Annotated in this window: 52 protein-coding genes (2 of these 52 only partly in view); 20 read left to right on the forward strand and 32 right to left on the reverse strand. The window is 65.4% G+C overall.

The window, feature by feature from the left end; translation table 11 throughout:
• The 6 genes from QM672_RS17805 to fae all read left to right on the forward strand — a co-directional run.
• Nucleotides 1-881, forward strand: partial view of an NAD(P)-dependent methylenetetrahydromethanopterin dehydrogenase gene (locus QM672_RS17805; protein ID WP_311940526.1) — the 3' portion only. The gene continues 13 nt to the left of window position 1, outside the view; 881 of the gene's 894 nt are visible here — the last part of the coding sequence; its start codon lies off the left edge, out of view; its stop codon occupies nucleotides 879-881.
• Nucleotides 847-2001 (forward strand): ATP-grasp domain-containing protein, encoded by a 1155-nt coding sequence (locus tag QM672_RS17810; protein WP_311940528.1) that lies wholly within the window; start codon nucleotides 847-849, stop codon nucleotides 1999-2001. The genes QM672_RS17805 and QM672_RS17810 overlap by 35 nt, the downstream gene beginning before the upstream one ends.
• On the forward strand, nucleotides 1998-2972 hold the full coding sequence (mch, locus tag QM672_RS17815) for a methenyltetrahydromethanopterin cyclohydrolase (protein ID WP_311940530.1): 975 nt from the start codon (nucleotides 1998-2000) through the stop codon (nucleotides 2970-2972). The genes QM672_RS17810 and mch overlap by 4 nt, the downstream gene beginning before the upstream one ends.
• Nucleotides 2973-3066: 94 nt before the next feature.
• Nucleotides 3067-3978 carry an ATP-grasp domain-containing protein gene (locus tag QM672_RS17820; RefSeq protein WP_367625119.1) on the forward strand — a complete coding sequence of 304 codons (912 nt, stop codon included), beginning with the start codon at nucleotides 3067-3069 and terminating at the stop codon, nucleotides 3976-3978.
• Entirely contained in the window at nucleotides 3975-4823 is an 849-nt protein-coding gene (locus tag QM672_RS17825) for a triphosphoribosyl-dephospho-CoA synthase (protein ID WP_415084152.1), read from the forward strand. The genes QM672_RS17820 and QM672_RS17825 overlap by 4 nt, the downstream gene beginning before the upstream one ends.
• A 156-nt stretch (nucleotides 4824-4979) precedes the next feature.
• On the forward strand, nucleotides 4980-5486 hold the full coding sequence (gene fae, locus QM672_RS17830; protein WP_311940534.1) for a formaldehyde-activating enzyme: 507 nt from the start codon (nucleotides 4980-4982) through the stop codon (nucleotides 5484-5486).
• A gap of 424 nt (nucleotides 5487-5910) precedes the next feature.
• On the opposite strand, the gene QM672_RS17835 is transcribed toward fae, so the two are convergent.
• A complete protein-coding gene (locus QM672_RS17835) occupies nucleotides 5911-6633 on the reverse strand; it encodes a HisA/HisF-related TIM barrel protein (protein ID WP_311940536.1) in 723 nt (240 codons plus the stop codon).
• Nucleotides 6634-6715: 82 nt separating this feature from the next.
• Between QM672_RS17835 and QM672_RS17840 the strand changes: the two genes are divergently transcribed.
• Nucleotides 6716-7804 (forward strand): hydantoinase/oxoprolinase family protein, encoded by a 1089-nt coding sequence (locus QM672_RS17840; RefSeq protein WP_415084155.1) that lies wholly within the window; start codon nucleotides 6716-6718, stop codon nucleotides 7802-7804.
• Nucleotides 7805-7951: 147 nt separating this feature from the next.
• Here QM672_RS17840 and QM672_RS17845 read toward each other — a convergent pair whose 3' ends face one another.
• The 6 genes from QM672_RS17845 to QM672_RS17870 form a co-directional block, all read right to left on the reverse strand.
• Nucleotides 7952-8527, reverse strand: a complete 576-nt coding sequence (locus tag QM672_RS17845) for a DUF447 domain-containing protein (RefSeq protein WP_415084229.1) — start codon at nucleotides 8525-8527, stop codon at nucleotides 7952-7954.
• A gap of 88 nt (nucleotides 8528-8615) precedes the next feature.
• The gene (locus QM672_RS17850; RefSeq protein ID WP_415084157.1) at nucleotides 8616-10016 is read right to left on the reverse strand and encodes a DUF6513 domain-containing protein; all 1401 of its coding nucleotides are present in this window, start codon (nucleotides 10014-10016) and stop codon (nucleotides 8616-8618) included.
• A complete protein-coding gene (locus QM672_RS17855) occupies nucleotides 9995-10552 on the reverse strand; it encodes a flavoprotein (protein ID WP_367624930.1) in 558 nt (185 codons plus the stop codon). The genes QM672_RS17850 and QM672_RS17855 overlap by 22 nt, the downstream gene beginning before the upstream one ends.
• Entirely contained in the window at nucleotides 10549-11148 is a 600-nt protein-coding gene (locus QM672_RS17860; protein ID WP_415084159.1) for a uridylate kinase, read from the reverse strand. The genes QM672_RS17855 and QM672_RS17860 overlap by 4 nt, the downstream gene beginning before the upstream one ends.
• Complete coding sequence (locus QM672_RS17865) at nucleotides 11145-11843, reverse strand: (5-formylfuran-3-yl)methyl phosphate synthase (RefSeq protein ID WP_415084161.1); 699 nt, start codon at nucleotides 11841-11843, stop codon at nucleotides 11145-11147. Before QM672_RS17865 ends, QM672_RS17860 begins: the two co-directional genes overlap by 4 nt.
• Before the next feature lie 66 nt (nucleotides 11844-11909).
• Nucleotides 11910-12392, reverse strand: coding sequence for a DUF2380 domain-containing protein (locus tag QM672_RS17870; protein ID WP_367625118.1), 483 nt, complete (start codon nucleotides 12390-12392; stop codon nucleotides 11910-11912).
• Between the two features lie 301 nt (nucleotides 12393-12693).
• Here QM672_RS17870 and QM672_RS17875 point away from each other — a divergent pair, with 301 nt between their 5' ends.
• The 10 genes from QM672_RS17875 to QM672_RS17920 all read left to right on the forward strand — a co-directional run bounded on the left by QM672_RS17875 (nucleotide 12694) and on the right by QM672_RS17920 (nucleotide 20446).
• Nucleotides 12694-13905 carry an ABC transporter substrate-binding protein gene (locus QM672_RS17875; RefSeq protein ID WP_311940549.1) on the forward strand — a complete coding sequence of 404 codons (1212 nt, stop codon included), beginning with the start codon at nucleotides 12694-12696 and terminating at the stop codon, nucleotides 13903-13905.
• Between the two features lie 39 nt (nucleotides 13906-13944).
• The gene (locus QM672_RS17880) at nucleotides 13945-14919 is read left to right on the forward strand and encodes a YVTN family beta-propeller repeat protein (protein ID WP_311940551.1); all 975 of its coding nucleotides are present in this window, start codon (nucleotides 13945-13947) and stop codon (nucleotides 14917-14919) included.
• A gap of 43 nt (nucleotides 14920-14962) precedes the next feature.
• The gene (locus QM672_RS17885; RefSeq protein ID WP_311940553.1) at nucleotides 14963-15451 is read left to right on the forward strand and encodes an SRPBCC family protein; all 489 of its coding nucleotides are present in this window, start codon (nucleotides 14963-14965) and stop codon (nucleotides 15449-15451) included.
• 308 nt (nucleotides 15452-15759) lie between these two features.
• Nucleotides 15760-16506, forward strand: coding sequence for an ABC transporter ATP-binding protein (locus QM672_RS17890; RefSeq protein ID WP_311940555.1), 747 nt, complete (start codon nucleotides 15760-15762; stop codon nucleotides 16504-16506).
• A complete protein-coding gene (locus QM672_RS17895; protein ID WP_149250623.1) occupies nucleotides 16506-17351 on the forward strand; it encodes an ABC transporter permease in 846 nt (281 codons plus the stop codon). Before QM672_RS17890 ends, QM672_RS17895 begins: the two co-directional genes overlap by 1 nt.
• A complete protein-coding gene (locus tag QM672_RS17900; protein ID WP_376717730.1) occupies nucleotides 17348-18010 on the forward strand; it encodes a hypothetical protein in 663 nt (220 codons plus the stop codon). The genes QM672_RS17895 and QM672_RS17900 overlap by 4 nt, the downstream gene beginning before the upstream one ends.
• A 164-nt stretch (nucleotides 18011-18174) precedes the next feature.
• Nucleotides 18175-18420, forward strand: a complete 246-nt coding sequence (locus QM672_RS17905; protein ID WP_415084165.1) for a BrnT family toxin — start codon at nucleotides 18175-18177, stop codon at nucleotides 18418-18420.
• Nucleotides 18410-18724: a BrnA antitoxin family protein gene (locus QM672_RS17910; RefSeq protein ID WP_415084167.1), complete on the forward strand. Its 315-nt coding sequence runs from the start codon at nucleotides 18410-18412 to the stop codon at nucleotides 18722-18724. The genes QM672_RS17905 and QM672_RS17910 overlap by 11 nt, the downstream gene beginning before the upstream one ends.
• Nucleotides 18725-18920: 196 nt before the next feature.
• A complete protein-coding gene (yghX, locus tag QM672_RS17915) occupies nucleotides 18921-19808 on the forward strand; it encodes a YghX family hydrolase (protein ID WP_394313207.1) in 888 nt (295 codons plus the stop codon).
• A gap of 332 nt (nucleotides 19809-20140) precedes the next feature.
• A complete protein-coding gene (locus QM672_RS17920; protein ID WP_311940558.1) occupies nucleotides 20141-20446 on the forward strand; it encodes a hypothetical protein in 306 nt (101 codons plus the stop codon).
• A 64-nt stretch (nucleotides 20447-20510) separates the two neighbouring features.
• Here QM672_RS17920 and QM672_RS17925 read toward each other — a convergent pair whose 3' ends face one another.
• The 12 genes from QM672_RS17925 to QM672_RS17980 form a co-directional block, all read right to left on the reverse strand.
• The gene (locus QM672_RS17925) at nucleotides 20511-23486 is read right to left on the reverse strand and encodes a type III effector HrpK domain-containing protein (RefSeq protein WP_415084170.1); all 2976 of its coding nucleotides are present in this window, start codon (nucleotides 23484-23486) and stop codon (nucleotides 20511-20513) included.
• Between the two features lie 300 nt (nucleotides 23487-23786).
• Nucleotides 23787-24602: an IclR family transcriptional regulator gene (locus tag QM672_RS17930; RefSeq protein ID WP_149250627.1), complete on the reverse strand. Its 816-nt coding sequence runs from the start codon at nucleotides 24600-24602 to the stop codon at nucleotides 23787-23789.
• Between the two features lie 64 nt (nucleotides 24603-24666).
• A complete protein-coding gene (locus QM672_RS17935) occupies nucleotides 24667-25866 on the reverse strand; it encodes an aminotransferase class V-fold PLP-dependent enzyme (protein ID WP_415084172.1) in 1200 nt (399 codons plus the stop codon).
• Nucleotides 25867-26028: 162 nt separating this feature from the next.
• Nucleotides 26029-26520: a RidA family protein gene (locus QM672_RS17940; RefSeq protein ID WP_367624923.1), complete on the reverse strand. Its 492-nt coding sequence runs from the start codon at nucleotides 26518-26520 to the stop codon at nucleotides 26029-26031.
• Nucleotides 26521-26555: 35 nt separating this feature from the next.
• Nucleotides 26556-27548 (reverse strand): ABC transporter ATP-binding protein, encoded by a 993-nt coding sequence (locus tag QM672_RS17945; protein WP_415084175.1) that lies wholly within the window; start codon nucleotides 27546-27548, stop codon nucleotides 26556-26558.
• A complete protein-coding gene (locus QM672_RS17950) occupies nucleotides 27545-28552 on the reverse strand; it encodes an ABC transporter ATP-binding protein (RefSeq protein WP_415084231.1) in 1008 nt (335 codons plus the stop codon). The genes QM672_RS17945 and QM672_RS17950 overlap by 4 nt, the downstream gene beginning before the upstream one ends.
• 8 nt (nucleotides 28553-28560) lie before the next feature.
• The gene (locus QM672_RS17955; RefSeq protein ID WP_415084177.1) at nucleotides 28561-29787 is read right to left on the reverse strand and encodes an amidohydrolase/deacetylase family metallohydrolase; all 1227 of its coding nucleotides are present in this window, start codon (nucleotides 29785-29787) and stop codon (nucleotides 28561-28563) included.
• A 3-nt stretch (nucleotides 29788-29790) separates the two neighbouring features.
• Nucleotides 29791-30654: an ABC transporter permease gene (locus QM672_RS17960; protein WP_394313199.1), complete on the reverse strand. Its 864-nt coding sequence runs from the start codon at nucleotides 30652-30654 to the stop codon at nucleotides 29791-29793.
• The gene (locus QM672_RS17965; RefSeq protein WP_149250634.1) at nucleotides 30654-31595 is read right to left on the reverse strand and encodes an ABC transporter permease; all 942 of its coding nucleotides are present in this window, start codon (nucleotides 31593-31595) and stop codon (nucleotides 30654-30656) included. The genes QM672_RS17960 and QM672_RS17965 overlap by 1 nt, the downstream gene beginning before the upstream one ends.
• Before the next feature lie 166 nt (nucleotides 31596-31761).
• Entirely contained in the window at nucleotides 31762-33294 is a 1533-nt protein-coding gene (locus QM672_RS17970) for an ABC transporter substrate-binding protein (protein WP_415084233.1), read from the reverse strand.
• A gap of 124 nt (nucleotides 33295-33418) precedes the next feature.
• The gene (locus QM672_RS17975; RefSeq protein WP_415084180.1) at nucleotides 33419-35041 is read right to left on the reverse strand and encodes a serine hydrolase domain-containing protein; all 1623 of its coding nucleotides are present in this window, start codon (nucleotides 35039-35041) and stop codon (nucleotides 33419-33421) included.
• 314 nt (nucleotides 35042-35355) lie between these two features.
• Nucleotides 35356-36891, reverse strand: a complete 1536-nt coding sequence (locus tag QM672_RS17980; RefSeq protein WP_415084181.1) for an ABC transporter substrate-binding protein — start codon at nucleotides 36889-36891, stop codon at nucleotides 35356-35358.
• A gap of 331 nt (nucleotides 36892-37222) precedes the next feature.
• Between QM672_RS17980 and QM672_RS17985 the strand changes: the two genes are divergently transcribed.
• Nucleotides 37223-37984, forward strand: a complete 762-nt coding sequence (locus tag QM672_RS17985) for a potassium channel family protein (RefSeq protein ID WP_246683519.1) — start codon at nucleotides 37223-37225, stop codon at nucleotides 37982-37984.
• Nucleotides 37985-37990: 6 nt separating this feature from the next.
• On the opposite strand, the gene QM672_RS17990 is transcribed toward QM672_RS17985, so the two are convergent.
• From QM672_RS17990 to QM672_RS18010, 5 genes are read right to left on the reverse strand one after another with little or no spacing between them, the layout of a single operon-like run.
• Nucleotides 37991-38983: a carbohydrate kinase family protein gene (locus tag QM672_RS17990; protein ID WP_415084184.1), complete on the reverse strand. Its 993-nt coding sequence runs from the start codon at nucleotides 38981-38983 to the stop codon at nucleotides 37991-37993.
• A 40-nt stretch (nucleotides 38984-39023) separates the two neighbouring features.
• Entirely contained in the window at nucleotides 39024-40226 is a 1203-nt protein-coding gene (locus QM672_RS17995) for a trans-sulfuration enzyme family protein (RefSeq protein WP_415084186.1), read from the reverse strand.
• A gap of 19 nt (nucleotides 40227-40245) precedes the next feature.
• Nucleotides 40246-41082 carry a carbohydrate ABC transporter permease gene (locus QM672_RS18000; protein ID WP_415084188.1) on the reverse strand — a complete coding sequence of 279 codons (837 nt, stop codon included), beginning with the start codon at nucleotides 41080-41082 and terminating at the stop codon, nucleotides 40246-40248.
• Between the two features lie 2 nt (nucleotides 41083-41084).
• A complete protein-coding gene (locus QM672_RS18005) occupies nucleotides 41085-41999 on the reverse strand; it encodes a carbohydrate ABC transporter permease (RefSeq protein ID WP_415084190.1) in 915 nt (304 codons plus the stop codon).
• Between the two features lie 29 nt (nucleotides 42000-42028).
• Nucleotides 42029-43291: an ABC transporter substrate-binding protein gene (locus QM672_RS18010; RefSeq protein ID WP_415084192.1), complete on the reverse strand. Its 1263-nt coding sequence runs from the start codon at nucleotides 43289-43291 to the stop codon at nucleotides 42029-42031.
• A gap of 142 nt (nucleotides 43292-43433) precedes the next feature.
• Here QM672_RS18010 and QM672_RS18015 point away from each other — a divergent pair, with 142 nt between their 5' ends.
• Both QM672_RS18015 and QM672_RS18020 read left to right on the forward strand, forming a co-directional pair.
• Nucleotides 43434-44300 (forward strand): MurR/RpiR family transcriptional regulator, encoded by an 867-nt coding sequence (locus QM672_RS18015; RefSeq protein ID WP_415084194.1) that lies wholly within the window; start codon nucleotides 43434-43436, stop codon nucleotides 44298-44300.
• 13 nt (nucleotides 44301-44313) lie between these two features.
• Nucleotides 44314-44994, forward strand: a complete 681-nt coding sequence (locus QM672_RS18020) for a phosphoribosylanthranilate isomerase (protein ID WP_415084196.1) — start codon at nucleotides 44314-44316, stop codon at nucleotides 44992-44994.
• An 18-nt stretch (nucleotides 44995-45012) separates the two neighbouring features.
• On the opposite strand, the gene fhuF is transcribed toward QM672_RS18020, so the two are convergent.
• From fhuF to fhuB (QM672_RS18060), 8 genes are all read right to left on the reverse strand, one after another.
• Nucleotides 45013-45702, reverse strand: coding sequence for a siderophore-iron reductase FhuF (fhuF, locus tag QM672_RS18025; RefSeq protein WP_415084198.1), 690 nt, complete (start codon nucleotides 45700-45702; stop codon nucleotides 45013-45015).
• An 8-nt stretch (nucleotides 45703-45710) separates the two neighbouring features.
• Entirely contained in the window at nucleotides 45711-47696 is a 1986-nt protein-coding gene (gene fhuB / locus QM672_RS18030; protein ID WP_415084200.1) for a Fe(3+)-hydroxamate ABC transporter permease FhuB, read from the reverse strand.
• A complete protein-coding gene (locus QM672_RS18035; protein ID WP_415084202.1) occupies nucleotides 47689-48525 on the reverse strand; it encodes an ABC transporter substrate-binding protein in 837 nt (278 codons plus the stop codon). Before QM672_RS18035 ends, fhuB (QM672_RS18030) begins: the two co-directional genes overlap by 8 nt.
• A gap of 65 nt (nucleotides 48526-48590) precedes the next feature.
• Nucleotides 48591-51023 carry a TonB-dependent siderophore receptor gene (locus tag QM672_RS18040; protein WP_415084204.1) on the reverse strand — a complete coding sequence of 811 codons (2433 nt, stop codon included), beginning with the start codon at nucleotides 51021-51023 and terminating at the stop codon, nucleotides 48591-48593.
• Between the two features lie 148 nt (nucleotides 51024-51171).
• Nucleotides 51172-52155 (reverse strand): FecR family protein, encoded by a 984-nt coding sequence (locus QM672_RS18045; RefSeq protein ID WP_415084206.1) that lies wholly within the window; start codon nucleotides 52153-52155, stop codon nucleotides 51172-51174.
• Nucleotides 52156-52311: 156 nt separating this feature from the next.
• A complete protein-coding gene (locus QM672_RS18050; protein ID WP_311940597.1) occupies nucleotides 52312-52824 on the reverse strand; it encodes an RNA polymerase sigma factor in 513 nt (170 codons plus the stop codon).
• A gap of 239 nt (nucleotides 52825-53063) precedes the next feature.
• Nucleotides 53064-54782, reverse strand: a complete 1719-nt coding sequence (locus QM672_RS18055; RefSeq protein WP_415084209.1) for an ABC transporter ATP-binding protein — start codon at nucleotides 54780-54782, stop codon at nucleotides 53064-53066.
• Nucleotides 54783-54923: 141 nt separating this feature from the next.
• On the reverse strand, nucleotides 54924-56554 hold the 3' portion of the coding sequence (gene fhuB / locus QM672_RS18060; RefSeq protein ID WP_415084211.1) for a Fe(3+)-hydroxamate ABC transporter permease FhuB. Its footprint extends 352 nt past the window's final position; the window shows 1631 of its 1983 coding nt (coding positions 353-1983); its start codon lies beyond the right edge, outside the window; the stop codon is at nucleotides 54924-54926.

The raw sequence follows: 56554 nt of genomic DNA on the forward strand, positions 1-56554 counted from the left end.
TCCTGCATATGCTCTCGCCGCTCAAGCATATGAGTCCCTTCGACGTCAACATGGCGGTCGATGCCGGTTTCGATGTCGTCATTCCTTATACGGGTGTGACGTTGGAGGAAATCCGGCCGCTGGTGCAGGACGCCATCTTCTCGCGGGCGCCGGGCGATGGCAGCCGCACCTCGATCTTCATCGGAGGCAAGAACGGCGGCCTTGCGCTCGACATGCTCGATGCCGCACAGAAGGCCTTCGTGCCGCCTTTCGCCCTCAATCTGTTCACCGATCCGGCCGGCTCCTTCACCACGGGCGCGGCCATGGTCGCCAAGGTCAGGGCCGTGCTGAGGGACAAGCATGGCGGCGAACTGGCCGGCCGCAAGGTCGTGATCTTCGGCGGCACCGGTGTCGTCGCCTATTGCGCCGGCGTACTGGTTGCGCTCGAGGGCAGCCACGCCGTGCTGGCGGGCCATGACGGCACCAAGCGAGTGAGCGACATTGCCGCCGGCATCAAGCAGCGCTTCGGCGTCGATATCGGGTATGCCGATGGCAGCACGCCCGAGGCACGCCGGGCGGCAGTCGCCGGTGCCGATATCGTCCTGTCCAGCGGGCCCGCCGGTGTGAACATCCTTTCCGCGGCCGATCTCGAGTCCGTGCCGGGCCTGCTGGTCGCCGCCGATGTCAACGCCGTCCCGCCGGCAGGGGTGGAGGGCGTCGGCGTGATGGCCAATGGCGAGCCTTTTGGACATGGCAAGGCGCTGGCGGTCGGTGCGCTTGCGATCGGAAACGTCAAATACAAGACCGAACTCGGCCTGTTCCGTCGCCTTCTGGCAACCGAGAAGCCGATCAGCCTGGATTTTCGCGATGCGTACAAGCTTGCCCTCGAGATCGCAGGGTGAGGGCGCCAGCGTCCTGATCGCCGCCCAGTCGGGCCGCGGCCTTGCCGCTGCAGCCAGGCGCGCGGGGTACAGGCCGCTGGTCGTCGACCTCTTCGGTGACAGCGATACCAGAGCCCTGGCCGCGGGCTATCGCCAGGTCAAGGGTCGGTTCGGCGTGGGTGTCGCCGGCCTTGCCGTCCTCGACGCGTTGGACCAATTGGCGCTTGCCAGTGCCGGGCCGCCTCTCGGCGTCGTTCTCGGCAGCGGCTTTGAAGCCAGCCCCGCCTTGATCCAGGCCATCGATGAGCGCTTCGGCCTGATCGGTGCCAGTGCCGACACGGTGGCCAGCCTGAAGAATCCGATAGGCTTTGCGCGCCTGCTGGCGGAACTCGGCATCGGCCACCCACAGGTCCGGCTGGAGCCGGTCGCCTCGTCCTCGGGCTGGCTGTCCAAGCGTCGCGGCGGTTCGGGCGGAAGTCATATCCGCAAGGCCCGCCCCAACAGGGTGGTGCGCGGGAGCTATCTGCAGCGGGCGGTCGAGGGGGAGCCGGTTTCCGTCGCCTTCCTCGCCGATGGCCACCGGGCTCAGATGATCGCCCGCACGCGTCAATGGGTTTCGCCCGGCCGGGGGGCGGCATGGCGCTATGGCGGCGCCATCGAGCCGGGCGGGCCGCTTGCGATCGATCCTGAGATTGAGATGGCGATCGGCCGGATCGTGGCGGCCACCCGGTTGCGAGGCCTCGCCAGCGCCGACCTGATGGTGACGCCGGATCGCTGGTGGCTGCTGGAGATCAATCCGCGGCCGGGCGCTACGCTCGATTGCCTCGACCGGCGGAAGACGCCGCTGTTCGAGCGCCATTGCCGTGCAAGCCGAGGCGAATTGGGCGCGTTCGAGGCCCCCCCGAAGGCGGCCGCCGGCACGATGATCGTCTATGCCGACAGGCCTGTCGCCAGGGTGCCCGACATCGCATGGCCGGCTTTCGTGGCGGACCGGCCGGAGCGCGCCAGCGCGATCAAGGCCGGGGCGCCGATCTGCACCGTCGCCGCCACAGGCGGGGAAGCTGTTGAGGTTCGACGTCTGCTCGACCAGCGTGGTGCGGACATCATCCGTCTCGTTCAAGAGGAGAGAATTCCCGCGTGACGATTTTTCTGCAGCCCCCAAGCGTCAATGCCCTGGCCAGACCGTTGGTCGACAGCCTCGTCGCCGATGCGGCGGGCCTGCGGCTGACCGTCAGCGCGGGCCCGGGCGGATGTCGCTTCATCGATGCCGGTGCCGGCGTTCCCGGCTCCATCGAAGCGGGCCGCCGGGTTGCTGAGATCTGCCTGGCGGGGCTCGGCCGTGTATCGATCGCGCCCACGGGGCCGGTGGAGCGCTGGCCCTTCTCCGTCAATGTGCAGACGACCAATCCCGTCCTGGCGTGTCTCGGCTGCCAATATGCCGGCTGGAGCCTGCGCGCCGGAAGCGGCAAGGAGGCCTATTTCGCGCTTGGCTCGGGGCCGGGACGCGCTGCCGCGCGGGTGGAGCCTCTCTTCGTGGAACTGGGCTACAGCGACGAGGCCGACAGTGCCGTCCTGATCCTGGAAACCGCCTCGCCGCCACCGGAGACCGTGGTGCGCAACGTTGCGGAAGCGACGCGGCTGGCGCCCGAAGCCCTCACCTTCATCTATGCGCCGACCCAGAGCCTGGCCGGGGCGACCCAGGTCGTCAGCCGCGTGCTCGAGGTCGCGCTGCACAAGGCGCACAGCCTCGGTTTTCCGCTTGCCGATATCGTCGATGGCTTGGGCACGGCGCCCTTGGCGCCGCCGACGCCGGATTTCGTACGCGCCATGGGCCGCACCAACGATGCGATCATCTATGGCGGGCGTGTCCACCTGTTCGTGGCCGGCACCGCCCAGGCCGCCAAATCGCTGGCTGAAGCCCTGCCGAGTCCCACCTCCCGCGACCACGGCAAGCCCTTCGCCGAGATTTTCAGCCGTTTCAAGGGAGACTTCTATGCCATCGATCCGCATCTGTTCAGCCCGGCGGAGGTCATCGTCACCGCACTCGAGAACGGCGAGACCTTCCGCGGCGGCCATCTGATGCCGGACCTGGTGGATGCCTCCTTCTCGTAGCATCGAACGCCGAGCTCACAGGACCCCAACCTCGCAGGAACCCTTGGTAGGACATCTCGAATTGAACCCGGTCGAACACCCTGTGGGACGCGGATTGCGCATCGGTCTCGCAGCCGACAATGGCGAATGGCATCGCGGGCGCCTGCTTGGCGCCCTGCGCGCCTGCGGCATCGAGCCGGTGCTGTTTTCCCTGGCTGATGTGGCCATGGTCACCGGCGGGGGCGAGCCGTTGCGCATTCCCGGCTTCGAGGGAGAATTGCCGGATGGGGTGCTGCTGCGCACCATATCGGGCGGCACCTTCGAGGCGACCACCCTGCGGCTCGGCGTGCTGCATGCCCTGGTCGCCGCGGGCGTGGTGGTGTGGAACGACCCCCGCGCCATCGAGCGCTGCGTCGACAAATCGATGACCAGCCTGCTGATCGCCAGGGCCGGCCTGCCGACGCCGGATACCTTCGTGGTGTCGAGCCGGGAGGCGGCGATGGACATCGTGCGGCGCGAGGCCAAGCCGGGCGTGCCGTTGGTTCTCAAGCCCCTGTTCGGCTCCCAGGGCGAGGGCCTGCGCCTGATCGGCATACCGGACGATCTTCCCCAACTCGAGGAGGTGGCGCGGGTTTATTATCTGCAGCGTTTCGTGCGCCGGAACGTCGAGGGCTGGCGGGACTATCGCGTCTTCGTCTGCGACGGTCGCGTGGTGGCAGCCATGGCGCGCGAGGGCGATGGCTGGATCACCAATGTCCACCAGGGAGGGCGCCCATCGCCCTGGCGGATGCCGGAGGAGGCTGCGGACCTTGCCCTGAGGGCGGCGCAGGCAGTCGATGTATCCTATTGCGGGGTCGACCTCATCGAGGATGATCGCGGCCGCTTCCTGCTCCTCGAGGTCAACAGCATGCCGTCCTGGTCCGGCCTGCAGAGCATCGTCGACGTCGATATCAGCGAGGCCGTCGTCCGTGCCTTCCTGAAGGCCGTCTACGCCGCCCACCGTCCGGCAATGGTGGCCGTGTCATGAACTATCACCGCCCCAGCCTCGATCTTGCCGGTGCCTACCGGGACGCCTGCCTCGCCGAACTCCGGGCCCTGAAGCCCGGCAATGTGCATGTCTTCGCCGATATCGGCGAGACCAAGGTCGCCGATTTCGAGGCGAGCGCGGTGGCCTCCGCACCCTGGATCGGCCAACCGGGCGCCAGCGTCGGGGCTCGTATCCTCGCTGCCATCCGGGCGACGCGCGAGACCATAGGCTGGAACACCAATCTGGGTATCGTGCTGCTTTGTGCGCCGCTTGCTGCGGCCGCCGAGGCGGGGGGAGACTTGCGTGCGGCGCTTGCCTCGATCTTGTCGGGACTCGACAGGATCGATGCGCGCGATGCTTTCGAGGCGATCCGCCTGGCTTCGCCCGGCGGGCTGGGAAGCGCCGATCGCCACGATGTCCACGAAGCGCCGACCGTGACCTTGCGCGAAGCGATGGCTGAGGCGGCGGCGCGCGACCGCATTGCCCGGGCCTATCTCACCGATTTCGAGGATGTCTTCGAGACGGGCCTGCCGGCGCTCCGGCAGGCACAAGCGGCGGGCCTCGATGAGCCTTGGTGTACCACGTCGGTGCACATGGCGTTCCTGTCGCGTTTTGCCGATACGCATATCGAGCGCCGCCGCGGCCGCGAGCAGGCCGAAGCCGTGCGGGCGCGCGCCGCCGAAATCATCGAGGCGGGTCCACCAGGCCCGGCCTCGCTCGCAACCTTGCTGGCATTCGATGCCGAACTGAAGAAAGGAGATCTCAACCCCGGAACTTCCGCCGACTTCACCGTGGCGACATTGTTTGCCGCCGCGATCATGCGCCTTCCGGCCGCGGGCACCTGAACGGATGCTTGCTGGTGACGGAATGCGCGATTACGCTCATAAAGCTATCTGGCCAACCGGTTCGGCGCCGTGTCGAACGCTGCAAACAAGGATAGATGGCTCGGCCGCCGCTCCAAGGGATCGGGGCCTTTGTTCTCGCAGGGAGGACTATCGAATATGGCAAAGATCAACAAGGTTCTGATCGGCGAATCCCTTGTCGGCGACGGCAATGAAGTCGCTCATATCGACCTGATCATGGGTCCTCGCGGCTCGGCCGCGGAGACGGCGTTCTGCAACGCCCTCACCAACAACAAGGACGGCTTCACCTCGCTTCTGGCGGTGATCGCCCCAAACCTGCAATGCAAGCCCAACACCTTGCTGTTCAACAAGGTGACGATCAAGGGCGCCAAGCAGGCGGTGCAGATGTTCGGTCCGGCCCAGCACGCCGTGGCGCGTGCGGTGCAGGACAGCGTCGCCGACGGTACCATTCCCGCCGACGAGGCCGACGACATCTTCATCAGCGTGGGCGTCTTCATCCACTGGCTGGCGGACGACGACGCCAAGATCCAGAAATACAACTACGAAGCGACCAAGCAGGCGATCGAACGCGCCGTCAATGGCTGGCCGAGCGCGGCCGAAGCCACCAGCAAGCGCGAGCAGGTCAAGCACCCCTTCGCCGCATAGATCGGGGACAGCCCTGGGCAGGAGCCGCCTGCTGCGCCCATGCCTGCAGGCCTGCTTCAGCGGCTGGCTGCCATCTTTCTCGGACGCTGAAACTTCGCCGGAGGAACCCAGTTTCTCCGGCGAAACCTAGATCGTCGTTGTTTCGCTGCGCGTAACCGCTCACCTCTGGCGGCAAGGTCGAGCCGCCCCTCACCGTACCTCTCCCCGTAAGAACGGGGCGAGGGGGCACAAGTGTTGCGATTTGTCCCAAAACCTCTCATCTCGCCCAACGGGTTGCGCGAGATGAGGCGCTTTCAGTCAAAAGTGCTCGGTCGAAGTCTCCTCGCCCCGTTCTTACGGGGAGAGGTACGGTGAGGGGCCGCACCACGGTGAGCGATATCGCTGTGCTCGCAATGACGGGTCACCTATGATGCCGGTTGGTTTTTTACAGGCGCCCGTCATGCAGGGCAGAAGCGACGAGAATGCCGGACACGCCGATTTCGGCGAGGGCGGCAAGATCGCCCTTGTCCCGCAGGCCACCGGCGGCATACAGCCTGCAACGGGCAGGAGCCTGCCGACGAAGCGTGGACAGCCTTTCGAGATCAGGGCCGCTGCCCATGCCCACGCGCCCCAGCGTCATGACGATCACCCGTTCCGGCCAGATCGAGGGCGTGGCGAGGATCGCGTCCGGGCCGACATAGTCGTCGCCGCGAAAATCCAGCGACAGTACGGCTTGACCGGCCAGGTCCCGCACGAGCCTGTCGTCGCTCTGGCTCTCCGAGCCTAGCACCGGAAGGCCGAGCCCTTCCTCCAGGAAGGCTTCCGCTTGCGAGCGGGTGGCAATGCCGGCATCGACCCACAGGCGTACCGCCGGAAAGGCGGCGGCGAGACGCCGGAGACTTGTGGTATCGCGCCCGCGTCCCTCGATACCATCGAGATCGGCGACGTAGAGTTGGGGGGACGGGGCGACCTTGAGCAGGCCGGTGGCGACGTCGACCGGATCAGCCGTGGGGCTGAGCGGCGTGACGATCGGCTGGTAATGAGCCCGGTCTCCGGCCTTGGCCCGCACCACCGATCCGTGGCGGAGATCGATGACCGGCACGATCTCGACGCCGCGGCTTGCGCCCGGAGCGGCATGGGCTTTGTCCTGTCGATCCGGTGCGGGCATGATGACGACTCGAAAGCGGCGTTGCCCCTTTGTGGCACGGCGCCTTGAATGGTGGAAGCAACAGGCCGTGAAAGTGATCGGTATGGATTCGACTGCGTATGATGATCCGGGGCTCGCCACGAACGACCTGGTGCTGGGCTGGGATCTCGGGGGCGTGCATGTCAAGGTTGCCGCCGTGGCACAGGGCCGGCTCAAGGCGGTGAGGCAGGAGCCCTACCAGATCAGGCAGGGGCTTGCAGTGCTCGACGGAGCCTTCGCCGCCCTGCCGGCCTGGGCGCGCGAGGCGCGCCACCATGCGGTGACCATGACCGGTGAGCTCAGCGCTCTGTTCGACGATCGCGCCGCCGGCGTCGCGGCGCTGACCGACTGGGCCACCCGGCATTGCCAGGGCGAGATCGCCATCTATGGCGGACGGGCGGGTTTCCTGCCTCCCCATCGCGCGGCTGCCCATGCAGTGGATGTCGCCTCGGCCAACTGGCATGCGACCGCGGCCTTCGTTGCTTCCCGCCTGCCGAATGCCCTGCTGGTCGACATCGGCTCAACCACCTCCGATCTCATCCCGATCGAGGAAGGCAGGATCACGGGCGTCGGCTACACGGATGCTGAAAGACTGGCATCGGGCGAACTCGTCTATGCCGGCGTCGTGCGCACGCCTTTGATGTCGCTCGCCGAAAGACTGCCCTTCCAGGGGCAGGACGTCACGCTGGTCGCCGAGCATTTCGCCACCATTGCCGATGTCCATCGCCTGCTCGGCACCTTGCCCGAGGAGGCCGACCAGCACGACACGGCCGATGGCCGCGACAAGAGCCTCGCCTCCACGCGGACAAGGCTCGCACGCGTCGTCGGCCAGGACGCGGGCGACGCGCCCGATCATGTCTGGAACGAGCTGGCGGCTCATTTCGCCGAACTGCAACTGCGCCGCCTGCACGATGCCGCCGCACGCATCCTGTCGCGCCGCAAAGGCACGGCGCGCCCGCCGGTGGTGGGCTGCGGCGTCGGCCGCTTCGTGGTGCAGGCGTTGGCGGCCCGCATAGGCCTCACCTATCACGATCTTGCCGATCTGGTGCCGAGCGCCGAGGGGGCGGAGAGCTACTGGGCCTCCTCCTGCGCGCCGGCAGTGTCGCTCGCACTGCTCGCGGCCGATCGGGTTTCGGATGCAGCTCGGGGCTGAAGCACGTTGTCATCCCCGGCGAGCCACATCGTGGCGAGGGAAGGGGATCCCGGGGCCATAATTGGAGTTTTTCAGCCCCTGGATTCTCTTCCCCTCGCTATGCTCGGCCGGGAATGACAGAACTGTTTTGGGTCCGGAGGACGCGTCTCAGCCGGATGAGCCAGCCGGTGTCGGCCCGGCCAGGATCTTTTCCTCGATCCACTGCCAGGCTTCCAGCTCCGCCTCGCCGGCCGTCTTGCCGATGGCGATGCGAAGGTAGTCCATCTCGGTGCGGATCTTGTCGGAGCTGAGCATGTGCAACCTCGTCGACAGGATGGCCGCTTCCAGCACGGCCGCCTGGGCGCGATTATAGCCGAGGAAGGGCTGATGCAGACCCCGATGTACGACGCGGCAGCGAAAACGGGGCCTGACCTCGTCGGGAATCACGGCTTCGACCGCAAGCTCCATATGGGCGAAGGCCTCGGCCAGCCTGACGCCCTCGATCCGCTCGCACGGGAGGGTCGCCCAGCCGCGCCGCCCGGTGACACAGCCGGCGATCACCCTGACGTCGACCGGGGCCGCGGCGGCAAGGAAGGGATGGCGTTCCAGATTGGCGATGGTCGGCGAGGGGCGGAAGGGTGCGACCACATAGTGCTCGCCTTCCTCGATCAGGCCGAAGGGCACCAGATGGGCGCTGCCGTCGGCATTGAGCGTGGTGACGATGGTTTCGAGAATGCGCGGCATCATTCGTTCCTCTACGCGACAACCCACCTTCGTGGCGCGCCAATTCTTTACCCTCCCCCTCCAGGGGAGGGTGGAGAATCGGCTCTCCTCATTTTTTTGTTTCCTTGCGGCCGGCCAGCGTATGGCCGGGCGCCTTGAAGCCGGTGGCGTCTTCGCTTGGCCTGTCCGCGGCGCAGCCGAAATCGAGCGGCTCATCCTGGGCATAGCGCTTGCCGAGCCGCCAGGCGGTCTCCGCCTTGGCCAGTTCCGTGCCGAGATAGAAGGCATGGGCGGCATCGCCGGCGACATCGAGCTCGGGATAGAAGGCCAGGGCATCCGTGCCGCGGGCATGGATGGCGCGATTATAGGCGTGGATGCCGTCATCGCTGACCTCGATGCGGAAATTGGCATCGCGCACTGCCTGCGCATTCTGCTCCACCTGTTCCGGCGAACTCACCACCGGCCGCTTGTCATGGAGAGCGAGCAGGGCCGAGCCATAGCCTTTGGGCAGGGAGCCATCGGCCTTGGCTGCGAACATCAGCCGGCGCGCGGCGTCGTGCTCCTGCAGCGTGCGGCGGGTGTGGGCGCTGACCTGCACCACCAGCACCTGGCGGATGGCGAGTTCCGAACAGATCCCCATCAAGAGGGTGGTGAGGCCCAGGCTGTCGGCTTCGGTCAGCTCCGTAAGATTGCCGGTTCCCATCAATATTTCGGCCTGCGGTTTCAGGTGCCGGAACTCGACATAGCGTGCGAGCGAGGCGGCAAAGCCGAAATGGATGGGATCGAGCACGGGATCGGCGATATAGGGTCGGCCCTCCTGCTCCATGCGCTCGACCGCCCGTAGCAGCGAGGCGAGATCGCTGGGCTCGACCGGCACCAGCACCGGGACCGCCTGCGTCCCCAGGGCGAGATCGAGCGTATGTTCGTTGAGGCTCAGCAGGAAATCGGCGCCGGCCTCTGCGCCTCGCCTGAGTTCGGCGGGCGCGGCGCTGTCGACGCTGACCTTGAAGCCGTGATGCTTGAGCAGCCTGATGCTGTCTTCGAGATGCGGGAAGGGCGTGTCGGGCAGTGCGCCGAGGTCGATGACATCAGCGCCCTTGGCAGCCATGGCGCGGGCGCGTTCCAGCACTTGCTCGGGCGAAAGCTGGGAGGCGTCGACGATCTCGGAAAAGATGGTGACGTCGTGGCGCGAGAGATCGGGCGGATGGCCGCCCCGGCCGAGAAAGGCGGGCAGGTCTGCGATCTCGTCGGGGCCGCGCTGCACGGGAATGCCGAAATGGCCGGAAAGGGCTTCGAGGTCGGCCCGGCAACGGCCGGGCAACAAGACGCGCGTGATGCCCTCGGGCAGGGTGACGCGCCGGCGGATGATCTCCTCCGTCATCAGGGCAGCGACCTTGACGCCGGCATCGAGGATCAGCCAGTCGAAGGAAACCGGGCCCAGAGCCGTCATCGTGCGTTCGAGCCTCACGCGGCTGAGATGGCCGGTGATCAGGGCGAGATGGTCACGCATTTCAGCCTTTCCAGCACCGCCTGGCGCAGGCTCTCATAGGTCTCGACCACCGTCGTCGCCTCGAATTCCTTGAGCTTTTCGACATTGTCGAGGTCGATGCGCCTTGGATAGACCTTGACCATGCCGGAGGGGGCCTGCGTCTCCATCTCCGGTGCCGTGTCGCAGGCAAACACGATCGAGGGGATGCGGCATTTGCCGGCCTGCGCATAGACATTGGTGGCGAGCGTGTCGGAGATGCCGAACACGCATTTGGCCACGGTGTTCGAGGTCGCCGGCGCCACCACCAGCGTATGGTAGTCGCCGTGATAGAAGGCACCGACCGGGGCGGCGCTGGCCGTGGTGTCCTTGATCAGCCGCGTGCCCTTGGGCAACGCCTCGAACTGCTTGCGATACATGCGGATCACCTCGGCTGCGGCGCGGGTGACGAAGAGGTCGCAATCCCCCACTTCACGAATCAGCTCCAGGCATTCGGTGAAGTAATGCCCGGAGCCGGTGAGGGCCCAGGCCAGGCGTGGTTGTGCAGGACGCCGGCTCATGAAGCCTCGCAGGGAACGGGAAACAGCGCGGCAAGCCTGTCGTCGCTGGAAGGACCCGCTACCACGATGGAACCGGCGAACCGGGCCGCGTAGCGGGGAAAATGGGTGTCGACGATATCGGCCGCCGCCAAGGCGGCGGGGGTCGATTCGGCGGGGACGTCGACAGACTTGACCAGAATGAGCCTGTCGGCCCTCAGTTCGGCGGCCAGCCAGGCCGCCAGGCTGTCCGACGTCACCGCCCAGCTCTCGGCAATATCGGGATGTCCGGCACGCAGTTCGGCGGGATGCCAGATCGGGAGCCTGCCCTCCCCCAGAGCTGTCGTGACGTCAGCCCTGCTTCCCACCGCTGTCAGGCGCGGATGGCGGGTGGCCAGCACTTCGGCCAGGTGCGTCATGGCGTCGAGGGCGAGGCGATGGGCGAGGATGTCGTCGAAGGGCATGGCCGCCTGGACCTGGCGCACCGCATCGGCAAAGGGGCCACCGCCGGCGACCAGTACCAGCGGTGTCTCGATTTCGCTGGCGAGTTGTCCGAGCAGCCGCTCGAGGCGGGCCGAGCCGCACAGGCTGCCGCCGATCTTGACCACGGTCAGGCTCATGCAGCCTGCTCGCCGTGCCGGACTGCCTGAAGGCGGCGAGCCGCGCGGCCGATGGCCTGCGGGTCGAGCTGGCCGCGGCGATTGCCGGCCAGGCAGAGCCCGCCGCGGAAACCGAGATAGTCGGGGCCGAGGGCGGCGAGCGGGGCGATGTCCTCGATGCGCAGGGAGCCGGCAAGCCCTGACATCAGGCCGAGCTGGCGACAGCCCGCGACAAAGGAGCCGAGCTGGTCCATCGTCAGCAGGTCGGGCAGGCGGATCCCCCTTTTTTGGCTCGTATCCAGCATGGCACCGACAAAACCGGCTTCATGCAGCGCGGCCGTGAGGGACAGCGGCGGGTTCTCGTCGGCGAACAGGACCGCGATGAAGCGGCCATGCCCGGCAAGCCGCCGGCCGAGCGCAGCGACGCTGGCAGGCTGGGCCATCGTCCGGCCGAGGCCGAGCTTGACGAAGGTGACGCCGGTGGTGGCGATCGCCAGGGCACTGTCGGCAAGGCGCTCGACATCGTCGTCGTCGCCGGCAACGGCACTGGTGATGGTGTCCTCGGGCAGGCCGGCCTGAATGCTGCGGATAGTGGCAAGCGGCAGGGCGCCCAGGGCGCCGGCCTCCGGATCCTTGGCATCGATGAGATCGGCCCCCTGCGCAAGGGCGAGCCCAGCTTCGGCGCTGTCGACGACACTGACAAGCAAACGGGTCACGATGCGCTCTTCCTCTTTATGTCCCACAATGCCCTCATGGGCGTTCGGCGGCAACCATGCGATTTTTCACCGCGCCTGCCGCGCCTCTTCCTGCAACTGGCCCAGAACGAAGTCCGTGGCGTGCTGCCAGGCCTCATTCGTGTCGCCGCGGAAGCTGATCTGCCGGAAGAAGATGCGCTTGCCGTCCTTGGCGTCGAAAACGCCAACCCAGATCGCCGAGATCAGGGTGCTGGTCTTGTGCACGGCTCCGGTCAGGATGAAATCCGCACCGGCCTTGCGTGCTTCTCCCAGCAGGCAGTCCTGGTCGTTGCCGGCACAGGCGATGATTCCCGGCGTGGCCGGAACGATTCGGTAGAAGCCGCCCGCCTGCAGCCGGTCGGTCAGGCGGGTCGACATCGCCTTCAGCCGGTCGGCATGGGCTTCCTTCTGGTCGGATGCCTCGCCGGACGTGTCGAGATAGCCGAAGGGCAGGGCGAGCAGGGCCTTACCGGCCTCGCTGGCGCGGGCCGGCACGGGGTGCACAAGGGCCGCTGCCAGCAGGACAAGCATTGCCACGCCCGTCTGCCGCAGCTGGCCGCGATGTCTTCCGATCCAATACTTCAGGCTGCGCCGGTGCGTTCCTGCAATCAGGGACATCCATTCAAGCACAGTGGTCCCTTCGTAACTAAGAATATTCTATGAAAGCATGTCAGTTCACGTTCTAGTAAAAATTGCCATGAACATGAAGGCCAGTACAGACTGTATTCGGCTTATAAATTCCTTAGGTATATTAAGTTGACGTTCTTCAATTGCAATGCGTAAGCTTGCTGATGTTCAGGCACGCAGAGGCCTGCGCGTTCGGGAGCGAAATGTGTTACCGGCTGCGAGTTCAAAAAGCCTGTCCAGCCTGATGGCAGCCTTGCTGTGCGCCTTTGTGGCCATGCTGTCCTGCGGCACGGCAAGGGCGGCCGAACCGCTTGAGGTCCGCATCGGGGTCATTACCCACAAGGCACCGCCGCCCGCGCTCTACGAGCTCGATCCCACGCCGGAAGACGAGGCCGCGGCCGGTGCGGGGCTTGCCATCGACGACAACAACACCACAGGCCGCTTTTCCGGTCAGCGCTATGTGCTGGATCAGGTCGTGCTGGACAAGGACCAGTCGCCGGTGGAATCGGCCGTCAAATTGGCCGATGCGGGGGCGAAATTCCTGGTCGTCGCCCTGACGGCGGACGAACTCCTCGCCGTCGCCGATGCCCTCAAGGGACGGCCGGTGGTGGTGTTCAACGCTGCCGCGCAGGACGACCGGCTGCGCGGCGCCGATTGCCGCGCCAATGTGTTCCACGTTCCGCCGAGCCGCGCCATGCTGACCGATGCGCTGGTGCAGTATCTGGCGACCAAGCGTTGGATGAAGCTCTTCCTCACCTACGGGCCTACCGCGGCGGACAAGCTCTATGCCGACGCGCTCAAGCAGTCGGCCAAGAAGTTCGGGCTTACCCTCGTCGCCGAGAAGGCCTGGGAATTCGGTCCGCTCGCCCGCGCCCGCAGCGACAGCATCACCCAGTCGGATGCCTTGGTGTTCAGCCGCGGCGTCGACTACGACATCATGCTGGTGGCCGATGAGGAGGCCGATTTCGGCGACTATCTCAGCTATCGCACCTGGGACCCCAAGGTCATCGCCGGTACGCAGGGCCTGATCGCGACCTCCTGGCACCGCGCCCAGGATGCCTGGGGGTCGGCGCAATTGCAGAGCCGCTTCTTCAAGCGGGCCAAGCGGACCATGCGGCCGATCGACTATCAGGCCTGGGTCGCGGTACGTGCGGTGGGGGAAGCCGTGACGCGGACCAAGTCGGCAGATCCGGCGGCGATCTCGACCTTCCTCGTCGATCCGAAATTCCAGCTGGCCGCCTTCAAGGGCGTACCGGTGAATTTTCGCGGTTGGGACCACCAGCTGCGCCAGCCGGTGCTGATTGCCCAGCCGATGGCGATCGTTTCGGTGTCGCCGCAGCCCGGTTACCTGCATCAGCGCAGCGTGCTCGATACGCTCGGCGCCGATCAGCCCGAAAGCCAATGTCATTTGCCGTGAACGCGCTGCGGGGATGCCCGCCTGGAGAGGAACCGGATCATGCCGCATTTCGCCAAGGCTGCTTTTTTGGGGCTGGCGGCCGCTTGCCTGGCCGGCACGGCGCAGGCCTACACGGTCTATGTCTCCAATGAGAAGGGCAATTCGATCTCCGTGATCGATTCCGAGACCCAGACCGTCAAGCAGACCGTGCCGACGGGCCGGCGCCCGCGCGGCATCACCATCTCCAATGACGGAAAATCCCTCTATCTGTGCGCCAGTGACGACGATGGCGTCGAGGTGATCGACACGGCGACGATGAAGGTGGCCCGCACCTTGCAGTCGGGGCCCGATCCCGAACTCTTCATCCTGCACCCTTCCGGCAACCCCCTCTACATCGCCAATGAGGACGATGCCCAGGTGACGGTGGTCGACGTGCAGCAAAACAAGGTGCTGGCCACCGTGCCCGTCGGCGTCGAGCCGGAGGGCATGGGCATCAGCCCTGACGGCAAGATGCTGGTGAACACCTCCGAGACCACCAACATGGCCCATTTCATCGACACCACCAGCTTCCAGGTGATCGATAGCGTGCTGGTGGATTCACGTCCGCGCTTTGCCGAATTCAACAAGGACAATTCCAAGGTCTGGGTGAGCTCCGAGGTTGGCGGCACCGTCAGCGTGATCGAGCCGGCCACCCGCAAGATCCTCAAGAAGATCGAATTCCAGGTCCCGGGCGTCACCGCCGAGACGATCCAGCCCGTTGGCGTGCGCGTCACCAAGGATGGCAAGACGGCCTTCGTGGCGCTCGGGCCCGCCAACCGCGTCGCGGTGATCAATGGCGAGACCCTGGAGGTCGAGAAATATCTGCTGGTGGGCCAGCGCGTCTGGCAGCTCGCCTTCACGCCGGACGAAAAATATCTCTACGCCACCAACGGCAATTCCAACGACGTGTCGGTGATCGATGTCGCCAGCCAGAAGGTGATCAAGACCATTCCGGTCGGCGAGGCCCCCTGGGGCGTGGTGGTTTCGCCGAACTGACGCGACACGACGATTCAATCAGCAAGATCTGGGGAGGAAGAACATGCGTATCGCGACTCTTGTCGGCGCCGTGGCGGTATTGGGCCTTGCTTGCAGCCCGGCCCTCGCGGAAAAAAACTCCAATCGCGTCGAGGGCAAGGGCACGCCGGCCAAAGCCTGGGCCCTGATCGGCGATTTCTGCGGTATCAAGACTTGGCATCCGGCCATCGCTTCCTGCGAGCTTTCGGAAAAGGACGGCGCCAAGATCCGCACACTCACCACCAAGGACGGCGCCAAATTCGTCGAAAAGCTGGTCAAATGGGACGACAAGGACACGTCCTACACCTATGCGATTCTCGAGAGCCCCCTGCCGATCGAGAATTACGTCTCCACCCTGAAGGTGGAAGAGGACGACGAACCGGGCAAGATCGCCATCACCTGGTCGTCCACCTTCGACCCCAAGGGCGTCTCGGGAGATGCTGCGCGCAAGGCTGTGGCAGATATCTATCTGGCCGGTCTGCTCCAGCTCAAGGCCAAGCTCAAGGGCAAGTGATGGTTGTGAAATACCGTTCATTTTGGGCCTGGCGAGCCGATCAGGTGCGGTGAAATGGTTACAGGATGGTGCTGCCCGTCACCCTTACCCTCTCCCCGCAAGCGGGGCGAGGGGACCTCGGCGTCGCGTTTTGTCCCGCAAGCTCAACGTCTCACGTTGATGCGCGGCGCTTGGCGCTCCCTCGCCCCGCTCTTGCGGGGAGAGGGTAAGGGTGAGGGGCAGCGCAAACCCCTGCCAGCAACTCTTCGTTCTGCCGTCCGCCGGGCCTGGTGTATCCTGCCGCATCCTCGGCGTGACAGGGATCAACCATGACGGTTCGTTCGGACAAGCCGGCGCTCTCGGTCTCGGCCGTCGGTCATCGTTTTGGCAAACGCGAAGCGTTGACCGACGTTTCGCTCGAGGTGCAGGCCGGGCGCTTCGTCGCCCTGCTGGGGCCGAACGGCGCCGGCAAGACGACCCTGTTCTCGATCGTGACGCGGCTCTATCAGAACCGTTCCGGCCGCGTCGAGGTCTATGGGCATGATCTCAATCTCACGCCGTCGCGGGCACTTGCCGAGCTCGGCGTCGTCTTCCAGGCCCGCACGCTCGATGCCGACCTGACGGTACGCCAGAACCTTGCCTATCACGCGGCCTTGCACGGCCTCGGCGGGAAGGCGGTCCGCGAGCATATTCTTACGCTTCTGCGACGCGTGGGCCTTGCCGAGCGGGCCGACGAGAAGGTTCGCACGCTTTCCGGTGGCCAGGCCCGGCGCGTGGAGATCGCACGCGCGCTGGTGCACAGGCCCCGCCTCCTGCTCCTGGACGAGCCGACCGTCGGCCTCGACCTTGCAGCCCGGGCCGACATCGTCGCCACGGTGCGGCGCCTGGTCGATGAGGAGGGCATCGCAGTGCTGTGGGCCACCCATATCTTCGAGGAAATCGCCGACAACGACGACGTCTATGTCCTGCACCAGGGCCGCATCGTCGCCGAGGGCAAGGCGGCCATGCTCGCTGCTCGCAGCGGCGCCAGCCTGGCCGAGACCTTCCGCCGCCTGACTGACAGGGAGGCCGCCTGATGTCGGATACGGCACTCACCTCGCGGCTGAGCTTTTCGGGTTATCTGGTCTGCCTGGGCGGCATCGCGCATCGGGAGATGCTGCGTTTCGTCAACCAGAAGGAACGTTTCCTGTCGGCGCTGGTGCGCCCGCTGATCTGGCTCTTCATCTTCGCTGCCGGCTTTCGCAATGTGCTGGGGGTCTCGATCCAGCCGCCCTACGAGACCTATGTGCTCTACGAGACCTATGTCGTGCCGGGCCTGGCGGTGATGATCCAGCTCTTCTACGGCATGCAGTCCTCGCTTTCGATGGTCTATGACCGCGAGGTCGGCTCGATGCGGGTGCTGCTCACCAGCCCCTTCCCGCGCTGGTCTTTGCTGGCCGCCAAGCTGACGGCGAGCGTGCTGGTGTCGGTCCTGCAGGTCTATGTCTTCCTGGCGATCGCAGCCTGGTGGGATGTCGACGCGCCGGTGCAGGGCTATGTCCTGGCCCTGCCGGCGCTGGTGCTGACCGGCCTGATGCTCGGCTCGATCGGCCTCTTCCTGTCCTCGCTGATCCGCCAGCTCGAAAATTTCGCCAGCGTGATGAACTTCGTGATCTTCCCGATGTTCTTCGCCTCCTCGGCGCTCTACCCGCTCTGGCGCATCCGGGAGGCGAGCGAGGGTCTTTATCTGACCTGCCTCGCCAACCCGTTCACCCATGGGGTCGAGCTGGTGCGCTTTGCCCTTTATGGCCGGCTCGAGCCGGTCGCGCTTGCGGTGGTGGTGGGCACCACGGTGCTGTTCTTCGCCGCCGCGCTCATCGCCTATGACCCGTCCCGCGGCCTGATGGTGCGCCGCGGCGGCCCCAAAGGAGAAGCATCATGAGATCTGGCAGGCCCCCGAAATCTGGCAGGTCCGTGGTGCGGACCCTTCGGCCGGCCATCCTGGTGGTGATGCTGGCGGGTGGCGTGGATTGGGTTCACACCGTGCAGGCCCAGCAGCCCCAGCCCGATCCGGACTGGCCCTGCATCCAGCGCAAGGTCGGCACGCTGAGCGCCGGCGTGGTCTGGAGCGGGCCGGATATCGCGACGGCCGGCGACTGGACCAAGGATTTCGACACGGCGGCGATGGCCCAGAAGCTCGCCTCGCGCCGGACGCCGATCGAGGAGGTCGATGGTCTGCTCGACGGTTTCGTACAGCAGACCGGGGCGGAGAAGGACGCCCGCCTGACGCGCCTGTTCGCCGGTGTGCTCGAACTGGTCAATGAGGAGCGCGACAAGATCCTGGGCGGCATCGGCCGCTATGCGCGCGGCCAGAACAAGCTCGCCGATCGCATCCGCGACGAGAGCGACAAGATCGGTGCCGCCAAGGATTCCCCCAGCGCGGTGGGCAGCAAGGAAACGGATGATCTCGAAACCCAGCTCAAATGGGACAAGCGCATCTTCGAGGAGCGCGGCCGCTCCCTGACCTATGTCTGTGAGACGCCGGTCCTGCTGGAGCGTCGATTGTTCGACATCGCCCGGCGCATCCAGCAGCGCTTGTGACAGGGGCGGTCGGTCGCTTCCGTCTTCAGCCTTGGAAGCACGAAAGGAGCGCCCAAAGGATGGTCCCCTTGTTATGGGGCCTTTTTTTGTATATACAAAAAGATTGACAAAGAAAGATTTGTAGCTACAAAAAGCTATGGAGCTCGTCTGGGACGAACCAAAGCGTGCTGCCAAACCTTGTAAAGCATGGGTTGGATTTCGCTCATGTCGAGGAAGGATTCGACTTCGGGACGGCAATCGCGCTTGAGACATCGCCGAGCAGGAACGGTCGCAGGCGCATTCGCATGATTGGCGAAATGAACGGTATCCTATTGGTCGCCATGATCGTTTCCCCACTGGGGTCGGAGGCATTGTCGATCATCAGCCTCCGCACCGCGAGCAAGAAGGAATGTGAGCTCTATGGCTGGTAGGAAGGCATCAGATTACATTCCAAACTCCGTCTTTACGAGGGAAGACTGGAGCGAGGTGTCTGACAATCCGACATGGAAGAAGGCGGACTTTGCCAAGGCAAGGCCGGCTGGCGAGGTCCTGCCGACGGAGATGATGGATGCGCTGAAGAAGCGATATCGCGGGCAACGTGGCCGACAAAGGGCGCCGACGAAGATGCTCGTTTCGCTGCGCCTTGATCAGGATATTATCGATCGGTTCAAGGCGGATGGGCCTGGTTGGCAGTCACGGATCAACGAGGCGCTGCGCAAGGCGCTGGCGGCATGAGATAACTGCCGACAGTGGAGGCTATCTCCTTCACCATGACGAGGACTCTTCGGCGAGGCGGCAGCTTGAAAGGCATCTGAGTAATCTGATGCTCTCGCGCCGCTCGCAGCACCCGGCCATCTCGCCATTGTGAAGACCGCCGGCCGGCAGATCATGTAGTCTGCCCCCAGGATCCACTGGGATGGAGGGACGATCGATGACCCGGATGACGGCCAAGGATTTCCCTCAGGAACTGCTTGAACTCTACGACTTCTATGCGCATGGCAAGATCTCCAAACGGGAGTTCCTCGATCGCGCCGGCAAGTTTGCCGTGGGTGGCCTGACGGCAGCGGCCATTCTTGCCTCTCTCAGCCCCAATTACGCCTATGCGCAGCAGGTGCAGTTCACCGATCCAGACATCGTGGCCGAGTACATCACTTTTTCCTCGCCCAAGGGGAATGGCGAGGTGCGCAGCTATTTCGTGCGCCCGGCCAAGGCGACGGGTCCCGTTCCCGGTGTGGTCGTCGTCCACGAGAACAGGGGCCTCAACCCCTATATCGAAGATGTGGCGCGGCGTGTCGCCAAAGCAGGGTTTGTCGCCCTCGCACCCGATGGCTTGAGTTCGGTCGGTGGTTACCCCGGCAATGACGACAAGGGGCGGGACCTGCAGGCCAAGGTCGATCCCGAAAAGCTGATGAACGATTTCTTTGCGGCAACCGAGTTCCTGATGAAGCACAAGTCGGGGACCGGCAAGGTCGGCATGACCGGCTTTTGCTATGGCGGCGGCGTCGCCAATGCCACGGCCGTGGCCTATCCCGAGCTCGCGGCCGCGGTGCCCTTCTATGGGCGCCAGCCCAAGGCCGAGGACGTGGCGCGCATCAAGGCGCCGCTGCTGATCCATTATGCGGAACTCGATACCCGCATCAACGAGGGCTGGCCGGCTTATGAAGCTGCGCTCAAGGCCGGCGGCAAGACCTATGAGGCCCATGTCTATCCCGGCGTGAACCACGGCTTCCACAACGATTCCACCCCGCGTTACGACGAGGCGGCGGCCAAGCTCGCCTGGGACCGGACAATCGCCTGGTTCGGGCGCTATCTGGCCTGAGGCACTCGGGCCCGATCCGGTTTTCAACGTGTCGCTGTGCGACCTGCCGTTCCCTGCCAAAGTGCAGGATGCGCCGGTTGCCTATGATGGCGGGACGGCCTCATCCGGGCGCTGACGGCTGCCATGTGGCGGCCGGCAAGTTAATCTGACATTTCACGATTTTTTTGCTACGGAATGAAAATTCCATAGAAGGGTGGTTGTCTTACTATTTGAACAGGCACGACCTATATACGACGGAATATGTTGGATGCTGGGTCCGGCATCGATATTTTGGCCGCCGTCCTGCCCAAGAGGCAGGCACCAGGATAGTGTAGGATATTGGGCGTTTTACGATGCGGAATCCGCCGAAGCCGGACCCCGAATTGCTGCGGACCTGCTATCTTTCCGGGCAGATGACCGAGGCTCAATGGCAGGAGCATGTCGCCAATGGCGATGTCGAGGAGCTTGCCGGCGCCGCGGACGACAGTGCCTCGATTTCGCCCCTGGAAGCCGCAATGATCCTCGGCAGGGAGGCCATGCAGTTGCGGGCCCGGCAATTCATGGACAAGCACCCGGAACTCTCGGTTACCGATCTCATGGTCGAGTTCGCTTTGCTCGAGGCGGAGCTGCTGATCGCGTCGAGAAACCGAGCGGCATAGCCAGGCGTCATCGAGGAGGGTCGACGGGCCGGCTTCGTCGATCAGATCCGCCGCACTGGGCGCGTCAGGATGTGCCGCTGCCGGTCTGCGGCCAGTCCTCTTCCGGGACATCCCAGATATCGCCATTCTCCACGCCGTCGATCCCGTATTTCGTCAGGTAGCTGCTGAGCAGGTCCCCGAAATCGTCGGCGCGCTTTTGCTGCTTGCCTTCCTCGATCAGGCCCGGAAGTAGCAGGGCCAGCGCGCCGACGCCGGCCGCGGCTAAGCCAAGGCCACCCGCGGCCAGGGCCGGGATCAAGCGCGCCACATTGGGCGCAAACAGGGCAAGGCCCCCCTCGACGGTGGAAGCCAGGCCGGCCATGGCGCCCAGCGAGCCGGAGGCGATGCTGATGCCGCCGCTGACCGTATCGCCCTTGCGGATCGATTGGACGCCGTCGAAAATCGCATAGGCGCCGGCGGCCATGCCGGCGATGCCGCCGGCTCCCTTCGCGGCGTTTTCGAGTTTCTTCAGGTTGGACTCCAGCTCCTTGTAGAATTTGGACTTGTCCTGCAGGGCCTGGCTTTCCGGAGAAACGTCTTCGAGAAGCGAGCCGACATGGTCGAGAAGGTCGCCGCTGAGCTTGCTCTTCACGTCCTTCAGATAATTCAGATAGGCCTTGGAGCCGCCTTCCGTGAGGATCGTCGCGGTCTGGATCGAACCGGTGGTGATGTCGGCGATCTGGCGGCTGCTGAGCCGGCCGGATCCGCTGGCCCCCTTGGCGATGGTGACGCCAGCCAGGAAGAGGCCGCTGACGCCATGCAGCACGCCTCTGTCGGAAGCCGCCTTGATCGACGAATCCGGGCTGAAGAGCTTGAGCTCGTTGATCGATTTCGCGCCCTGTCGCAACAGATCCCAGTCTCCCCTGAAGGAAGCCAGGATCTGGTCTGGCCTTGCGACCGTCCCGTCCTTGTTGATCAGGAATTCGGGATTATCCTTGCCGATCTGCTCGATGAGGCTCTTGACCTTGGCCTCGTCGAGCCGGTCGCCGCCATCGACGCCGAACGCCTTCTTCAGATCGTCGAAGGATGCCCCGTCGAAGGCCTTGTCCTGCGCGATCTTGGTGAAGTTCTCGTTCAGCTTGGCGTCGAACCTGCCGGTGAAGTCGGAATCGAGGGCGGCGTTGTAGAGCGCAACTTCCATGCTGAAGGCGCTGGCTGCCTTCTCGAACGAATTGTCCCTGATAAGGTCTTTCAGGCGATCGCCCGATGCCAGCGACTTCTCATAGAAATCCTGTAGCTCGCCATTATGCTTGGAACTCTTGACGGCGTCCTGGATTTCGGCGGCGTTCTTGAGCCCGAGGGCGCCCTGGAACAGCCGTGCGGTTTCAAAGAACTCGGCAAGAACCGCCTGCTGGTCGGCCTTGCCGTCCTTCGTCTTCGTGTCCCACAGGCTGTCGAGCGCCTTACCGGACTTGATCTCCTCGCCATAGGTCTTTTGCAGGGCGTCCTTGAGACCCTTGTTTTCGTCCAGCAGCTCGGTCATCTGCTTGGCGCTGTTCTCGTCCAGATATTTGACGACGTCCGGATCGTTTTCGAGCGTCTTGATGTGGTCGTTGACGTCCTGAAGCAGCTTCTGCGGATCGGGATGACTGCGCACGCGGTTGGCGATGCTGACGATGGAATAGTCGTCCTTCCACATGCCGGCCTTGGCGCCGTCGGTGATCAGCTTCTGCGCCTTCAGCAATTCCTGGAGGGCGGCCGCCTTTTCGGGTGTGCCGTATTTTTCGGGGTGCTCGAACAGGTCCTGGTTCAGCGTCTTGGTGTCGATGCCGGCGACGACATTGCCATCGGCGATCGTGGACAGCAGGGCGATGGCCGAACCGGCATCCTTGGGCGCCTGCTTTTCCAGCCAGCTGGTTACGTCGTCCTTGCTCAGCTTGCCGTCGGCCTTTAGCCGTGTCGGGTCCTTCGCCGTCTCCAGCCGGTCGAAGGCGCCCGGCTGCGACCAGAAATTGAGCGCCTCCTTGAAGTCCCCGCTGATCTGCGGGTTCTTGCGCATGTAGTCCTTCAGCGCGTCGGCCGTCAAAGTCTCGCCCGAGCCGGTCTTGCCTTTGATCGCATCGTAATTCTCGGCGAGGATGGCGGTATATTTGGCGATCGTCTTGGAGGCTTCGTCGGCGCCGGGATTCTTTTCCAGGAAGTCCTTGTAGCTGGCGATGTCTTCGGGTTTTTCCACTGCCTGGAGAGCGGAGAAGCCATATTTGCCGAAATCCTGGAGCCGGCCGGCCTCCGTGCCATGCCTGGCTTCCCCGCTCTTGGTGAAGCCGTCGATGCTGGTGTTGGACACGTCGCTTCCCGACAGCGGCTTGCCATTCTCGTCATACATCGTGACGCGATCGAGAACCTGGCTGGCCCGGTAGGCGGCGTTGGCGTCATGCTCGAAATCGCCGACCCGTTCCTTCAGCATGTCCTTGACGCCGCTCTGGTTGCCCAGATTTTTGAGCAAGGGGGAATCGTCGATGATCTCCTGCGCCGAGCGCTTGTCGTCGGCCGGCAGTTCCCATTGGATGCCGATTTTCTCGGCCTGTTCCCGGGCTGCCTTGTCGTCATCGGCGGAAGCGACGTGCTGGAGTTCGCCTTTCAGGTTGGAGAAGCCATATTTGCCGAAGTCCTGCAGCCGGCCGGCCTCCGTGCCGTGCCGGGCGTCGCCGTCCTTGGTGAAGCCGTCGACACGGCCATTGCCCATATTGCTGCCGGCGATCCGGTTGCCGTTCTCATCGAATTTCTCGACATGTTCGAGCACCTGGGCGGCTCTGAACGCGGCGTCGGCATCCGTTTCGATATCGCCGCCGACCCTGTCTTCCAGCATGTCCTTGACGCCGCTTTGATTGCCCAGATCGCGCAGCAGCGGGGTGTCCTTGATGATATCCTGAGCCGAGCGGTGATCGTTCTCCGGCCGCTTCCAAAGTATACCCGCGTCCTTGGCAGCTTTCTGGGCCTGATCCCATGCCTTGACAGCCGATGGGTCGATCGAGGCGGAGTTTATTTTAACGACAGGCAAACTATTATTAAATGAATTGATTTTCATCACGACGAACAAACCTTTCCTGTCTCAGGGACATTACAGTCCGATACGGTTAAGGTTGTCGGATCTAAGCGGTCCTTCATGAATTGCATGTGACAGGTCGGACAATATCGCGACTGCATGCGGCATCGGGCGACCGCTGGCAGCATCCGCGGGCCATGGCCGATTTTTTGATTTCAGGGGTTGTCCGGGGATATGCCGCGTGATTGCGAGCGCGCATCATCGCTTGTGATGCGTCAGCCGTCGGTGAGGCCACAAACGCCGTGTCGATCCCCCTCAGCGCCGGGCCTGCCACCCCAGCCGGCTCTCGATGCGCCGGGCACTGGCCTTGACCAGGGCGATCAGATCAGGGTCCTTCTGCTCGAGCTTCCTGTCCGGCACCACGATCGAGATCGTGGCGCGGCAGGCGCCCTGGCTGTCGCGGATCGGGGCGGCGATGCAGGCAACCGCGAAGTCGGAATCGCCGGCCTGGATGGAAAGGCCCTGTTCCAGGGCTTCGGCCGCTATCCTGGCCAGCACATTGTTGTCCGTCTCGGCCCGGCCGGTCGGCGAGGCGACCGCCGAGCGCGCGAAGATTTCGCGCCGCTCCGCTTCCGGCAGATGGCCGACCAATATGCGGCCGGATGCCGTCCAGTTCAGCGGGCTGCGCGTGCCGACGCGCGAGGTGACCTGGAAATGGTCCTTGCCCTCTTCCATGGCCAGCACGACCATGTGGTCGCCGTCCCGCCCACAGATCTGGATGGTCTCGCCCGAACTCTGGGCGAGCTCATGCATCTCCTGCTCCGCCACGTTGAGGAGGTCGAGCGTGCGCGCATAGGTCAGGCCATAGTGATAGAGGCGGGGCCCGAGCCAGAGCAGGCCGCCATCCTGGCGGTCGAGCATCTCCTTCTCCACCAGGTCGTCGACGATGACATAGATCGTCGACAGGGGCGCGCCGATGTCGCGCGCGATCTCATAGGCGGTGGCGGGACGCTCGACCTTCTGCAGATAGTCGAGAATCTGCAGGGCACGGTCGATGCCGCTGGTGCGCGAGCGGCGCCGGGTGGCACCGCCTTCGTTGGCGTCGTCACGCTCGAGGGCTGTCGTGGACATGGGATTCGGAGCTTTCCATCATGCATCATTCTATGCCGCGGTCGCGGCAATGAACAAGCAGGGCTCAGTCCGGCCATTGCAGAATGGCGGCCTCCTTGGCCAGCAGGCGATCCTCGAAGGGGGTGGCGATCGGCAGGTTGGACTTGCGGGCTTGTTCGAGTTCCTCGGCGAGGCGGGCCGCTACGATGTCTTCCTCGTCCGGGTGCAGGTTGCAGGGATCGAGGAAGAAGTAGCCGTGCTCGACCTCGTGATCGCGCACGATCACCGGACGATCCCCAGCGGCCAGACGGTCGGCCAGGTCCCAGGCGGTGATGCGGGCCTCCTGCGGGTCGATGAAGACCTGGAGCCGATCGAGCGGATTGTTGGTCGGATCGGGGACGATCACTGCCTTCACGCCCTGCTTGCCGTCGAGAACCGCCAGCCAGCAATCGAGGGCCTTGCGCTCGCGGGCGCGGATGCCGTCATGATCGCGCGTCTTCCAGGCCTGCAGGGCGGCCAGTGTGCCGACGATGCCTTCCTTGCCCACCTTCATGCCGCGGCCGATGCCCCGGTTCTGCAGATAGACATTGCGCACCAGTTCCTTGGGGCCGGCCACGATGCCGGAGGTCGGACCGCCCAGGAATTTGTGGCCGGAATAGAGGACGAGGTCGGCGCCATCGGCGAGGAAACCCTGAAGGTCATATTCGGAGGCGGCATCGACGATGACGGGAATGCCGCGCTCATGGGCGACCTTGGCGAAGACCCTGAGCGGGATCTGCGCATAGTCGACCACGTGGTGGGAGACCACATAGACGGCGGCGGCGGTGCGATCGGTGATGGCGCCGGCCAGATGGTAGGCCGAGGCGCTGGTGGCCTGGCCGATCGGCACGACCTTGGCGCCGGTGAGGCGGATCGCCTGCTCGACAGGGGCGCCGTAGCTGACCATGTGGCCGGACTGGATGATCACCTCGTTCTTCAGGCCCGTCGCATCGGGCAGGCGTTCGATGGCGGCAAGATCGCTGCCGGTCATGGCGGCGGCGACGGCGAGGCTGATCGCGGCCGAGCATGAGGCGGTGATGAAGCCCGCCTCCGCGCCGGTCAGGTTGGCGATCACCGCGCTCGCCTTGCGATGCAGGTCGCCGAGTTCGACGAATTCGCTGAGGATCGCCGAGACCGCTTCCACGGCAGGCGGCACCACGATGGAGGCACCGAGCGAGGTCATGGTCCCGGATACGTTGATGACGGGCCTGAGGCCAAGGCGGCTGCGGATATCGTTGGTGGACATGGGAGGGTGCTCCGAAGGGCGATGAAGGATTGACGCCAATGCGTATTGGCATCGATTCTTTCTGGGACCGCTGGCTTCCAGCCGGCTCTTCTTCTCCATCCGGCGGGGGGGTGTCCAAGAGCCGGCTGGAAGCCAGCGGTCCCAGGAAACGATAGGCTGCCGTCAGTCGATGGCCACGATGGCTTCGATCTCGACGGTGATCTGGCCGGGCAGCGAGCCCTGGCCGACCGCTGAACGGGCATGGACGCCGCCGTCGCCGAAGACTTCGATGAACAGGTCCGAACAGCCATTGATCACGGCCGGATGCTGGGCGAAATCGGGCGCCGCATTGACCATGCCGAAGAGCTTGACCACCCGCCGTACCCGGGAGAGATCGCCGAGCGCGTCCTGCATGACGGCGATCAGGTTGATGCCGGTCAGGCGGGCGTGCTGATAGGCTTCCTCGACCGAGACTCCGGCACCAACCTTGCCGGTGTGCGAGCGGCCGTCGGCATGGTTCGGACCCTGGCCGGACAGGAACAGCAATTTGCCCTCCTGCACATGGGTGACGAAATTGGCGATGGGCGCGGGCGCAACGGGAAGCTTGATTCCGAGGGCTGCCAGCCGCTCATAGGGCGAGGCGTGCGGGCGTGGAACCGTCCCGGAAATGGTCATTGAAAAACACTCCAATTATGCAAATAGCCCGGTCTTCATGCGAAGAGCTCGGCTTGACGGATGCAGGCGACATAGTGGCCACCGCCGATAGGCTCGACCGGCGGTATGGTGGTCGAGCAGGCCGGCGCGGCGGCGGGGCAACGGGTCCGGAACACGCAGCCGGAGGGCGGCGCGATGGGGCTGGGAATGTCGCCCTGCAGCGGCACGCGCGTGCGCCGGCGGGTGGGGTCGGGCACCGGCGCAGTCGCCAGCAGCGCCTTGGTATAGGGGTGGCGCGGGGCGGCATAGACCTGCCGGCTCGGGCCCCGCTCCATGACGCGGCCGAGATACATCACCACCACCTCGTCGCACAGATACTCGACGACGGAGAGATCGTGGGCGATGAACAGCATGGTCAGGCTCAGCTTCTTCTTGAGATCGCCGAGCAGATTGAGGACCTGGGCTTGCACCGAGACGTCGAGGGCCGAGACGGGCTCATCGGCGACGATGAATTCGGGTTCGACCGCAATGGCCCTGGCGATGCCGATGCGCTGGCGCTGGCCTCCGGAGAATTCATGCGGAAAGCGCGTGGCATAGTCGGGCGACAGGCCGACCAGGCTGAGCAGTTCGGCGACGCGTTCGGCGCGCGCCTTGCCGCGCGGGTAGTCGCAGGTGTCGAGCGCCTCGCCGATGATGGCCGAGATGCGCATGCGCGGATTGAGGCTGGAGAAGGGATCCTGGAAGACGATCTGCAGCCGGCGTCGATAGGCCAGCATTTCCCTGGCGCTGAGGCCGAACAGGTCGACGCCGTCGAAGATCGCCTTGCCGGAGGTCGGCTCGACCAGGCGCAGCACCGAGCGCCCGGCGGTGGTCTTGCCCGAGCCGGATTCGCCGACCAGGCCCACCGTGGCGCCGCGACGGACATCGAAGCTGACATCCTCGACGGCATGCACGATACGCCCGTTGCGGGCTGGGAAATGCTTGGTGAGGTTCTGCACGCTGAGCAGAGGCGTGTCGGCCGCGGCCTGGGGGGAGGGGGCTGTCGTCATAGCTCGGCGCTCCGGATGCAACGCGAGAAGCTGGCCGCTCCCGTCGCGACCAGTTCAGGGACCGCGGCGCTGCAGGCCTCGAGCGCCAGGGAGCAGCGCGGCCCGAAGGCGCAGCCGGGGGGCAAAGCGGTGATCGGCGGTACATTGCCGGGAATGGAATGGAGCGCCTGGCGCTCGCCGCTGGCGTCGATGTCGCGCGTTGCGTCCGGGGTGCAGGCGAGCAGGCCCCTGGTATAGGGGTGGCGCTGATGGGCGAAGAGATCGATGACGGGCGCCTTTTCGACCACCCGGCCGCCATACATCACCACAACATTATGGGCGATCTCGGCGACCACGCCGAGATTATGGGTGATGAACAGGATGGACATGCCGAATTCAGCCTGCAGCCGGCGCAGCAGATCGAGGATCTGGGCCTGGATGGTGACGTCGAGGGCCGTGGTCGGCTCGTCGGCGATCAGCAAGGACGGATTGCAGGACAGCGCCATGGCGATCATCACGCGCTGGCGCATGCCGCCGGACATCTGGTGGGGGTAGTCGTCGAGGCGGGAGGCGGCATCGGGGATCTCGACATGCTTGAGCATGGCGAGCGCCCGGCGGCGGGCCTCCTGGCGGTTGACCGGCTCGTGCAGGGCGATCATCTCGCCGATCTGGTCGCCCACCGTGTAGAGTGGGTTGAGGCTGGTCATCGGCTCCTGGAAGATCATGGCGATCTCCCGGCCGCGCATGCGGCGGAACTGGCGGGGCGTGAAGGCGGCAAGGTCGTGCACGCTGCCGGCACGGTCGCGGAACAGGATCTTGCCGCCGGCGATGATGCCGGGCCTGGAGAGCAGGCCCATGATCGATAGGCTGGTGACGGATTTGCCTGAACCGGATTCGCCCACCACGGCGAGCGTCTCGCCGCGCTTGAGGTCGAAGGTCACGCCATCCACCGCCTTGGCGGTGAAGCGCTTGTTGACGAACCAGATGCGCAGGTCCTGGACGGAGAGGATGGTATCGGCCGCGATCGAGCCTGTCATGACTGCCACCCGCAATGAGGGCAGGCGTGCTTGCCAGTCGTCGGCGCCTGGGCCGGGACATAGCGCTCCGCGGCAATCACCTCGGCGCCCAGCACGACCTGGCGCGGCTCGAACACCCGGGTGAGCCGGCTGAGCGCGCCCTGCGAGTCCTTGACGGTGATGTCGGCGTCGACGACGTCGAACAGCGTGAATTCGGCCGGCCGGCCCTTGTCCAGCAACCCGTCCGCCTTGAGGCCGATGGCTCGGCGCGGCGCGGTGGTTACGGCGGCGACCACCTCCTCCAGCTTCATGCCGAGCGAGAGGAGCTTCGACATGGTGGTGGCCATGTCCCACACCGCCCCGTCGAGCGAGCGATTGTGCAGGTCGGTGGAGATGGTCCGGGGCGGCAGGCCACGCGCCAGGGCCGCCTTGGCGACGTCGAAGGAGAAGGAAGCGCCGCCATGGCCGACATCGAGCACGATGCCGCGTGCCGCCGCGTCCTCGGCGAGGCGATAGAGGTCCTCGTCCTCCAGGATCGAGCTGCCGGCCTTGCCGTTGAAGCAGTGGGTGACGATATCGCCCTCGGTCAGCAGGCCGAGGACGTCATCATAGAGCGGCGGCGGCTCGCCGACATGCACCATCAAGGGCAGCTTGAGGATGCGGCCGAGTTTCTTGGCGAGCTTGACGGGCGTGAGGTCCCAGCCGCCGGTGATGACATGGCTGGCGCGCACCTTCAGGCCGACGATGACGTCGCGGTTCTTCTCCACCGTGGCGATGATGCGCTCGAAATCGATGGAGCGGATGTCCATGAGTTCGCTGACACGGTTGCAGGCGACCAGGCCGATCGAGCCGAGATTGAGGAAGGCGTAGACGTTCTCCCGTGCCGGCTCGATGATGAATTCGCGCAGGCCATGGAAATTGGCCTCTCCGGCCGAGCCGGCATCGACCATGGTGGTGACGCCGCGCGCGGCGCCGCATTGTTCGGGCCTGAGCGAGATGTCGGTGCCGCCATACCAGACATGAACGTGAAGGTCGGTCCAGCCCGGCGACAGGAAGCGGCCGCCGGCATCGAGGATACTGATATCGTCGCCGGCCGTGATCGAGGTCGCGGCGTCGGCGATGCGGCCCTCACGGTCGACCAGGATGTCGAGGGGCGTGCCGGACGGGGCGGCGGTGAAGCCGATGGTCCTGGCCCCCTTGATGAGCAGCGGCCGGTCGGCCTGAGGGAAACGGTTGCCGATCATGGCTCAGATATCCTTTGCCAGGCGCGGATCGAGGAGATCGCGCAGGCCGTCGCCGACCAGTTGCAGCGACAGCACGGTGACGACGATGGCGGCTCCGGGGAACCACATCAGCCAGCCCGCCTTGTCCATGAATTGACGCCCGACGCTGATCATGGTGCCCCAGGTCGGCGTGTCGGGCGAAATGCCGACGCCGAGGAAGGACAGCCCGGCTTCGGCGAGGATGGCATTGGCGAAGATGAAGGTGCCCTGCACCAGCAGCGGCGAGGTGACGTTGCGCAGGACATGGCGCAGCAGGATCTTCCAGGTCGGTACGCCCAGCGCACGAGCGGCCTCGACATAGGGCAGTTCCCGGATAACCAAAGTGGAGGCGCGCACCACGCGGGCGAGGCGCGGGGCATAGACGATGCCGAGCGCGATGATGACGTTGATGGCGGAGGCACCGAGGGCGGCGACCAGCGCGATCGCCAGCAGGATGTCGGGGAAGGCCATCATCGCGTCGATCACGCGCGAGAGGGGGGTATCGGCCTCGCGGAAGAAGCCCGCGGTCAGGCCGAGCGCGATGCCGATCAGCGAGGCCAGCACCACCACGGCAAGGCCGACGGACAGGGAGGTCTGGGCCGCATAGAGCATGCGGGTGAAGATGTCGCGGCCGAGATCATCGGTGCCGAACAGATGGAGGAGGCTCGGCCCCTTCAGGCGATTGGCGACCGAGAGCTTGGTCGGCGAAAAAGGCGCGATCAGCGGCGCGAGGATCGCGGCCAGGGCGATGATGGCGAGAACGGCAAGACCGATGAAGGAGGTCGGCCGTCTGATCAGGCGCGACAGCAGGCCGGGTGCCGCCTGATAGGAGGGGGAGATGGCAGCCATTAGTAGCGCACCCTCGGATCGATGAGCAGATAGAGCATGTCGATGCAGAAATTGACGAGGACGTAGAGCCCGGCGATCACCAGCAGCGCCCCCTGGATCACCGGGTAGTCGCGCCGGAGCACGGCCGAGACCACGAGATTGCCGATGCCCGGCACGCCGAACACGGTTTCGGTCACCACGGCGCCGGAGATCAGCAGGGCCGCAGTCAGGCCGATGACGGTGAGGATGGGGATAAGCGCGTTCTTGAAGGCATGCCTGATCACCACGCGCCATTCGCTCATGCCCTTGGAGCGGGCGGTGCGGACATAGTCGTCCGAGAGCACGTCGAGCATCGAGGCACGGGTGAAACGCGTGATCAGGGCCGATGAGACCACGCCCAGCGCCACCGCCGGCAGCACCAGATGATTGAGGCGTTCGCCGAAGGACGCACCCGGCCCGCCATAGCCGGAGGTGTCGAACCAACCGAGCTTCACCGCGAAGATCTGCATGAGGACGAGGCCGAGCCAGAAGCTCGGCACGCTGGCGGCGAACATGGCGAGCGTGGTCGCCGCCTGATCGAACAGCGAGCCACGCCAATAGGCCGAGAGAATACCGACCGGCAGGGCGATGGCGCTGGCGATCAGCAGCGAGAACAGCGTGAGGAAGAAGGTCGGCTCGGCGCGGGCGGCGAGAGCCTGCGTCACCGGCTGGTTGAGGAAGATCGACTGGCCGAAATCACCCTGGACGAGACCGAGGACGTAATAGGCGAACTGGGTGATGATCGGGCCGTCCAGGCCGAGCTTGGTGCGCAAGGCAGCGATGTCGGCTTCGGACGCGTCGGGTCCCAGCATCATGGCGGCCGGATCGCCCGGCGTGACCCGGACGATGATGAACACGATCGTCACGACGAGGGCCATCACGATGATCATGCCGAGGAGGCGGTGGAGAATCGTGCGCAGCATCTGGGATCCTGGCGTTGTTCGAGGCCGGAGAGCGTGACGAGGCGATCTGAGCGGGATCGCGGGCACCGCCGGTGTCGGCTGGTGCCCGCTCTCAAGCCTCCCCGGGAGAGAAAAGGAGGCTATGTCAGCCCAGAGGCACTGGTCGTTCTTGGGGCCGCAGGGGGCCTTACTTGCCTTCCAGATAGGCGTTCCAGAAATAGGGCCAGGGGGCCGGCGTGACGCCCTTCAGGTTGGGGGCCTGGGCGGCGAGGGCATTGAAATTGCCGACCTTGTAGGCCGGAGCCTCGTCGTAGAAGGCTTTCTGGACGGCCGGCCACAAGGCCAGCCGCTTGGCGGGATCGGACTCGGCGTTGAAGGCGCCCAGTGCCTCATGCTTCTTGTCCGAGACCCACCAGCCGGGTGAGGTGTCCGACATGAAGCCGGTCAGCGACGGCTCGGGCAGGAAGGGGCTGTGGGTGATGTAGATGTCCCACAATTTCGGGTCGGTGCGGTTCTTGGTCAGCGTCGCCCACTCGACCACGTCGAGTTCGACCTTGAAGCCGGCCGCCTTGAGATATTCGGCGGCGACCTGCGCCAGCTTGTAGTGGAACTCATATTGGCGGCTGGTCAGGATGCGCAGAGGCTTGGAGCCGTCATAGCCCGCCTCCTTCAGCAAGGCGGTGGCGGCTTCGACGTCACCCTCCGGCTTGTAGGGCTGCGTTCCCTCTTCGGTGTGCCACTGATAGTCCTTGGGATAGAGGGCGCCGTCGACCGAGAAGAATTCCTCCGAGCCGAAGGCGGCCAGCATCATGTCCTGTGGGGAGAGCGCCGCCTGGATTGCCTTGCGGATGCGGATGTCGGAGGCGAGGCCCTCCTTGTTGTTCATGAAGAGGACAGGCCAGCCGAAGGGCTTCAGCAGGACCGGGGCGGTCTTGCCCTTGGAGATCTTGTCGAAAGCCTCGACAGGCAGGGAGTCGACATAGGCGAACTGGCCTGATGCGGCACCCTCGACGCGGGTATTGGGATCGGGCACCGGCACGAAGCGGATCTCGTCGAGATATTGCTTGCGCGCGCCGCCATAGCCGTTGGGCTCGCCCGGGCGGGACGCATACTCGTCGAAGCGCGCGAGTTGGATGAACTGGTCGGGCTTGCGCTCCTTGAGCTTGTAGGGGCCGGTGCCGATGAAGCTCGTCAGGGGATCCTGCCCGGCATTCTTGGCCGGAATGATGATCGCGGCGGCATTGTTGAAGGCAAGCAAAGCGAGCAGTGGTGCGTAGGGCTTCTTGAGCGTGATCTTGACGGTATGATCGTCGATCGCGTCGATGGCAGCGATCATCTCGGCCGTCTGCTTGCCGCGCGTGGCGATCTTCGTCCACCGCTGCAACGAGGCGACGACATCGGCGGCGGTCATCACCGAGCCGTCATGGAACTTGATGCCGGTGCGCAGGGGGATGGTGTAGGTCAGCCCGTCGGCCGAGATCTTCGGCATTTCGGCGGCCAGCAGCGGAGTGACGCCCCAATCCTTGTCGAAGGTGAACAGCGTTTCGAAAATATGCTGGGAAACGATGCCGACGAGGTCGGCGGTCGAAGCCATCGGGTCAAGCGTGGGGGGCTCACCGACGGTAGCAACGTCGATGACGCCGCCCTTGGTGGGTTCGGCCCAGGCCGGACCGGCGGCCGGAAGCAATGTCAGTGCAAGCAGGGCAGTCAGTCGGGCCAAGCGTCCCATAGTGCATCCCCTTGTTACATTACTATGTAATCTATAACTTATTTATGTATCACTATGCCCTCGATGCCGGGTTTGGTCAAGCCGGTTCGTTTAGCGAGCCTCTGCAGGGGGCGATTCAGGCATTGGCCAAGCGATGGAGCACAATGTCGGCGCTGCGGTCGGAATTGAGGATGATGGCGTCCTCCAGGCAGCGAACGCTGAACAGCCAGGGCAGTTCCCATGGCGCCGCCCGCCAGGCGTCATGCGTCTCGCGGCTGGCCGGATGGGCGAGGAAGAGATCGCGATCGCAGGGCTCCAGACCGAGATCGAGCGTCCCGAAAGACGAGGACAGGCGCAGGCCCGGGCCGTCGGCATGGTGATGGAAACGGGCCTCCAGCCCGCTCGACTCGTCGCGATAGCGCCCCGCCGGCAGGACGCTCCGGTCCGGCGGAACGGTGTCGACAAGCCTGAACCGGCGGCGGCGGCCGAACTTTTCGGTCTCGATGCTGCCGTCCGCCTGGATCAGGAGATCGTAGGGGGCCAGCCCCGCCCGGGGCCGAAAGCGGCCCTGCGCCACCTCCTCGAGTTCCGACGCCCCCATGCTGGAGACCAGGCTGGGCGTGCTGCCCTCGCTAGCGATACGGATGAGGGCGCTGGTGCCGTCTTCGCGATAGGTGCCCGCGCGGGCGGTGAGCAACGCGATCGCCGAGGGCGACAGGGCCGGCCCGCCTTCCAGGCCGAGGACGATGTCGGCGATGCGCCGGGTCAGGGCATAGGGTGAGAAATCGTCGTGATTGGCGAGGAGGACGATGCCGAGGTCACGTTCGGGAATGCGGATCGATTCCGAGCGCGAGCCGGCGATCCAGCCGCTATGGCCGACGCAGCGCAGGCCGCGGTGCCGGCTGGTGACGAGACCGAGGCCATAGGGGGAGGCGATGCCGTTGATCAGTGCGCCGGGAGCCTCCATGCGGGCGATCATCGTGGTGTCGCCGACCTTGGGTCGGCGTAGATTGGCCTGCCAGGCCAGCATGTCCTGAAGCGTCGAGACCAGCCCGCCCTCGCCGCCGATGGCGATGCCCCAGGCCGCCTTGAGCCAGCATCCGCCGGGGCCGCGGCGGTGATGGGTGGCGAGGCGCGGATAGATCTCGTCGTCGCGGGCCATCAGCCTGGTGTCGTGCATGCCGAGGGGGCCGGTGATGCGCTCGCGCAGGAGATCGTCGAAGGAGAGGCCCGAGACCTGTTCGAGGATTTCCGACAGCAGCAGGAAATTGGAGTTGGAGTAAAGGAGGTCCGTATCGGGCGGGAAGTTGAGGCCCTTCTGGCGGGCGACGATGGCGCGTGCGGTGGCGCGCGAGGACGGGGCCAGGATCGGAATGCCGGCCAGGATCATGGTGTCGAGGATGTCGCGCAGGCCACTGGTGTTGGCCGCCAGGTGCCTCAAGGTGATCGGCTGGTCATAGGCCGGCAGCCAGGGGCAATGCTCGCGCACGTCGTCGCCGAGCGAGAGCTTGCCTTCCGCTTCCAGCATCAGGGCCAGCAGCACGGTGAACTGCTTGCTCTGGGACGCGATGCGCACGACCGAGGTCGGCGACAGCTCGATGCCATGGGCAAGGTCGGCCATGCCGGCGCAGCGCTGGTAGACGACGTCGTCCCCGAGCGTCACCGCGACCACGAAGCCCGGCGAGGTTTTGCTGGCGAAGGGTGCGAAGAGAGCGTCGATCTCGGCGATGGCGGTCGAAGCGAGGGCTGGGGTGGTCATGGCATGTGACTTTCGAAAAATCGGGAGTGTCAGAAATTCCGTGTGCGGGCGGGCTGTTGAACACTACGTCGCATGGCCTTTCTGGGGTGGTGCCGCCCCTCACCCTTACCCTCTCCCCGTAAGGACGGGGCGAGGGGGCAGAGGCGTCGTGATCGCTTCTCAACCCTTTCATCTCGCCCCCCGGTCGGGCCAGATAGTGCGTGTTCAGTGTGAGGCGCTCGGTCGAAGTCCCCCTCGCCCCGTCCTTACGGGGAGAGGGTAAGGGTGAAGGGCAGCGCAACCGAGACGACAGGACGCGAGCGACCCCGCGACGATCATTGCTCGAGATAGACGTTCCAGAAGGCCGGCCAGGGCGAAGGCTCGAACCCCTTGAGCTTGGGAGACTTGGCCGAGAGGGCGCTGAAGTCGCCGATCTTGACGATCGGGGCCTCCGCCATGATCAGTTCCTGCACGCGCTGCCAGTGCTTGACCCGCTCGGCCGGATCTGAGGTTGCGTTGAGGGCCTCGACTGCCGCCCGGCTGTCGGGCGTGTCCCACCAGCCGACTGAGGCCGGCGCCAGGATGTTGATCAAAGCGGGTTCGGGCAGGAAGGGGCTGTGGGTGATGAAGATATCCCAGGAGGCCGGATTCTGGATCTGCTGCACCAATGTTGCCCAGTCGACGACATCCATCTTCACCTTGAAGCCGGCGAGCTTGAGATATTCGGCGGCGACCTGCGCCATCTTGTAGTGGAACTCGTATTGGCGGCTGGTGAGGATGCGCAGCGGTACCTCCTCGCCGAGACCCGCCTTCTTGAGCTCGGCCTTGGCCTTTTCGACGTCGGCGACATCATAATTGCCTTCGACGCCCGCATCCGTGCGCCAGGGATAGCCTTCCGGATACATGGCGCCGTCGACGGCATAGAATTTGGTGTCGCCGAAGGCGGCCGCCAGCATGTCGCTCTCGCTGAGCGCGAGCTGCACCGCCTTGCGCACACGCATGTCGGCAAGGACGCCCTGCTTGGCGTTCATGCGGATCATCGGCCAGCCGAAATGTTCGAGCAGCACCGGCTTCGACTTGCCGGCCTTGATCTTGTCGAACTGTTCGACGGGCAGCGAATCCGCATAGGCGAACTGGCCGGAGACCGCGCCCTCGATCCGGGTATTGGGATCGGGAACCGGCACGAAGCGGATCTCGTCGAGATATTGCTTGCGCGCCCCGCCATAGCCATCAGGCTCGCCGTCCCGCGAGCGATAGCCCTCGAAGCGCACGAGCTGGATATATTGATCGGGCTTGCGCTCCTTGAGCTTGTAGGGGCCGGTACCGATGACCTGCCTGAGCGGCACGTCCTGGTCCTCGGACGGCAGGATCACCGCGGCCGAATTGTTGAAGGCAAGCAAAGCGGGAAGTGGCGAATAGGGCTGCTTGAGTGTGATGCGCACCGTCAACGGGTTGACAGCCGCGATCTCGGCGACATTGGGGGCGACCTGCTGGCCGCGGGAGGCCACGGTCAGCCAGCGCTTGAGCGAGGCGACGACATCGGCCGAATCCATCGCGCTGCCGTCATGAAAGGTGATGCCCTGGCGCAGCTTGATGTCATAGATCTTGCCGTCCGGGCTTACCGTGGGCAGCGCCTCGGCCAGCAGCGGTGCGACGTTCCAGTTGCGGTCGAAGGTGAACAGGGTCTCGAAAATGTGCTGGCCGACCATGCCGACGATGTCGGTGGCGCTCGCCATCGGGTCGAGCGTCGGCGGTTCGCCGATGGTGGCGACATCGATGACAGCACCTTTCTCCGGCGCGGCCATCGCCGGGCTGATCGCCGGCAACAAAAGTACAGCCAGGGCTGCGGCCAGACTGAGGGCGCGCTTCATGGATCCTCCCCAAAATGATATTATAATGGAATATATATCTTATTTAGGGACTATGGTCGCATCCCCTTTCGGTGTCGTCAAGATGGTACCGGCTGCTTGCCGTCGGAGCGTATTTTGCGATGTGGCGCGATGTGAGAGCTGGTCCCGAAGGGGATAGCGGGTTTGCGCAACCTTGTGAGTAAACAGCTTGGGCGAACAAGAATCGGAAGGATTTGGCCAAGCACGACGTTAGGGTAGGGCAGCGTTTCCGCCCAAACGCGCTTTGGCCTAGTCTGAACGCCGGATGACATCCGGTTGGACAGGGAGGCCCATGGTTGAGAGGAAAAGCGGCATGATTGCGCTCGCGGATATTCGCCAGACGCTCCGGGGGCTTTATTTCGGTTCGAGCCGGAAAGCCGTCAGTTTCCAGATCCTGCGCTTCGTCATCGATGTCGGCATTCTCGTCTTCTTCATCGCCGGGCCGAGCATGAAGAACGAGGCCTGGCATGCCGCCATCAATGCCATCGTCGCGGCGATCATCGTGCTCGAACTCGCGGCCAGCGCCCTCGTCGCGCCGAACCTGAAGAAGTGGGTGCTGCGGCCGATGACCTGGATCGACCTGGCCATTCTCGCCACTTTCGTGGTGCCCGCCTTCTTCTCCAACCTGTTCCTGCGCGTGCTGCGCATCTGGTCGCTGAGCAAGAGCAATCTGTTCACGCTGGCGCTGCGCAAGTCGGGCTACCGGCAGATGGAAGACACGCTGCGCGCCGTGATCGATCTCACGGTGTTCCTGTTCCTGGTCTCCAGCTTCGTCTACACCATGTTTTACGCCAACGGCTTCGATGGCTATATCCAGGCCCTGTACTTCACGGTTGCTACGGTGACGACGACGGGCTTCGGCGACATCACCTTGCCCGGCAATCTCGGCAAGCTCACCTCCATCGTCGCCATGATCATCGGCGTGTCGCTGTTCGTCCGCCTCGCCCAGGCCATCGTGCGGCCGCACAAGGTAAATTTCAGCTGCCCCCAATGCGGGCTCTCCCGGCATGAGACGGATGCGGTGCACTGCAAGGCCTGCGGCCATGTCCTGAACATCCCGGATGACGGGGAGTAGGGGCGGTCAATCCTGCCCGGCCTCCAGGAGGGCCATGATCCCGGCGGCCAGCGCGGGCTCGATATCCATGTTTCCGATCATCGCCACCAGATTTTGACGCTCGACGGCACCGGCACCCGAACCGATGGTCGTGGCCGCGATGGCACCCGCCGCATTGGCAAGGGCGCTGGCGCCGGCGGGCGCCAGGCCGTTGACGATGCCGAAAATATAGCCGGCGGCGAAAGCATCACCCGCGCCGGTCGTATCGATGGCTTCGACCTGGGCCGCAGGCGAGACGACCCGAGGCTGTCGGCTATGGACGAGCGATCCCAGGGCGCCACGCTTGAGAACGACCTGTTTGGTGCCGGCCTCAACGAGGCGTTCGGCCGCCTGGTCGAGAACCGCATCGCTGCCGATGCCGGCAAGGAGACGGGCATCGGCCTCGCCCAGGAACAGGATATCGATTGCCGGCAAAAGAGGGAGAACCAACGCCCTGATCGTACCGGTGATGCCGGCGGGAATGTCGAGGCTGACGGCAGCCCCCGCTGCCCTGGCAAGTTTGAGCGCATGGAGGGCGGCCTCGCGTTGCGGCGCCTGCAGCAGGGCATAGCCCGATAGATGCAGCAGAGCCGTGCCGGCCAAGGCAGCCGGATCGACCTCCTTCGCGGCCAGGTGGGCATTGGCGCCGCGATAGGCGAACATGGTGCGCTCGCCGCTCGCGCTGACCACCACGACATTGAGCTGGGTTGGCTCGGCCTCGTCACGCCGGACCCAGCGCGTCTCGACGCCTTCGCGCTGCATCGCGGCCAGGCACCAGTCTCCCCAATTGTCCCTGCCGGTCTTGCCGATGAAGTGCACCGGCAGGCCCAGGCCCGCCAGGATCCGGGCCGTGTTGGCGCCGGAACCGCCCAGGCCATGGCTCTGGCGCTCGGCGATGCCTTCCCCGCCCTCCGGCGGATAGGCCGGGATCTGGAGGGTGAGGTCGACATTGATGTCGCCGAGGATTGCCACTGCCGGCATGATCTTCGCTTTGGCGCTGAACGGCGGATGCGGCTCTATTCTAGACCTCGACATGCATCTGATCGATCGCCTGGGCGACGTCGGCGATGATGTCATCGGCATGCTCGATGCCGACCGAGAAGCGCACCAGGCCGTCGACGATACCCATGGCCTGGCGTTCCTGGGAGGGGATGTCGAGGAACGCCATGGTGCCGGGCATCTGCGTGGTGGTGCGCAGGCCGCCGAGGCTGGCGGCGAAGGAGCACAGCTTCAGCCGCTTGAGCAGGCGCACCCCGTGCTCCTCGCTCTCCACCTGGAAGGACAGCATCGCCCCGAAATTGCGCAACTGCTCCTTGGCCGAGGCGTGGTTGGGGTGCGAGGGCAGGCCCGGATAGAACACGCGCTTGACCTTGTCGTGCCCTTCCAGGAAGCGGGCGAGGGCGGCCGCATTGGCGCACTGCTTTTCGAGCCGAAGCGCCAGGGTCTGGGCCCCGCGCAGCAGCAGCCAGGCGTTGAAGGGCGAGAGCGGCGCACCGAGCTTGTTGAGCGTATTCCAGCGCACGTCCTCCAGCCAGTCCTTGGGCAGGATCTCCGATTTCAGCGTGATGATGCCGCCGACCGCGTCGTTGTGACCACCGATGAATTTGGTGGCGCTCTCCACCACCACGTCGACGCCGAAGGCATGCGGCTGGCACACGGCGGGGCTGGCGAAGGTGTTGTCGCAGATCACCACGATGCCGCGGCTGTGGGCGAGCTCCACCAGCTTGCGCATCGGCGGCACCTTCATGGTCGGGTTCGCGAGCGCCTCGAAATAGAGCACCTTGGTCTTGTCGGTGAAGGCGCGCTCGACCTGGACGGGATCGGTGGTGTCGACGAAGCTGACGGTGATGCCGAAATCGCCGATGCGGTGGTCGAAGAATTCGTGGGTGCTGGAATAGGTGGTGAGGTCGGTGACGATATGGTCGCCGGCCTTGAGGATGCCGAACAAGGCGTGCGAGATCGCTGCCATGCCCGAGGCGGTGGCAAGGCAGGCATCCGCGCCGGTCAATTGCGCCAGATGTTCCTCGAGCTTGTATTCGGTGGGATTGCCGCAGCGGCTGTAGATGTTCACTTCCTTGCGCGCGCCGGCCACGATCTGGTCGTAGATGTCGCCGGCATATTGGAAGTTGGCCGACATGTAGATGGGATAGCTGATCGACTGTGATTCCGGCTCGGGCGCGTAGAACACGGCACGGCTGGCGAAATCGAGCTCTTTGGACGACATGCGGGCACTCCTTGAATAGTCATTCCTTGACGGCGCCGCCGGTCAGGGCGGCGGTGATCTGGCGTTCGAACAGGACGAAGAGGATGAGCGGGGCGAGGGCGGCGATGAAGATGGCCGCCAGCATCACCGGATAGTTGGTGATGTGCTCGCCGACGAAATCGGCCAAGCCCACCGGCAGCGTCTTCTTCGCCGGCGTGTTGATGAAGACGAGCGGGAAGAGGAAGTCGTTCCACACCCAGATCATGTTGACGATGGCGGCGGTGAACATGGCCGGCCGGGCGAGCGGCACCGCGATGCGCCAGAAGATGCCGAATTCGCTGCAGCCGTCGATGCGCGCCGCATCCATCAGTTCGCGTGGCAGGGTGACGAAGAAGGCGCGCATGATGAACAGAGTCACCGGCACGTTGAAGGCGGCCGTCGGCAGGATCACGCCGAGATGGGTGTCGAGCAGGCCCATCGTGCGCAGTACCACCACCAGCGGCACCAGCGCGACATAGGCGGGGATCGCCATGGCGACCATCAGCCCGGCCTCGACGCCGGCCAGCCAGCGCGGGCGGTAGATGGCGAGCCCGTAGCCGCCCGCCGTGGCAGCGGCGACGGCGAGGAGCGTGGAGCCTGCCATCACGATCAGCGAGTTCAGGGAATAGGTGCCCAGCGCGCCATTGCTCCAAGCCTGGGCGAAGGCGTCCAGGCTCGGGGCCGCCGGCAGCGACCACACCGAGCGCATGAACTCCTTGTTGGTCTTGAGCGTGCTGTAGGCCATCCAGGCGAAGGGCGACACCACGATCGCCACATGCAGCGACAGGAAGGCAAGGACGCCGAGGCGCGTCGGGCTCCAGCGGGACAGGGCCGGCATGCTCACGCCTCCCTGCCGGCGGCGCGACCGCGCAGCGCGCGGAAGACGATGAAGGCGCCGATGGCGGTGAGCAGCATCTGGGCAAAGCCGATGGTGGCGGCATAGCCCATCTCGAAGGCGTTGAAGCCGACCTTGTAGAGATAGGTGGAGACGACCTCGCTGGCGTGGTTGGGGCCGCCATTGGTCAGCACGAAGACCAGGGAGAAGGTCTTCAGCGAGCCGATGACGCAGAGCAGCACATTGGCGCGCACCGTGTCCCACACCATGGGTACGGTGACCGAGACGAAGGAGCGCCAATGGCCGGCCCCGTCGAGTTCGGCCGCCTCGAACACGCTTTCGGGCACGTTGCGGATGGCGGCGACGAACAGCAGCACGTAGAGGCCGAGATAGGTGAAGCTCATCACCGCCACCACGGCGGCGAAGGCGGTGGAGGATTGGCCGAGCCAGCCCGAGGCGAGGCTGCCGAGGCCGACCGCCTTCAGCCCGGCATTGAGCAGCCCGAAATAGGGATTGTAGATGAAGCGCCACAGCAGGCCGATGCACACTTCGCTGACGATCACCGGGACGAGATAGAGAAACAGGAAGAAGCGTCCGACCGCGCCGACGACGCGCACCAGGCAATAGGCGATGACAAGGGCGAGCAGCACCTGCAGCACGATGGCCGAGACGGCGACGGCGAGGTTTCGGGCCAGGGCCGCCCAGAAGAAGCCGTCGCCGGCCAGGCGGACGAAATTGTCGAGGCCGACGAAGACGGGGGTGGCCGAGCCGTTCCATTGGTAGAAGGACAGCACGCCCGAATGCAGCACGGGATAGGCGACGAAGAGGCCGACCAGGATCAGCGTCGGCAGCAGGAAAGCGAACGCATAGCGCGCATCGCGGCCGGCCGACGGGTCCTTTCCTGCTTCCTGCATTGCCATGGGATGCGTCTCTCCTGGCCTGAAGGCGCCTATTTCGCCTTCAGGGCGTCTTCCACGCGCTTGGCGGCGTCGGCCGGTGCGACCGAGCCGTCGAGCACGCCCTGCAGCGAAGTGTAATAGGCATCGGTGCCCTTGGGCGGCATGGCCGTGTCGTAGAAGGAATCGAGCTTGCCGGCCTTGCTCATCAAATCGTTGCTGACGGCATAGAGCACCGGCCCCGCGGCGGCCTCAGTGGTGGCGCCCTTGACGGTGACCATGGTTTTGCGCAGCTCGACATATTTGGTCATCACCGCCGGCGAGGTGAGGAAGCGCAGCAGCGTGACCGCGTCCTTCTTGTTGGCGGTCTTTTCGGCGATGCCGAAGGCGGCCGCGACGCCGCCCAGCACGTCGCCGGGGTTGCCCTTGCCACCGGCCACGGCGGGGAAGGGGAAGAAGCCGAGCTCGAAGCCCTCGGGCGCGTCGGCGGAGGCGCCGATCTGCCAGGTGCCGTTGAGCATCATCGCAGCCTGGCCGTTGAGGAAGAGCATGTTGGCTTCCTGGTCGCTCATACCGTTGAAGCCGACGGGGAAATAGCCCTTGGAGGACAGGCTGGCGATGCGGGTGAAGGCCTCGGTGGCCTCCGGGGCGAGCGACGTGTCGGCCTTGCCCGCCACGATGTCGGAGACCAGGCCCGAACCCTTCAGGCGCATTTCGAGATATTGGAACCAGAAGGTGGCCGGCCAGGAATCCTTGTTGCCCAGCGCCATCGGTACCAGGCCGTCGGCCTTGATCTTCTCGCACAGGGCCAGGAATTCGTCATAGCTGGCGGGGACCATCCAGCCTTTTTCGGCGAACAGGGCCTTGTTGTACCAGAACACGGCGGCGTCGATGTCGATCGGTACGGCATAGGCATGGCCGCCGATGCTGGTCTGCGCCAGGGCCGTGGGCAGGAAGCTCTCGCCCCAGCCATCCTTGGCGAGGTCGGCGTCGAGGGCATACATCTGATGGCCGGCGACGAAGGCGCCGAGGAAGCCACCCGGCAGGGTATAGAACACGTCCGGCGGGTTGCCGGAGGCCATGGCGGTGTTGAGCTTGGTCTTGTAGGCCGATTGCTCGGCCGCCACCACGTCGAGCTTGATGTCGGGATGGGCCTTGGCGAACTCGTCCAGGGCGTAGGTGATGAAATCGACCTTGTCCTTCTGACCCGAATAGGCGTGCCAGAAGGTCAGCTCACCGGCGAGTGCCGACAGGTTCATTGCCAAGGACGCGGCCAGGGACGCCACAACGCCGAGTGCAAGTGCGCGCAAACGCATGTCTTCAATCCTTCCCCACCGGTTTCATATGCTCGGTTTGATTGAATGCAGTGGTGCCACATTGGGAAAGACATGTCTACAGTGGCACCACAAACAAGGTCGTGCTAGAAGCTGGACGGCAAGTGCAAGATTCGAGGCAGGCATGATCGATCAGGCCAAGAATGCGGCTGGGGGGCAGGCGGCGAGCCGGCTGCGCAGCGCGTTGCCCGCTCTTTCCGAATCGGAACGGCGCGTGGCGCTGTGGATCCTCGACCATGTCGATCTGGCGATCCGCCAATCCATGTCGGCCATCGCCCAGACCGTCGAGGTCAGCGACACCACGGTCTTGCGCATGTGCCGCACCGCGGGCTTTGCCGGCTTCACCGATCTCAAGCTCGCCCTTGTCCGCGATACCGGCGAACGTTCGGCCGCCCGGCCGGACGAAAGCGCGGCCGGCGCCGATGGCGATCTCGGCTGGGCCAAACGGGTATTCAATGCGAATATCCAGGCCATCAGCGACACCTTGTCGATGCTCGACCAGGGCGATTTCGCCCGCGCCCTCGATCTCGTCGCCGGCGCCCGCCATATCCTGATCGGCGGCATCGGTGGGTCGGGCATCGTGGCCCAGGCCCTCTATCAGCGCTGCTTTCGCCTGGGCCTGCGCTGCGACGCGCCGGTCGATTCGCAGCTCCAGCTCATGCACGCCTCCCTGCTCGGGCCGGGAGATCTCGCCGTGGCCATTTCCTATTCCGGCATCACCAATGATCCCGTGCTCCTCCTGCAGGAGGCCAGAACGCAGGGCGCTTCTACCCTGTGCATCACCGGCAACCGGCGCTCGCCTTTGGCGCGCCTTGCCGATGTCGTGCTGGTCAGCGTCTCCCATGAACTGCGCAGCGAGCCGATGGCGGCCCAGATCGCGCAGCTGACGCTGGTCGATGCCCTCTATGCCGCCCTGGTCGCGCGTTCGCCCGACACGGCCCAGCTCAACGAGGAGCGCATGGTCAATGCCATCCTCCCCAAATCCATCTGAACAAGGCCCATCCATGAAAGTACAGATCTATACGATGCAGACCGCCGCCGAGGCGCTCGAACTGGCGGCGCTCGGCGTCGATTGCCTGGGCGTGACGCCCTCCGACCGCGGCCTTCCCGGCGAGATCAGCAATGAGATGGCGCGCGAGATCGTCGACGCCCTCGCGGGCAAGGCGACGCGGGTCGCTTTGTCGGTCGAGGCCGAGCCGCAGGCGATCGCCGCCATGGTCGATGCCGTCCGGCCGGACGTGCTGCATCTGTGCGGCGATATCGCCAAGGTCACGCCTGCGGTGGTGAAGGCGTTGCGCAGCGCGCTGCTCGCGCGCCATCCCGACTTGAAGATCCTGCAGGCGATTCCGATGACCGGCCCCGAGGCGCTCGATCACGCCGCGGCCTTTGAGCCGGTGTCCGACATCTTCATCCTCGATTCGGTCGCTGCCCATATCGGCGGCATCGGCGCGGCTGGCGTGACCCATGACTGGTCGCTGAGCCGTGAGATCGTGGCGCGCAGCAAGCTGCCCGTCATCCTGGCCGGAGGCCTCGGCCCGGACAATGTCGGGGAGGCGATTCGCGCCGTGCGCCCCTGGGCGGTCGATTCGCTCACCCATACCAACAGCCCGCTGGCCTCGGGTGGCTTTCGCAAGGACCCTGCCAAGGTCGCTGCCTTCGTTACGGCGGCGCGGGCGGCTGCCTGAGCAGACCATGGCCTGCCCTCAGTCGAGGGGGCAGGTCTTGCACAGTTTCAGGCCGTCCATACGATAGCGCAGGCAGCAGATCCGGCGCCTTCGCCCTTTTTCGGCGCTGTAGCGGACGGGCTCGAACAGGGGGTTGCTCATGCCGTCGCTCCAGCGCCGGGTCGCCAGCAAGGCGCGGGCCTGGTCGAGGCCTGGGTGGCCGGTTCCCAGGAAGGCCTCCAGCTCGCCCAGGCTGTGCTCGACGATGGTTCCGGCATTGCTCCACAGCACTTTCCGGGGCAGGGCGCTGGCGCGCGAGATCGCCGCGATCATCGGGGTGAGATGGCCATCGACCAGGCTTTCGAAGCGCTCGCGGACTGTGCCTGGCACAAGAGGGCTGCCTGCATGCGGCAGGCTCAGGGCAGCGGTGCGGCCGTCTTCGGAGAGGACCACGCCAAGCTCGCCGATTGTGATCGGCAAATTCCAGCCGGCGATGATATTGGCGGCCAGGACGGGCGGTATCAGGATCGAAAAATGCCATTTCGACCAGAGCGTCGCCACCGCGACCGGCTCCGGCTCCTGGTAGTTCCCGGCGAAGCGGGCCAGGAGAAGTGTGAGATCCTCGCCCTCGACCAGGGCGGTCGCGGGAATGAGGGGGCGGGCGTCCTCCCCCAGCACCAGATTGTCGGCGAGGAAGGCCAGCGGGCCCTGGAAGAGAGTGGCGAGCATGGTGGCTGTCACCGCTTCCAGGCCGTCATGACGAAATAGGCGCCGCCAAGGGCCGTCGCGATCAGCCCGGCCGGGATCTGCCAAGGAAAGGCGATGGTGCGGCCTGCCCAGTCGGCCAGGACCATCAGCACGGCGCCGACGAGGGCCGAACCGTAGATTTCGGCCAGTGCCGTCCGCGTGCCGAGGCGTCGTGCCAGATGGGGCGCCATCAGGCCGACGAAACTCAACGGCCCCACGAACAAAGTGGCGATGCCGGTCAGCACGGCGACGACCAGCACGATCGCAAGGCGCGCACCGGCGATCGGCATGCCGAGCGAGCGGCCGACCGGCTCGCCCAGCGGCATCAGGCCGATCCAGCGCACCAACGGCAAGGGCAGCAACAGAGCAAGGGCCGTTGCCAGGACGATGGCGCGTGCCTCGGCGGCATCGACCGAATAGGTCGAGCCCGACAGCCAGCCGATCACCCGCAGAATCCGGGGATCGCCGATGACGAGCAGGATCGACAGCAATGAAGCCAGCAACGCGCCGAGGCCGGCCCCGATCAGCAGAAGATGGTCGGGAGCAAAGGCCGAGCGCCGGCTAAGCCGGAGCACGCAGCCCAGTATGGCGAGACAGGCCAGGCAGGACAGCGCCGCCGTGCCAGAGCGGTCGAGGCCCGGCAGGAACAGGGTCGCCACCAGCAGCATCAGGGCGGTTCCCGAGGAGATGCCGAGGAGCTCGGGGCTGGCCATCGCGTTGCGGGTCAGGCGCTGGAGCAGCGAGCCCGCCATCGCAAGCATGGCGCCGGCGCAGCAGGCGGCCGTGATGCGCGGCAGACGCCAGATCGACAGCTCGGCGAGCAGCCTGCCATGGGCGAGTTGCCAGCCATCGGGGCCGGGGCCGAGCGTGGCGGCGAGGGCGAAACTCGCAATCAGGGCTGAGCCAAGGCCGATGAAGGCCGGCGCGGTGCCGACCTGCAGCCGCATCGGTGCGCTCATCGCTGCGGGAGCATTGCTGGCGACGGGCGTGCGTTGCAGCATCCAGAGCAGCAGGGGAACGCTGACAAGCATGACGGTGATGCCGGCGGGAATCTCGATGCCGCCGGCCAGCGCCAGCAGGGCCTGGTCGGTCAGCACCAGCAGGCCCGCGGCAATCAGCGGGGCTGCGATCAGGCGGGTCGACAGCCGCCTCGCGCCGGCGCCTCGCGCGATGGCTGCGCCGGCAAGGCCGAGGAAGCTGATTAGGCCGACCGTGCTCGCGACCAGGGCGCTCAGCCCGACGGCGGCCAGGATGGTCGTGCCCCTGACCAGAGAGGTCCGCACGCCGAGGCGCTCGGCACCCTCGATCTGCATGGCCGAGAGCGGGCGCATGAGCAGGATGATCGCCAGCGACACCAGTCCGAGCTTCGGCGCCAGGGCCAGCACGGTGCTCCATCCGTTCTGGATGAGGGAACCGGCTTCCCAGATATAGAGATCGCTCAGGGCATCGAAATGGGTGAGCACCAGCATGGTGCCGGCAGCACCGAAGGCGAGCGAAGCGATCAGCCCTATGAGAGTGACTCTGGTCGGCGCGAAATGGGACCGGGCCGAAAGCAGGAGGACGATGGCGGCCACGCCGATGCCGCCGACCAGCGCCGGCAGATCCCAGCCCAGCGACAGCAGGCCGGGAGCCCAGATGATCGAGGCGGCGATGGCGCATTTCGCGCCGGCGAAGATGCCCAGCGTTCCCGGTTCGGCGAGCGGATTGCGCAGCACCTGCTGCAAGACCACGCTGGCCAGCCCGAGCGCACCACCGCTGAGGAGGCCGGCGCAAAAGCGAGGCATCAGCCCGTCCCGGGCCATGATCGCGCGCAGGTCGTCGGCACCGTTCAGCAGGGCCGGCCAGCCGGCAGGTGGAACCTCGCGGGAAAGGTTGAACAGGAACAAGGCCGTGGCCACGCCGAAGAGGATGGCACTGACGATGATCCAGCCGAAGGTCCTGCCTTGGCTGCCGGTGGCATGTCGGGCTTCAGCCATCGTGCGGCAGGCTTTCGGCGAGCTGGCGGGCAAAGCGCATCGCCGAGGCGACGCCGCCATTGGGATAGATCACCGGCATCATCGTCAGCCTGTCGGCCTTGACGGCGGGGAGGGCCCGCCAGAGCGGATTGTCGGCAAGCCGGGCCAGGGCATTGCGGGTCTCCGCGCCTCTGTCGAAATGCACGATCCTGGCTTCGGGATCGCCGGCAAGCTGGCCGATGCCGACCGAGATCACGCCCGACCCGTTCACGCGCCCGCGCCAGGCATTGACGAGGCCGAGCCGCGGCAGGCTGTCGCCGATCAATCCCGTGCCGCCGAACAGGGCGACCGTGCGGCCGTCCTGGGCAAAGCGGCCGACATAAAGGGATCGGCGGGTTCGCCCGGCGAGGGCGGTGCGTGCCTCGGCAAACGTCGCCTCCAGCTGCGAAGCGAGGGCCTGCGCCGCCTCCTTCCTGCCGGTCAGCTCCGAGAGTTGGACGAGCAGCCCGATCGCTTGGGCGACGCCGGATTTGCCGGCCGAGGCCGTATCGAGGGGAACCAGCGGCGCGATTTCGCGCAAGCGGCGCAGAGGCCCGGCCTGCCAGGCCGCCATGACGATGGCATCGGGTCGGATAGCCTGCAGCAGCTCGGCATTGGGCTCGAGCAGGGGCCCGAGGTCCATGACCTCATCGGCAAGCGCCGGCTTGGCGACGAGCCTGCGATAGAGCGCGACATTGGCCACGGCCACGGGATTGACGCCGAGCGAGACAAGAAGCTCGGTCGCCAGCAGATCCAGCGCGACCAGGCGAGGCGGGCTCGCTGCACGTGCCGGAATTCCCATCACGGCCATGAAAGGGAGAGCCAGAGCAGCGCGTAGCATGTCGCGCCGCACGGCCGCCCGCCCTGGCGAGAGAGTTACCATTTATAGGACAGCGTCGCGGTTGCCGTCAGGGGTTCGCCATAGCGGCACCCCGTCGAACCGGCGCAGGTGTAGAACTTCTTGTTGAACAGATTGCGCGCATTCACGGTCAGGCTGGCACCGTCGAGTCTCTTGTCGATCACGCCGAGGTCGTAGCTCGCCATGGCGTCAACCAGCAGATAGTCCGGCACGTGGGTCGGCTTGCCCAGCACGTCGATGCTGTCGGCGATGTAGGTTTCCCCGACATAGCGCAGTCCGCCGCCGATCTTCAGCCCCCGCACGCCGAGATCGTCGAGCTTGTAGCTCGCCCATAGCGCGGCGGAGTGCCGGGGCACCAGGTCCACCGGCCGGCCCACCGTGGAGGCTACCGCGCTCTGCAGGGTCTTGCTGTCGGTAAAGGCGTAGCTGGCGACGAGGTCGAGATTGCCGAAGGAGGAATGGGCCTCCAGCTCGACGCCGCGCGAGCGGACCTTGCCGATCTGATAGACGTCGCCGAGGGCGTCGAAGCTGCTGACATTCTGCTGGGTGAGCTCGTAGACGGCGGCGCTGAGCAGCAGGTTGGTATCTTCGGGCTGGTAGCGCACGCCCGCCTCGTATTGCAGGCCCTTGTTGGGCTTGAGTGCCGTACCGGAGATTGCGTCCAGGCCGAGCTGCGGCGCGAAGGACTGGCTGACGCTGACATAGGGGGCGATGCCGTTGTCGAAGCGGTAGACCAGCCCGGCGCGGCCGGTGAAGGCGCTGTCGTTCTGGCGCGACTTGGCGCCCGTCAGGTAGTTCAGAACCGTGGCGCGGTTCCAGTCATGGCGCCCGCCGAGCAGCACGGTCAGGTTGCCGAGGCGAATCTGGTCCTGCAGATAGATGCCGAACTGGTCGCTGAGATTGTCGCTGCCGCGATCGACGCCATAGTTGATGACCGGGTAGCCGGAATAGACCGGGTTGTCGATGTCGAGCGGGACGATCGAGCCACGATAGCGGTGCGAGTCGTAGCTGCGACGGTAATAGTCGAAGCCGACCAGGAGGGTGTGGCTGAGCGGGCCGGTCTCGAAGCTCTTCTCGATCGAGGTGTCGGCCGTGATGCCGTAGGAGCGCTCGGTGCGGGCGCTGGCCCGCCGTGCGAGCTGGCCGTTGGTGACAGGCAGGAGGCCAGCCTGCATATAATCCCAGCGCACGTCGGAATAGTAGTAGCGGGCGTTCTGGCGCAGCTTCAGCGTCTCGTCGAAACGGTGCTCGAAGGCATAGCCGATCGTATAGGCATCGCCCACGAAGCGATCGAAGGATTCCTCGCCCAGGAACAGCTTGCGCGGAATGCGCCCGGTCGCGACGTCGTTCCAGTAGAGCGGCGTGATGAAGCGGGTATTCACATGCTGATAGCTCGCCAAGAGCGTCAAGGACGTGGCCTCGTTTGGCTGCCAGGTGATGGCGGGCGCGATATAGACCTTGTCGTCGGGTACGTGCCTGACCCAGCTGTCGGCGTCCCGCACCAGGCCGGTCAGGCGATAGCGCAGGGTGCCGTCGGCCGTCAGGGCATCGGAAAGATCGAAGGAGGCCTGCTTGCGGTCATAGCTGCCATATTCGAGATTGATTTCGTGCAGGGGTGTTGGCGTCGGGCGCTTGGAGATGGCGTTGATCACGCCGCCTGGCGCCAACTGGCCGTAGAGGACCGAGGAGGCCCCGCGCAAGACCTCGACGCGCTCCAGGCCGTAGGGCTCCTGGGCGCTGTCATAGACATTGGACTGCAGTTTCATGCCGTCGCGCAGCATGCCGCCATTGCCGGTGGCGACGTCGAAGCCGCGCAGCATCACGTCATCCGTCATGCGGCTGAAGCCCTGCGACTGCATGCCGACCCCCGGCGTATAGGTCAGGACGTCGGCCAGGGAGGCGACCTTCTGGTCCACCATCTGGTCCTTGGTTACGACGGTGACGGACTGTGGTGTCTCGATGATCGGCGTGTCGGTCTTGGTCCCCGAGGCGCTCTGGCGGGCGACATAGCCCTGCACCGGGGCCCAGGCCGATTGCGCCTGGACGATGACCGGGTCGAGTTCGATCGCGCCTGAGTTCTCGGTTCCGCCGATGCTCGCGGTGACGTCGGCAGAAAGGACGGTCACTGTGGAGGCATTGCTGAAGCGATAGTTCAAGCCGGAGCCCGCCAGCAGCCTGGCAAGCGCCTGCTGCACGGTCAGGGACCCGCGAACCGGGCGGCCGAGCGTCTTGATAGGGCTGTTCTCGCGGAAGACCACGGAAAGACCGGCGACGCGCCCGATCTCGTTCAGCGCCTGGGGAATCGGCCCTGCCGGAATATTGAAGGTGAAACGCTGTCCGGCGGGCTGCTCTGCCCGGGCCACCGACACGCCCACGCTTGCCGTCGTCGCAGCCATCAGCATGGCGGCCGCCATCCTGCCGGCCACGAGCCTCACGCCATGCCTACTCATCGCAACCTGTCCCCTCGATCATCGATCACCGGCAAACCCGCGGTCTTGGCACCTGCGGATTACCAGCCTCCATGGTCTTCACGTTCGAGGGCGGGTTTCACTGAACCCCTTGGCGAAGATTTTTCTTCGTATCGCGGAATCGGACACCTTACGGCCGGATGAACACGATGAGTCCGCCGGGCACGGTGGTCATCCGGAAGCCGACGCTGGCCTGCAGGGACTGCAGTGCCGCATCCGTGTCGGCCAGGCTGAAGCTGCCGGTGACGCGCTGGTCGCCCAGGCCCGCATCGGTAACGACGATCCTTCCCTGCCGATACCGCGCGATTTCCTCGATGACCTCGGACAGCCGGGCCCGGTAGAAGACATAGCGTCCCTTGCGCCAGGCCAGCGCATCCTTGAGATCGACCTGTTCGATCTCGCCTAGGCCTTGCCTGTCGAAACGAAGGCGCTGGCCCGGTTCGTCCAGCAGGGCTTCGCCGATATGCTCGGCCTTGATGGCGACCTTGCCGCTCTCGAGCGTAACGATTGTGCCGTCTTCGCCGAGACTGACGTCGAACTGGGTGCCGATATCCCTGATGTCGCCGTCCGGCACGCGCACGACGAAAGGAGCCTTGCCGAGGGCGACGTCGAAAGAGGCGGTGCCGCGCAGGAGCCTGACCTGTCTTTCGTTCTTGTCGAAGGCCTCGTCGAGCGCGCTGTCGGCGTCGAGAAGTACTTTCGAACCATCGGACAGTGTGATGGCACGCCGTTCGCCGCGGCCGCTGCTGTGATCGGCCATCAGTTTCTGCAGCAGATGGGGGTTCTGCAGCCAGATCACGCCGCCGAGGCCGAGTGCCAGCACCAGGGTGGCAGCCGAGAGCCGGCGGAAGCTGCGATGCTGGCGCCGGCTTCTGTCGACGGCATGCAGATAGGGCGCGAGCGCTTCGTTTTCCCTGGAGGCGAGCTGGCGGGCGGGCTGTTCGGCAGCGCTCCAGACCTGCTCCGTCCTGCGAAGGGCGTCGGCATGAGCGGGATCGGAACCGAGCCAGTGCTCGAATTCGGCCTGCTCGGCCCGTGACAATCCAGCGAGGCGGCGAACGAACCAGTCCCTGGCCTCCTGTTCGACATCTCGTGAGGATTGGGGGGGTGCCATGATCCGTGGCCTCGAAAACCGCTTTTTCGTCTATGGCACCGTGCGATAGAGAATCGCGGCACTATAGCCCGACTGTGCCGGGCTTGCCTGTCGCATGATGCCGGCCGACGCGATCGTCGGGGACGAGCGTCTGTGGAGGATTGGGGGCCGGTTGCCTCAGGCCCCGTCCGGGGATATGCCATCGCTTGCTGCGCAGGCAGCGAGCGCTCGTGCCATATGCTTTGCTACGGCGCGCTCCGAGATGCCCAGCGTCGCGGCGATCTCGACGAAACTATGCCCGTGAATGCGGTTCAGCAGGAAAATATGCCGCGTCTGCCGGGGCAGTGCCGCGATTCTGTCCTGGAGGGATTGCAGGTTCTGGCGGGCCGAGAGGATTTCGAACGGCGTTGCGGGAGAGGCCGCATATTGGCTCGGCAGCGTGCCCTCCTGCAGGCGCTCGCGCCTCGACTCCGACCTCAGATGATCGATCGCTGCATTGCGGGCGCAACGGGTCAGGAATGCCGATGCGTTGCCGGTGGTGTCGCTGGTGCGCTCCCAGATCCGCAGGAACATGTCCTGGATGAGATCGAGCGCCGCATCCCGGCTCCTGACTTTGCGCCGCAGCGTCCGCTCCAGGCGAGGCCGCTCCGCGGCATAGAGAGTTTCGATGTCGTGACTGCGGCTGTTCATGGAGCGAAATCTGTGAGCGGGCGGCGATGCCGGGCAATTACGCAAGCATTATCCAGAAAAGCAGTGCCTCTCAACCGAAATGATTTATACTAATTCTAAATTGTACAGATTATCTGTCTCTATGTGAAATATAAATAAGAATAGAATGCGAGCATTCCGAAAGTAATATGAGGTCGTTCCCAGTCGATGTCGTTGGAAGGACAGGCCCGATTTGCTGCCGTGCCTGTCTTCCCAAGGCGTCAGGCAAATTGCGCCCGGTGCAGTCGCCCATAGGTTCCGGACTTGTCGAGGAGATCGCTATGGCGCCCCTGCTCGACGATGCCGCCGCGGTCGACGACGAGGATGCGGTCGGCATTCTTGATCGTCGCCAGGCGGTGGGCGATCACCAGGGTGGTGCGCCCCTTGGAAAGCTCGGCGAGGGCCTGCTGGATGGCGAGTTCGGTCTCGGTGTCGAGCGCCGAGGTCGCCTCGTCGAGGATCAGGATCGGCGGGTTCTTCAGGAACATGCGGGCAATGGCCAGGCGCTGCTTCTGGCCGCCCGACAGCTTGACGCCGCGTTCGCCGATCAGGGTGTCCAGGCCATTGGGCAGCGAGGCGATCACGCCGTCGAGACGGGCGCGGCGGGCTGCCTCGAGGATTTCGTCTTCGCTCGCTTCGAGGCGGCCATAGGCAATGTTCTCACGGATGGTGCCGCCGAACAGGAAGACGTCCTGCTGCACGATGCCGATCTGGCTGCGCAGCGAGCGCAGGGTGAGATCCCTGATGTCGATGCCGTCGATGGTGATGGCGCCCTGCGTGACGTCATAGAAGCGGGGCAGGAGCGAGCAGATCGTGGTCTTGCCGGCGCCCGAAGGCCCGACGAAAGCCACCGTCTCGCCGGCGGCGATCGACAGATCGAGATCGGCCAGGATCTGTCGGTCGGGCGTATAGCCGAAACCGACCTTCTGGTACCGGATGGCGCCGGTGAGCAGCGGTGCCGGCCGGGCATCGGGTCGGTCGGTGATGTCGGGCCGGGTGTCGAGGAAGTCGAGATAGCGGCGGAAGCCGGCGATGCCCTTGGGATAGGTCTCGATCACGGCATTGATTTTCTCGATGGGGCGGAAGAACACACCGATCATCAGGAGGAAGCCGACGAAGCCGCCATGGCTGAGCTGGCCGGTCAGCACGAAATAGCTGCCGGCGACCATCACGGCGAGCTGGGTGAGCCGCATGCTCAGATAGCTCAGCGAATTGGAGGCGGCCATCAGCCAATAAGCCTGGAGCTTGGTGCGGCGATAATCGTGATTGTCGCGCGAGAACAGCGCCCGCTCATGGTCCTCGTTAGCGAAAGCCTGCACCACGCGGATGCCGCCGACATTTTCCTCGATGCGGGTGTTGAAGCTGCCCACGCTGTCATAGAGCGCCCCCCAGTTCTTGGTCATGCGGCCGCCATAGCGCAGCGTCACCCAGGCCGTTACGGGCACGACGAGAGCGGTGATGAGGGTGAGCTCGACATGCAGCGAGAACATCAGCAGGAAGGCGCCGGCCAGCGTCATCACCGCGATGAACAGGTCTTCGGGACCGTGATGGGCGATCTCGCCGATCTCCTCCAAATCCTTGGTGAGCCGGGCGACGAGATGGCCGGTCTTGTTGTTGTCGAAGAAGCCGAAGGATAGTTTCTGGAGATGGTCGAACGCCTTGCGCCGCAGCTCGGTCTCGATGTTGATGCCGAGCATGTGGCCCCAATAGGTCACGATCGCCATCAGGCCGGTATTGACGATGTAGACGGCCAGAAGGCCGACACAGGCCAGGGTGACCAGATGCCACTGGCCTGACGGCAGTAGCGTATCGATGAAGATCTTGATCGCGACGGGAAAGCCGAGCTCGAGCAGGCCGGAGGCGATCGCGCAGGAAAAATCCAGCAGGAACAGGCCACGATAGGGTAGATAATAGGCGGCAAAGCGTTTCAGTAAGGCCATGGCTATTGAGCAATCAGAGATGCAGGGATGCAGAGGTAGCCGCCAGGGCCTTCCTCGCAACGAAAACGGATCGGAGATCTATACACGTCGCGCCGGGACGCGGCCATTGCCTCCATTCGGGCCTTCATCGTCTTCGACCCCTCAACGAGCTCGGCGCCCGAGCTGCCAGATCAGGTAGGGCAGTCCGATCAGGGCGGCCACGATGCCGGTCGGCAGTTCACGAGGGGCGATCAGCGTACGCGCCAGGGCATCGGCGACGACCATGACCAGGGCGCCGATGAGGACCGAGCCGAGGATCTGCGACCAGGCGCGGCGCAAGCCGATGAGGCGCGCCATATGGGGCCCGGCAAGGCCGACGAAGGTGAGCGGGCCGGTGGCCATGACCGCGACTGACGTCAGCAGCGAGGCCATGGCGAGGATCGCCAGCCGGCTGGTCTCGACCGGCAAGCCGAGGGCCCTGGCCGTGACGGGCCCCATCGGCACGATGTCGAGCCAGCGCGTCAGTGCCAGGGCGGATGGCAGCAGCAGAGCCGCAAAGGCCGCCGTCGTCAGGACTTTGGGCCAGTCGGCATAATAGGTCGATCCGGCCATCCAGGCGAGCACCTGCGGCGCGCGCGGATCGCCCAGCGCGAGGAAGGCGACGATGACGACGTCGAGCAGGGCCGAGAGGGCAAGGCCGGTGAGCAGGACCTGGTCGGGGGCAAAGCCGCTGCGCCGGCCCACCATCAGCACCAGGAAAAGCGCAAGAAAACCCCCGGCCGCGCCGGCCGCCGTGTGAGCAGCCAGGCCGGCCGTCTGGCCCAGGATCATCGCCAGGGCCATGCCGAAGGCAACACCGGTGCCGATGCCGAGCACCTCGGGTCCGGCCAGCGGATTTCCCGATATCCGCTGCAGCAGCAAGCCCGAAGTGGCGAGCATGGCACCGGCCAGGGCGGCAATCGAGGCGCGTGGAGCCCGCCAGGGCTCGACCAGGGCTAAGTCTGCCGGCGGGGTCAGCCACCAGCCGGCACTGCCATGGCCGATCAGCAAGGCGCCAGCCATAGCGAGGACGAGCAGCGCGGCGAGCAAAGGCAGGAGCCGGGTCCGGTCGCGCGCGCTGGTGGCCAGAGAGCGTTGCGTGGAGGGGGGCTCGCTGCGGCGCAAGCGCGGCAGAAGCCAGAGCAAAAGCGGGGCGCCCAGCAAGGCCGTGGCCGCGCCCGTGGGCAGGTCGATGATGCCGGCCGCTTCCAGCAGTCCGACGATGGCGTCGACCGCCAGCACCAGCAGGGCGCCGGTCAAGGGGGCCAATACCAGCCGGGCCGCGAAGCGGCGGGCTCCCGACAGGCGTGCGATCTGCGGTGCTGCCAGCCCGACGAAACCGATCACCCCGACATGGGCGGTGACCACCGCCGTCAGCAAGGCGGCGAGGAAGAGGCCGGCGCAGCGCACCACACCGAGCGGCACCCCGAGGGCGCGTGCATTTTCCTCGTCCAGGGCGAGCAGTTCGAAGGGGCGGGCCAAGAGTGCAGCGAGGAGGTAGAGCGCGGCGATGGACGGCGCGAGTGCCACTGGCGCCGACCAGTCCTGCTGCGCCAGCGAGCCGCCACCCCACAGGAAGAGGGTGGCGACATATTCCTGGTTGAGAAGGCGCAGCGTGATAGTGAGTGCGCCGCAGAACAGCCCTGCCACCAAGCCGGCCAGCACCAGGGCGACGGAGGAGAAGCGATTGCGCGCCGCGCACGCCATCACCAACCCCAGGGCCAGCAGCGTGCCGGCCAGTGCGATCACGGGGC

It is taken from the genome of Labrys sp. (in: a-proteobacteria) (genome assembly GCF_047605565.1).
GTDB classification, from domain to species: Bacteria; Pseudomonadota; Alphaproteobacteria; order Rhizobiales; family Labraceae; genus Labrys; species Labrys neptuniae.

Excerpts from the sequence above, each read along its gene's own strand:
- QM672_RS18040 (WP_415084204.1), bottom strand. The coding sequence starts at position 51,023 with ATGAGTAGGCATGGCGTGAGGCTCGTGGCCGGCAGGATGGCGGCCGCC.
- fae (WP_311940534.1), top strand. The coding sequence starts at position 4,980 with ATGGCAAAGATCAACAAGGTTCTGATCGGCGAATCCCTTGTCGGCGAC.
- QM672_RS17960 (WP_394313199.1), bottom strand. The coding sequence starts at position 30,654 with ATGGCTGCCATCTCCCCCTCCTATCAGGCGGCACCCGGCCTGCTGTCG.
- QM672_RS17920 (WP_311940558.1), top strand. The coding sequence starts at position 20,141 with ATGCGGAATCCGCCGAAGCCGGACCCCGAATTGCTGCGGACCTGCTAT.
- QM672_RS18045 (WP_415084206.1), bottom strand. The coding sequence starts at position 52,155 with ATGGCACCCCCCCAATCCTCACGAGATGTCGAACAGGAGGCCAGGGAC.
- QM672_RS17860 (WP_415084159.1), bottom strand. The coding sequence starts at position 11,148 with ATGAGCCTGACCGTGGTCAAGATCGGCGGCAGCCTGTGCGGCTCGGCC.
- QM672_RS17845 (WP_415084229.1), bottom strand. The coding sequence starts at position 8,527 with ATGCCGCGCATTCTCGAAACCATCGTCACCACGCTCAATGCCGACGGC.
- QM672_RS17895 (WP_149250623.1), top strand. The coding sequence starts at position 16,506 with ATGTCGGATACGGCACTCACCTCGCGGCTGAGCTTTTCGGGTTATCTG.
- QM672_RS17850 (WP_415084157.1), bottom strand. The coding sequence starts at position 10,016 with ATGCGTGACCATCTCGCCCTGATCACCGGCCATCTCAGCCGCGTGAGG.
- QM672_RS17870 (WP_367625118.1), bottom strand. The coding sequence starts at position 12,392 with ATGCTTGTCCTGCTGGCAGCGGCCCTTGTGCACCCCGTGCCGGCCCGC.
- QM672_RS17975 (WP_415084180.1), bottom strand. The coding sequence starts at position 35,041 with ATGACCACCCCAGCCCTCGCTTCGACCGCCATCGCCGAGATCGACGCT.
- QM672_RS18035 (WP_415084202.1), bottom strand. The coding sequence starts at position 48,525 with ATGGCCGTGATGGGAATTCCGGCACGTGCAGCGAGCCCGCCTCGCCTG.
- QM672_RS17955 (WP_415084177.1), bottom strand. The coding sequence starts at position 29,787 with ATGATCGGCAACCGTTTCCCTCAGGCCGACCGGCCGCTGCTCATCAAG.
- QM672_RS17880 (WP_311940551.1), top strand. The coding sequence starts at position 13,945 with ATGCCGCATTTCGCCAAGGCTGCTTTTTTGGGGCTGGCGGCCGCTTGC.
- QM672_RS18050 (WP_311940597.1), bottom strand. The coding sequence starts at position 52,824 with ATGAACAGCCGCAGTCACGACATCGAAACTCTCTATGCCGCGGAGCGG.
- QM672_RS17945 (WP_415084175.1), bottom strand. The coding sequence starts at position 27,548 with ATGACGACAGCCCCCTCCCCCCAGGCCGCGGCCGACACGCCTCTGCTC.
- QM672_RS17995 (WP_415084186.1), bottom strand. The coding sequence starts at position 40,226 with ATGTCGTCCAAAGAGCTCGATTTCGCCAGCCGTGCCGTGTTCTACGCG.
- QM672_RS17890 (WP_311940555.1), top strand. The coding sequence starts at position 15,760 with ATGACGGTTCGTTCGGACAAGCCGGCGCTCTCGGTCTCGGCCGTCGGT.
- QM672_RS18005 (WP_415084190.1), bottom strand. The coding sequence starts at position 41,999 with ATGGCAATGCAGGAAGCAGGAAAGGACCCGTCGGCCGGCCGCGATGCG.
- QM672_RS17935 (WP_415084172.1), bottom strand. The coding sequence starts at position 25,866 with ATGTCCACCAACGATATCCGCAGCCGCCTTGGCCTCAGGCCCGTCATC.
- QM672_RS18010 (WP_415084192.1), bottom strand. The coding sequence starts at position 43,291 with ATGCGTTTGCGCGCACTTGCACTCGGCGTTGTGGCGTCCCTGGCCGCG.
- QM672_RS17835 (WP_311940536.1), bottom strand. The coding sequence starts at position 6,633 with ATGCCCGCACCGGATCGACAGGACAAAGCCCATGCCGCTCCGGGCGCA.
- QM672_RS17910 (WP_415084167.1), top strand. The coding sequence starts at position 18,410 with ATGGCTGGTAGGAAGGCATCAGATTACATTCCAAACTCCGTCTTTACG.
- fhuB (WP_415084200.1), bottom strand. The coding sequence starts at position 47,696 with ATGGCTGAAGCCCGACATGCCACCGGCAGCCAAGGCAGGACCTTCGGC.
- QM672_RS17900 (WP_376717730.1), top strand. The coding sequence starts at position 17,348 with ATGAGATCTGGCAGGCCCCCGAAATCTGGCAGGTCCGTGGTGCGGACC.
- QM672_RS17985 (WP_246683519.1), top strand. The coding sequence starts at position 37,223 with ATGATTGCGCTCGCGGATATTCGCCAGACGCTCCGGGGGCTTTATTTC.
- QM672_RS17885 (WP_311940553.1), top strand. The coding sequence starts at position 14,963 with ATGCGTATCGCGACTCTTGTCGGCGCCGTGGCGGTATTGGGCCTTGCT.
- QM672_RS18055 (WP_415084209.1), bottom strand. The coding sequence starts at position 54,782 with ATGGCCTTACTGAAACGCTTTGCCGCCTATTATCTACCCTATCGTGGC.
- fhuF (WP_415084198.1), bottom strand. The coding sequence starts at position 45,702 with ATGCTCGCCACTCTCTTCCAGGGCCCGCTGGCCTTCCTCGCCGACAAT.
- QM672_RS17965 (WP_149250634.1), bottom strand. The coding sequence starts at position 31,595 with ATGCTGCGCACGATTCTCCACCGCCTCCTCGGCATGATCATCGTGATG.
- QM672_RS17855 (WP_367624930.1), bottom strand. The coding sequence starts at position 10,552 with ATGAGCCGGCGTCCTGCACAACCACGCCTGGCCTGGGCCCTCACCGGC.
- QM672_RS17940 (WP_367624923.1), bottom strand. The coding sequence starts at position 26,520 with ATGACCATTTCCGGGACGGTTCCACGCCCGCACGCCTCGCCCTATGAG.
- yghX (WP_394313207.1), top strand. The coding sequence starts at position 18,921 with ATGACCCGGATGACGGCCAAGGATTTCCCTCAGGAACTGCTTGAACTC.
- QM672_RS17840 (WP_415084155.1), top strand. The coding sequence starts at position 6,716 with ATGGATTCGACTGCGTATGATGATCCGGGGCTCGCCACGAACGACCTG.
- QM672_RS17990 (WP_415084184.1), bottom strand. The coding sequence starts at position 38,983 with ATGCCGGCAGTGGCAATCCTCGGCGACATCAATGTCGACCTCACCCTC.
- QM672_RS18015 (WP_415084194.1), top strand. The coding sequence starts at position 43,434 with ATGATCGATCAGGCCAAGAATGCGGCTGGGGGGCAGGCGGCGAGCCGG.
- QM672_RS18020 (WP_415084196.1), top strand. The coding sequence starts at position 44,314 with ATGAAAGTACAGATCTATACGATGCAGACCGCCGCCGAGGCGCTCGAA.
- QM672_RS18000 (WP_415084188.1), bottom strand. The coding sequence starts at position 41,082 with ATGCCGGCCCTGTCCCGCTGGAGCCCGACGCGCCTCGGCGTCCTTGCC.
- QM672_RS17825 (WP_415084152.1), top strand. The coding sequence starts at position 3,975 with ATGAACTATCACCGCCCCAGCCTCGATCTTGCCGGTGCCTACCGGGAC.
- QM672_RS17930 (WP_149250627.1), bottom strand. The coding sequence starts at position 24,602 with ATGTCCACGACAGCCCTCGAGCGTGACGACGCCAACGAAGGCGGTGCC.
- QM672_RS17980 (WP_415084181.1), bottom strand. The coding sequence starts at position 36,891 with ATGAAGCGCGCCCTCAGTCTGGCCGCAGCCCTGGCTGTACTTTTGTTG.
- QM672_RS17810 (WP_311940528.1), top strand. The coding sequence starts at position 847 with ATGCGTACAAGCTTGCCCTCGAGATCGCAGGGTGAGGGCGCCAGCGTC.